Genomic DNA, 52587 nt, shown 5'->3' on the forward strand with positions numbered 1-52587 from the left:
CAACGCGGCTGGGGGTCCCCCCACGCCATCAAGGCAGTGGGGGAGCGCGTGCCAGGCCCCCCGAGACGCCGAGCTGATCCGCCGGACACCCCCTAGCCGCGGCTAGATCCCGGCGATCGACGCGGGGGCGCGCTCGGCGCGGGCGAGTCCCCGGATGACGTCGACCGTGCCGTGGCGCCGGACCGCCAGCCGGGCCAGTAGCTCGACCACCGGGGCGGTCACCTCCTCCGGGAACTCCGGCGTCGGCAGGCCCACGCTGCACGCCAGGTCGTCGGCGTGGACGACGAGTTCCATCAGCCGGGTGAGCAGGAAGTCGTCGAGTTCCAGGGACCAGTCGCCCCAGGTGGAGATGTGCACCGGGCGTACGGCGGGAGCGGCCGGGACGGCCTTCCGGAGCCGGTCGAGCGCCTGGCGCACGCGCGCGTGCAGTGCCGCATGGCCGTCCGCGGCCGTGGCCTCGCCGCCCTGACGGATACGGGCGCTCACGGGTGCGTCGGCTCCGGCGTCCAACCAGATGACCTTCTCCAGGTAGTACGTCCGCAGGGGGATGACCGCTTCGGAGGGGAGCGGGTCGGCGAGCATCCCGGGAAGCGCCAGCTCGGGCCAGAACAGATGCCCCGCGAGCCCCCGCACGCCGAAGTCCTGGAGCACACCCGGCCCGTCCCAGGCCGCCGCCACGGCGGGCTCGGCCAGCAGCTCGACGGCGATGTCCGCCGCCGAGAGGAACGCGTCCCGGATCCGCCCGCCCCGCCAGTTCCACGTCTCTGTCATGTCCCCATCCTCGGGGTCAGCGGGGAGCGCGGACCACGCCTTCCTGGACGACCGAGATGGCCAGCTGCCCGTCCTGGGTGTAGATCCGGGCCTGACCGAGTCCACGGCCCCCGTGTGCCGACGGCGACTCCTGGTCGTACAGGAGCCATTCGTCGGCGCGGAAGGGGCGGTGGAACCACATCGCGTGGTCGAGCGAGGCTCCTACGACATCCCCGACCGCCCAGCCGCCGCGCCCGTGCGCGAGGAGGATCGAGTCGAGGAGGGTCATGTCGGAGACGTAGGTCGCGAGGACGACGTGCAGCAGGGGTTCGTCGACGGCGCCTTCGAGCTTGCCGTTGGTGCGGAACCAGACCTGGGAGTGCGGTTCGCGCGGCTCGCCGAACTTTCCGTACGGGGGCTCGTCGGCATAGCGCAGGTCGATCGACTCGCGCGCCTCCAGGAACCTCTCGACGACCTTGGGGTCCAGGTGGTCGTAGCCGCGCAGCCGCTCCTCGGAGGTGGGGAGGGTGGCCGGGTCCGGGGCCGACGGCATGGGGGCCTGGTGCTCGAAGCCCTCCTCGTGGCGCTGGAAGGACGCGGAGAGGGCGAAGATCGGCTGTCCGTGCTGGACCGCGATGACCCGGCGCGCCGTGAAGGAGCGGCCGTCGTTCATACGGTCGACGGTGTAGACGATGGGCGCGCCGGGGTCGCCGGTGCGCAGGAAGTACGCGTGGAGGGAGTGGGCGTGCCGGTCCTCGGGGACCGTACGCCCGGCGGCGACGAGCGCCTGCGCCGCGACCTGACCGCCGAACACGCGCGGGACGACGGCGGAGCGGGACTGGCCGCGGAAGATGTTCTCCTCGATCTGCTCCAGGTCGAGCAGATCGAGGAGACCCTGTAGTGCCTGGCTCATGACGTCTAGTTGTACCGGCCAGTAATTTCGGGCGGCTTACAGACCCATGTCCTTGGCGATGATCGTCTTCATGATCTCGCTGGTGCCGCCGTAGATGCGGTTGACGCGGTTGTCCGCGTACAGGCGGGCGATCGGGTACTCGTTCATGAAGCCGTAGCCGCCGTGCAGCTGGAGGCAGCGGTCGATGACGCGGTGGGCGACCTCGGTGGCGAACAGCTTGGCGCTGGCGGCCTCGGCGGGGGTCAGCTCGCCCGCGTCCAGGGCCTCCAGGGCGCGGTCGACGACGGCCTCGGCCGCGTCCACCTCGGCCTTGCAGGCGGCCAGCTCGAACTTGGTGTTCTGGAAGGAGGCGACCGGCTTGCCGAAGACGGTGCGCTCCTGGACGTACTGCTGGGCGAACCGGACGGCGGCCTTGGCCTGCGCGTAGGCGCCGAAGGCGATGCCCCAGCGCTCGGACGCCAGGTTGTGGCCGAGGTAGTAGAAGCCCTTGTTCTCCTCGCCGAGCAGGTCCTCGACGGGCACCTTGACGTCGACGAACGCCAGCTCGGCGGTGTCGGAGGTGCGCAGGCCGAGCTTGTCGAGCTTGCGGCCGATGGAGTAGCCCTCGGACTTGGTGTCCACGGCGAAGAGGGAGATGCCGTGGCGGCGGTCCTCGGCGGTGGGCGCGGAGGTGCGGGCGCAGACGATCACACGGTCGGCGTGCACGCCACCGGTGATGAAGGTCTTGGAGCCGTTGAGGACGTAGTGCGTGCCGTCCTCGCTCAGCTTGGCGGTGGTCTTCATGCCCGCGAGGTCGGAGCCGGTGCCCGGCTCGGTCATCGCGAGGGCCCACATCTCCTCGGCGGAGACGAACTTCGGCAGGAACCGCTTCTTCTGCTCGTCGGTGGCGAGCATCTTGATGTACGGCAGTCCGAGCAGCACATGCACGCCGGAGCCGCCGAAGTGGACGCCCGCGCGGGCGGTCTCCTCGTACATCACGGCCTCGAACTTGTACGAGTCGATGCCGGCGCCGCCGTACTCCTCGTCGACGTTGATACCGAAGAGGCCCAGCTCGGCGAGCTTGTAGTAGAACTCGCGCGGCGCCTGGCCGGCCGCGAACCACTCGTCGTAGACCGGGACGACCTCGGCCTCGATGAAGGCCCGCAGGGTCTCCCGGAACGCCTCGTGGTCCTCGTTGAACACAGTACGGCGCACCGCCGCCACCTCCAGGTACGTGTCTAAGCGCTTGCTCAGAACATCAAGGTACCGGCGGGTAGCGAGAGGCGTCCAGAGGTGATCCCGTAACGCTCGTCACTCCGCCCCGGCCGCTTCGAAGGCGCCCCGCGCCATCCGGTGCAGCAGTTCCGCCGTGGTGCCGCGGCCGGGGAGGGAGCCGGGGCGGCCCAGATGCGGGGTGGAGTTCAGGAGGCCGAAGACGGAGTGGACGGCGGAACGGGCGGCGGGTTCGGCCAGTCCCGGGTAGACCTCGCGAAGGGCCCCCACCCACAGCTCGACGTACTGCCGCTGCAGTTGGCGGACCAGCTTGCGGTCGCTGTCGCGGAGGCGGTCCAGCTCGCGGTCGTGCAGGGTGATCAGGGGGCGGTCGTCGAGCGCGAAGTCGATATGGCCCTCGATGAGCGAGTCGAGGACCGCCTCGGGGAGCGTGCCGTCCGCCTCGGCCAGCCGCCGCTTGGCGCCGGTCAGCAGCTGGCCGCTGATACCGACGAGCAGCTCGGCGAGCATCGCGTCCTTGCCCGCGAAGTGGCGGTACAGGCCCGGGCCGCTGATGCCGACCGCGGCACCTATCTCGTCGACTCCGACCCCGTGGAACCCGCGCTCGGCGAACAGCCGCGCGGCCTCCTTGAGGATCTGCTCGCGGCGGGTGGGGGCGTCGGTTCTGGTGGCCATGGAAGCAATTCTAGACAGGGAGGTTAGCGGTCGTTAACCTGAAGGAAATGGTTAACGCTCATTAACAGTCGACCACTGGGTGAGGGGACCGCAGGATGCACGAGGCACCGGAGCTGACGAGCGCGGCAGACCCCGCGTCGGAGGCCTGGCGGGCCAACGAGGCGGCGCACCGGGCGCTCGCCGAGGAGCTGCGCGGCAAGCTGGCCGCGGCCCGGCTCGGCGGCGGCGAGAAGGCGCGGGCCAGGCACACCGCGCGCGGGAAGCTGCTGCCGAGGGACCGGGTGGACGCCCTGCTCGACCCGGGCTCGCCGTTTCTGGAGCTGGCTCCCCTCGCCGCCGACGGGATGTACGACGGCGCCGCCCCGGCCGCCGGGGTGATCGCCGGGATCGGGCGGGTGAGCGGGCGCGAGTGCGTGGTCGTCGCCAATGACGCGACCGTCAAGGGCGGCACGTACTACCCGATGACGGTGAAGAAGCATCTGCGCGCCCAGGAGGTGGCCCTCGACAACCGGCTGCCGTGCATCTACCTGGTCGACTCCGGGGGCGCCTTCCTGCCCATGCAGGACGAGGTCTTCCCGGACCGGGAGCACTTCGGGCGGATCTTCTACAACCAGGCGCGGATGTCGGGCGCCGGTATCCCGCAGATCGCCGCCGTCCTCGGGTCGTGCACGGCCGGCGGGGCGTACGTCCCGGCCATGAGCGACGAGGCGGTCATCGTCCGCAACCAGGGGACCATCTTCCTGGGCGGGCCTCCCCTGGTGAAGGCGGCCACCGGTGAGGTGGTCACCGCCGAGGAGCTGGGCGGTGGTGACGTCCACGCGCGTGTGTCGGGCGTGACCGACCACCTCGCGGAGGACGACGCGCACGCGCTGCGGATCGTACGGAACATCGCGGCGACGCTTCCCGCGCGCGGGGCCCTGCCCTGGGAGGTCACGTCCATCACGGAGCCGAAGGTCGATCCCTACGGTCTCTACGGCGCCGTCCCCGTCGACTCCCGTACCCCCTATGACGTACGGGAGATCATCGCGCGCGTGGTCGACGGGTCGCGCTTCTCCGAGTTCAAGAGCGAGTTCGGGCAGACCCTGGTCACCGGGTTCGCCCGCGTCCACGGTCACCCGGTCGGGATCGTCGCCAACAACGGCATCCTCTTCTCCGAGTCGGCCCAGAAGGGCGCCCACTTCATCGAGTTGTGCGACCAGCGCGGGATTCCGCTGGTGTTCCTGCAGAACATCTCCGGGTTCATGGTCGGCAAGGACTACGAGGCGGGCGGCATCGCCAAGCACGGCGCCAAGATGGTGACGGCGGTGGCGTGCACGCGCGTGCCGAAGCTGACGGTCGTCGTCGGCGGCTCGTACGGCGCAGGCAACTACTCGATGTGCGGCCGGGCCTACTCCCCCCGCTTCCTGTGGATGTGGCCCGGCGCCAAGATCTCCGTGATGGGCGGCGAGCAGGCCGCGTCCGTCCTCGCGACCGTCAAGCGGGACCAGCTGGAGGCGCGCGGCGAGGAGTGGCCCGCCGACGAGGAAGAGGCGTTCAAGGCGCCGATCCGGCAGCAGTACGAGCGCCAGGGCAGCGCCTACTACGCCACCGCCCGCCTCTGGGACGACGGCGTCATCGACCCGCTGGAGACCCGTCAGGTGCTGGGCCTCGCCCTGACCGCCTGTGCCAACGCGCCGCTGGGTGAGCCCCAGTTCGGCGTCTTCCGGATGTGAGGAGGGGACTTGTGTTCGACACAGTGCTTGTGGCCAACCGGGGCGAGATCGCGGTCCGCGTGATCCGTACGCTGCGGTCGATGGGTGTGCGCTCCGTCGCCGTCTTCTCCGACGCCGACGCGGACGCACGGCATGTGCGGGAGGCCGACACGGCGGTCCGGATCGGTCCGGCGCCGGCGGCCGAGAGCTATCTGTCCGTGAAGCGGCTGCTGGAGGCGGCGGCCCGTGCGGGTGCGCAGGCCGTGCACCCCGGGTACGGCTTCCTCGCGGAGAACGCCGACTTCGCGCGCGCGTGCGCCGACGCCGGGCTGGTGTTCATCGGGCCTCCGGCAGAGGCCATCTCCCTCATGGGCGACAAGATCCGGGCCAAGGAGACGGTGCGGGCGGCCGGGGTGCCGGTCGTGCCCGGGTCCACCGGCAGCGGGCTCTCCGACGCCCAACTCTCCGATGCCGCCCGGGAGATCGGGATGCCGGTGCTGCTCAAGCCGTCGGCGGGCGGTGGCGGCAAGGGCATGCGGCTGGTGCGGGACGCCGCCGTGCTGGCCGACGAGATCGCCGCCGCCCGCCGCGAGGCCCGCGCCTCCTTCGGCGACGACACGCTTCTCGTCGAGCGGTGGGTGGACCGGCCCCGGCACATCGAGATCCAGGTGCTGGCCGACGGCCACGGGCACGTGGTGCATCTGGGCGAGCGTGAGTGCTCGCTCCAGCGTCGGCACCAGAAGATCATCGAGGAGGCACCGAGCGTGCTTCTCGACGAGGAGACGCGGGCCGCGATGGGCGAGGCCGCGGTGCAGGCGGCGCGGTCGTGCGGATACCGGGGCGCGGGCACGGTGGAGTTCATCGTGCCGGGCAACGACCCGTCCTCGTACTACTTCATGGAGATGAACACCCGGCTGCAGGTCGAGCACCCGGTGACCGAGCTGATCACGGGCCTGGACCTGGTGGAGTGGCAGCTGCGGGTGGCCGCGGGCGAGCAACTGCCGTTCGGGCAGGACGACATCACGCTCACCGGACACGCGATCGAGGCACGCGTGTGTGCGGAGGACCCGGCCCGCGGGTTCCTCCCCTCCGGCGGCACGGTGCTGCGGCTGCACGAGCCCGAGGGCGACGGCGTCCGCACCGACTCCGGGCTCAGTGAGGGCACGGAGGTCGGCTCGCTGTACGACCCGATGCTGTCCAAGGTGATCGCGTACGGACCGGACCGGGCGACGGCGATCCGGAAGCTGCGGGCCGCCCTCGCGGAGACGGTGACGCTGGGCGTGCAGACCAACGCGGGGTTCCTGCGCCGGCTGCTGGCGCATCCGGCGGTGGTGGCGGGCGCGTTGGACACGGGGCTGGTCGAGCGCGAGGTCGACTCGCTGGTGTCGGCCGAGGTCCCGGAGGAGGTGTACGAGGCGGCGGCGGCCGTACGGCTGGAGGCGCTGCGGCCTCGGGGCGAGGGGTGGACCGACCCCTTCTCGGTGCCGAGCGGCTGGAGGCTGGGCGGTGTTCCCAGGCCGGTCGGGTTCCACCTGCGGGTGCAGGACCCCGTGGAGTACGTGCCGCGCGGCACCCGCACCGTCACCGACGACACCGTCTCCGTCACCCTGGACGGCGTCCGGCACACCTTCCACCGCGCCGGCGACTGGGTGGGCCGCGACGGCGACGCCTGGCAGGTGCGGGACCACGACCCCGTCGCCGCGTCCCTCACGCGCGCGGGGCATGCGGGGGCCGACTCCCTCACCGCGCCCATGCCCGGGACGGTCACCGTGGTGAAGGTCGCCGTCGGTGACGAGGTGGCCGCCGGACAGAGTCTGCTGGTCGTCGAGGCGATGAAGATGGAGCACGTCATCTCCGCCCCGCACGCCGGCACGGTCGCCGAACTGGACGTCACGCCGGGCACGACGGTCGCCATGGACCAGGTGCTCGCGGTCATCACCCCGGTGGAGAACTCCGTGGAGGAGAAATGACGCTGCCCATGGTCGTGCCGGCCGACGGTCTGCCGGCCCGCGTCCGCATCCACGAGGTGGGCGCACGCGACGGACTCCAGAACGAGAAGACGACCGTGCCGACGGAGATCAAGGCGGAGTTCGTGCGCCGCCTGGCCGACGCGGGGCTGACGACGATCGAGGCGACGAGCTTCGTACACCCGAAGTGGGTGCCTCAACTCGCCGACGCCGAGCAGCTGTTCCCGCAGATCGTCGGCCTTCCGGTGGACCTGCCGGTGCTCGTGCCCAACGAGCGCGGCCTGGACCGCGCGCTCGCCCTGGGCGCCTCCCGCGTCGCCGTCTTCGCCAGTGCCACGGAGTCCTTCGCGAAGGCCAACCTCAACCGCACGGTGGACGAGGCGCTCGCGATGTTCGAGCCGGTGGTCGGCCGGGTGAAGGCGGCAGACGGGCATGTCCGGGGCTATCTGTCGATGTGCTTCGGCGACCCGTGGGAGGGAGCGGTCCCGATCCCCCAGGTGGTCCGGGTCTGCAGGGCCCTGCTGGACATGGGCTGCGACGAGCTGAGCCTGGGCGACACGATCGGGGTGGCGACGCCGGGTCATGTACGGGCCCTGCTGACCGAACTGGACGTCCCCGTCGAGAAGGTGGGCGTCCACTTCCACGACACCTACGGCCAGGCCCTCGCCAACACCCTGGCCGCCCTTCAGCACGGCGTCACCACGGTCGACGCCTCCGCCGGCGGGCTCGGCGGCTGCCCGTTCGCCAAGTCCGCCACCGGCAATCTCGCCACCGAAGACCTCGTGTGGATGCTCCAGGGTCTCGGCATCGACACCGGAGTCGACCTCGGCCGCCTCGTCGCCACGAGCGTGTGGATGGCCGACCAACTGGGCCGACCCAGCCCGTCCCGCACCGTCCGAGCCCTCTCCCACCAGGAGCAGTGATCAGCCATGGACTACCGACTCTCCCCCGAGCTGGAGGAACTCCGGCGCACCGTCGAGGAGTTCGCGCACGACGTGGTGGCGCCGAAGATCGGCGAGTTCTACGAGCACCATGAGTTCCCCTACGAGATCGTCCGCGAGATGGGCAGGATGGGCCTGTTCGGGCTGCCGTTCCCGGAGGAGTACGGCGGTATGGGCGGCGACTATCTGGCGCTGGGCGTGGCGCTGGAGGAGCTGGCCCGCGTGGACTCGTCGGTGGCGATCACACTCGAAGCGGGCGTCTCCCTGGGCGCGATGCCGATCCACCTCTTCGGCACGGATGCCCAGAAGCAGGAGTGGCTCCCCCGCCTCTGCTCCGGCGAGATCCTCGGCGCCTTCGGTCTCACGGAACCCGACGGCGGCAGTGACGCGGGAGCCACCCGTACGACGGCCCGCCTGGACGAGTCCACGGACGAGTGGGTGATCAACGGCACCAAGTGCTTCATCACCAACTCCGGTACGGACATCACGGGGTTGGTGACGGTCACGGCGGTCACCGGCCGCAAGGCCGACGGCACACCGCTGATCTCCTCGATCATCGTCCCGTCCGGCACCCCCGGCTTCACGGTCGCGGCCCCGTACTCGAAGGTCGGCTGGAACGCCTCCGACACCCGCGAGCTGTCCTTCTCCGACGTCCGGGTCCCGGCGGCCAACCTGCTGGGTGAACGGGGCCGCGGGTACGCCCAGTTCCTGCGCATCCTCGACGAGGGCCGTATCGCCATCGCGGCGCTCGCGACGGGCCTCGCGCAGGGCTGCGTCGACGAGTCGGTGAAGTACGCGAAGGAACGGCACGCCTTCGGCCGGCCGATCGGCGCCAACCAGGCCATCCAGTTCAAGATCGCCGACATGGAGATGAAGGCCCACACGGCCCGGCTGGCCTGGCGGGACGCTGCGGCGCGGCTGGTGTCGGGCGCCCCCTTCAAGAAGGAGGCGGCCCTGGCGAAGCTGTACTCGTCGACGGTCGCCGTCGACAACGCCCGCGACGCCACCCAGGTGCACGGCGGCTACGGCTTCATGAACGAGTACCCGGTGGCCCGTATGTGGCGCGACTCCAAGATCCTGGAGATCGGCGAGGGCACGAGCGAGGTCCAACGGATGCTGATCGCCCGCGAGTTGGGGCTCGCGGGCTAGGAGCGAGGGGGACGGCGATCACGCGCGATCGCCGTCCCCGGTGTCACCGCGGGCTCAGAGGATCCTGATCTTGTCCATACGGACCCCGTCCGGGAAGCTCGGGAAGGTGTAGACGGTGTTCTTCTCGATCGGATTGGCGGGCTGCCACTTTCCGTCGCCGTACCACTGGACGCGGTTGTTGCCGGTCGAGATCCGGTGGAGCCACATGTTGGCTCCCGTCATGTCGAACGTTCCGGCGTTGGCGAGACACCAGTCGTAGGGGATGTTGCCGGAGTCGGTCGTGTGGACCGTGAGCGTCAGGAAGTCGCTGCGGCCGCACGGCACGTTGTTGATCGCGAACGCGCTCGGCGCACTGACCGCGCTCAGCGAGGCCGTCAGCGCCAGGGTCGTCGTGGCGGCCAGGGCCGCCCGCTTGATGATGTGCTTCATGGGAATTCGCTGCCTTTCGCCGGTGGTTCAGAGAATGCGGATCCAGGAAGCGCTCACGCCCCCGGGGTGATTCGGCCAGGTCATGACGGTCCACTTGTCGATGCCGTCGGCGGGCTGCCAACTCGCGTCCCCGAACCACTGGACGCGGTTGTTGCCGGTCGAGATCCGGGTGATCCACGCGTTGCCGGGCAGGGAAATGGTTCCGGCGTTGGCGAAGCACAGGTCGGTGTCGCCGTGGCCGGCCTGATGGTAGGTGACCTGCACGAAGTCGCTCCGGCCACAGTCGACCTGGTTGATCGCGAACGCGTTCGTCGCGGAGACGGCACTCAGTGAAGCCGTTAACGCCAACGTGGTCGTCGCAGCCAAGGCCGCCCGTTTGACGATGTGCTCCATAGATTTCCTCCACCTTCCGGAAGTCGCCGGAAATCGAATCGGTCGACCGGCTATACGAACCGGCGGTGGAGTGGGTTGCATCGCTGCGGCAGAGTTTTCCGGCCCTGCCCTTCGGGGCAACTTCGACGCCGGAAAGGGCATGTGAGCCGCCCCTTCGACACCAGGAATTCCCGCCGGCAGTGCCTCCGAGATCGCCGCCGTACAGGTGGCCGAGCAGCGCCCCGGCGGGCGGGCGACGGCCGTGATCAGCCAGGCGCCGGCTCTCGGCCATGGGCAAGGGCGTTTCCCTCGCGCCTGCCCTCTGGACAGAAAGTGAGGTTAGGCTAACCTACGTTGGAACTTGTCCGGCGGGCGCTTCGCCCCGTTCGAAAGCAGCCACACCATGTCCAACGCCAGAGCGACCCACCTCACCCGACGCGGCATCCTCGCCGCGGGCGGCGCCCTCGGCCTCGGGGCCGTGCTCGCGGCCTGCGGGGACGACGACGCGAAGAGCGGGGGCTCCGGCGACGGGACGGCCGCCGCCAAGTCGGGCCCCTGGACCTTCAAGGACGACCGCGGCGAGACGGCGAAGGCCGACAAGGTCCCCTCGAACATCGTCGCGTTCGTCGGTGTCGCCGCCGCGCTGTACGACTACGGCATCGTGTCCAAGGGCGTCTTCGGTCCGACGAAGACCAAGGACGGCAAGGCCGATGTCCAGGCCGGCGACATGGACATCAGCAAGCTCACGATCCTCGGCAACGAGTGGGGCCAGTTCAACATCGAGAAGTACGCGGCCCTCGCGCCGGGCGTGCTGATCTCCACGATGTTCGACGACGCCGGCACGCTCTGGTACGTCCCGGACGAGTCGAAGAAGAAGATCCTCGCCCTCGGCGCCCCGAGCGTCGGCATCTCCGTCTACGACCGTCAGCTCACCGAGCCGCTGCAGCGGATGCTGGAGCTCGCCGAGTCCCTTGGCGCGGACACCACTTCGAGCAGGGTCACCACGGCGAAGAAGGCCTTCGAGGACGCCGCCGCCCGACTGCGCGCGGCCACCAAGGCCAAGCCGGACATCAAGGTGCTGGCCGGTTCCGCGAGCCAGGACCTGTTCTACGTCTCCGGCTCCGACCTCTCCGTCGACCTGGAGTACTTCAAGGCCCTCGGCGTGAACCTCGTCGAACCCTCGAAGCAGGCCAAGGCGAAGAGCGGCGGCTGGTACGAGTCGCTGAGCTGGGAGAACGTCGACAAGTACGACGCGGACATCATCATGATGGACAACCGCACGTCGGCCATCCAGCCCGCCGACATCACCGAGGCGACCTGGAAGAAGCTCCCCGCGGTGAAGGCGGGCCAGGTCATCGCCCGCAACCCCGAGCCGATCCTCTCCTACGACAAGTGCACCCCCCTGCTCACCAGCCTCGCCGAGGCCATCGAGAAGGCGAAGAAGGTCAGCTGACATGACTACGGCCGTAGCCGCCCCGTTCCGTTTCTTCTCCCTCCAGGTCGTACGGACGAGGCGGCTCGGCCCGTCGCTCGTCCGGGTCACCCTCGGCGGGGAGGAACTCGCGCAGTTCCTCTCCCACGGACGCGACCAGTCGCTGTCGCTGTTCGTGCCGCACCCCGGGCAGGCCGAACCCGTCGTGCCGATCGAGCTCGGGGACGGCTGGTGGCAGGGCTGGCGTGAACTGCCCGACGACGTACGGGCGGTGATGCGGTCGTACACCCTGCGGAGCCTGCGCCGCGATCCCGACGAGATCGACATCGACTTCGTCCTGCACACCCCGGCCGGGCCCGCATCCTCCTGGGCCGTCCGCGCGAACGCCGGTGACCGGGTCCTGTTGCTCGGGCCCGCCGTCGCCGACAACCGGGGCATCCGGTTCCGGCCGCCAAAGGACGCGGACCTCACCCTGATCTGGGGTGACGAGAGCGCGCTCCCGGCCGTCTCGGCGATCCTCGAGTCCCTCCCCGCCGACGCCCGTGCCCGGGTCTGGCTGGAGGTGCACGACGCCGGGGACATCCAGGACCTCGCCACCGAGGCCGACGCCGAGATCACCTGGCTGATCCGGGACGCGAGCCGCGTCGAGGTCTCCCCCATGGCCCTCGACGCGCTTCGTGACGCCCAACTCCCGCTCGCCGAGCGGCCGTACGTGTGGATCGCCGGCGAGTCCGGGTGCGTGAAGCAGCTGCGCCGGCATTTCGTCGGCGAGCGCGGCATCGACCGTCGTCGCGTCACCTTCGTCGGCTACTGGCGTCAGGGCATGACCGAGGAGCAGCTCCGCGCGGCCGAGTAGCCGCCAAGTCGCCGTCGAACAGCGGCAGTTGAGGTCAAACGTGATGACCGTCACGGCACAGGCAGGTTTCCACCCGATCAACTCAGGTTAGCCTTACCTAAGTTGATTAGCCCAGGTCGGAGGACCCCCACGATGCGCTCGCACCTGCTCAATGACACGACCGCGGAGCAGTACCGCCGCTCCGTGACCGAAGGCGTCGAGCGGGTGGCCGCCAAACTCGCCGCCACCAAGAGTCCGTTCACCGGCGTCACGGTCGACGCCCTCGCTCCCGCGATCGACGCGATCGACCTCGACAAGCCGCTGCTGGACACCGCGGCCGTGCTGGACGAGCTGGAGGACGTCTACCTCCGGGACGCGATCTACTTCCACCACCCCCGCTACCTCGCCCACCTCAACTGCCCGGTCGTCATCCCGGCGGTCCTCGGCGAGGCAGTCCTCTCCGCCGTCAACTCCTCCCTCGACACCTGGGACCAGTCGGCCGGCGGCACCCTGATCGAGCGCAAGCTCATCGACTGGACCACGGCCCGTATCGGCCTCGGCCCGGCCGCCGACGGCGTGTTCACCTCGGGCGGCACCCAGTCCAACCTCCAGGCCCTGCTGCTGGCGAGGGAGGAGGCGAAGACGGACACGCTCGCCAAACTGCGCATCTTCGCCTCCGAGGTCAGCCACTTCAGCGTGCGGAAGTCGGCGAAACTGCTCGGCCTGAGCCAGGACTCCGTCGTGTCGATCCCCGTGGGCACCGACAAGCGCATGCAGACCGTCGCCCTCGCCCACGAGCTGGAGCGCTGCCGCCGCGACGGCCTGGTCCCCATGGCCGTCGTCGCCACCGCCGGCACCACCGACTTCGGCTCGATCGACCCGCTGCCCGAAATCGCCGAGCTCTGCGCCCAGTTCGGGGCGTGGATGCACGTCGACGCGGCCTACGGCTGCGGACTGCTCGCCTCCCTGAAGTACCGGGACCGCATCGACGGCATCGAGCGCGCCGACTCGGTCACCGTCGACTACCACAAGTCCTTCTTCCAGCCCGTGAGTTCGTCGGCGGTGCTGGTCCGGGACGCGTCCACCCTGCACCATGCCACCTACCACGCCGAGTACCTCAACCCGCGCCGCATGGTCCAGGAACGCATCCCCAACCAGGTCGACAAGTCCCTCCAGACCACCCGCCGCTTCGACGCCCTCAAGCTGTGGATGACCCTGCGCACCATGGGCGCCGACGGCATCGGTCAACTCTTCGACGAGGTCTGTGAGTTGGCGCAGGACGGCTGGAAGCTCCTGGCCGCCGACCCCCGGTTCGACGTGGTCGTCGAGCCCACCCTCTCCACCCTCGTCTTCCGCTGCGTCCCGGCCGCCGTCACCGACCCGGCCGAGATCGACCGCGCCAACCTCCACGCCCGCAAGGCCCTGTTCGCCTCCGGCGACGCGGTGGTCGCGGGCACCAAGGTGGGCGGCCGCCACTACCTGAAATTCACCCTGCTCAACCCCGAGACGACGACCGACGACATCGCCGCCGTCCTCGACCTGATCGCCGGCCACGCCGAGCAGTACCTGGGAGAGTCCCTTGACCGCGCGTCCTGAAAACCCGTCCCCCTTTCCCGCGATTCACGACTTCGTGGGCATCGGGCTCGGCCCCTTCAACCTCGGCCTGGCCTGTCTCACCGAGCCCATCGAGGAACTCGACGGAGTCTTCCTGGAGTCCAAGCCGGACTTCGAGTGGCACGCGGGCATGTTCCTGGACGGCGCCCACCTCCAGACCCCGTTCATGTCGGACCTGGTCACCCTGGCCGACCCGACCTCGCCGTACTCCTTCCTCAACTACCTGAAGGAGCGGGGCCGGCTGTACTCGTTCTACATCCGCGAGAACTTCTACCCGCTCCGGGTCGAGTACGACGACTACTGCCGCTGGGCCGCGGACAAGCTGAGCAGCGTGCGCTTCAGCACGACGGTGAGCGAGGTGACGTACGAGGACGGTCTGTACGCCGTGAGGACCGCGGCCGGCGACGTGTACCGCGCCCGCCACCTCGTCCTCGGCACCGGCACCTCCCCGCACCACCCGGAGGCGGTCCGCGGCCTGGACGGCGACTTCTTCCACAACTCCCGCTACATGCAGCACAAATCGGAGCTCCAGCAAAAGGAGTCGATCACGATCGTCGGCTCCGGCCAGTCCGCTGCCGAGATCTACTACGACCTCCTCGGCGAGATCGACGTCCACGGCTACCGGCTCAACTGGGTGACCCGCTCCCCGCGCTTCTTCCCGCTCGAATACACCAAGCTCACGCTGGAGATGACGAGCCCCGAGTACATCGACTACTTCCGCGCGCTCCCGGAGGCCACCCGCTACCGCCTCACCGCCCAGCAGAAGGGCCTCTTCAAGGGCATCGACGGCGACCTCGTCAACGAGATCTTCGACCTGCTCTACCAGAAGAACCTCGGCGGCCCGGTCCCCACCCGTCTGCTCACCAACTCCTCGCTCAGCGGCGCGCGTTGGGAGGACGGCACGTACACGCTCTCCTTCCGTCAGGAGGAGCAGGAGAAGGACTACGACATCGAGACCCAGGGCCTGGTCCTGGCCACCGGCTACCAGTACACCGAGCCGGAGTTCCTGACCCCCGTCAGGGACCGCCTCCGCTACGACTCCCAGGGCAACTTCGACGTCGCCCGCAACTACTCCATCGACACCACCGGCCGCGGCGTCTTCCTGCAGAACGCCGGCGTCCACACGCACAGCATCACCAGCCCCGACCTGGGCATGGGCGCGTACCGCAACAGCTGCATCATCCGCGAGCTGCTCGGCACCGAGTACTACCCGGTCGAGAAGACCATCGCATTCCAGGAGTTCGCCGTATGACCTTCACCTTCCGCCCACTGGACCCGTTGAAGGACGCCGCACTCCTCCACGCCTGGGTCACCCACCCCAAGGCGGCCTTCTGGATGATGCAGGACGCCGATCCGGTGGACGTCGAGCGCGCCTACATGGACATCGCGGCCGACGAACACCACCACGCGCTGCTCGGCCTGCAGAACGGCGAACCGGCCTTCCTGATGGAGAAGTACGACCCCGCGCACCGCGAACTGGTCGGCCTCTACGAGCCGTTGCCCGGTGACGTCGGCATGCACTTCCTCACCCCGGCGACCGACACGCCCGTCCACGGCTTCACCACGGCCGTCATCACCGCGGTCATGGCCCACCTCTTCGAGGACCCGGCGGTCGACCGTGTCGTCGTCGAACCGGACGTCTCCAACAAGGCCGTCCACGCCCTGAACGAAGCCGTCGGATTCGTGCCCGAGCGCGAGATCCAGAAGCCGGAGAAGAAGGCGTTGCTGAGCTTCTGCACCCGCGAGCAGTTCGAGACGGCGGTGGCGCTGGTATGACCCTCGCCGACGCCGTGTCCCACCTCTCCCCCGAGCGCTGGGAGAAGGCCAACCGCCTCCTGATCCGCAAGGCCCTCGCCGAGTTCGCGCACGAGCGGCTGATCACGCCGGAGGAGCAGGGCGAGGGGTATGTCGTCCGCAGCGACGACGGCCTCACCCGCTACCGCTTCACGGCCACCCGCCGTGCCCTCGACCACTGGCAGGTCGACGCCGACTCCCTCACCCGCCACCGCGACGGCGCCGAACTCCCGCTCGCCGCCCTGGACTTCTTCATCGAGTTGAAGAACGCCCTCGGTCTGAGCGACGAGATCCTGCCGGTCTATCTGGAGGAGATCTCCTCCACCCTCTCCGGCATCTGCTACAAGCTCACCAAGCCGCAGATCCCGGTCGCCGAGCTCGTCACCAGCGGCTTCCAGGCCATCGAGACCGGCATGACCGAGGGCCACCCGTGCTTCGTCGCCAACAACGGCCGGCTCGGCTTCGGCATCCACGAGTACCTGTCGTACGCGCCCGAGACCGCGAACCCGGTCCGGCTGGTGTGGCTGGCGGCGCACAGGGCGCGCGCCGCGTTCACGGCGGGTGCCGGGATCGAGTACGAGGCCTTCCTGAGGGAGGAGCTGGGAAGTGGGACGCTGAACCGTTTCCGCGACACACTTTCCGAGCAGGGCCTCGACCCGGACGACTATCTCCTCATCCCCGTCCACCCCTGGCAGTGGTGGAACAAGCTCTCGGTCACCTTCGCCGCCGAGGTCGCCCGCCGGAACCTGGTGTGCCTCGGCGAGGGCGACGACGAGTACCTGGCCCAGCAGTCCATCCGGACCTTCTTCAACAGGTCCAACCCCGAGAAGCACTACGTGAAGACGGCCCTGTCCGTCCTCAACATGGGCTTCATGCGCGGACTTTCGGCCGCGTACATGGAGGCGACCCCCGCCATCAACGACTGGCTGGCCGGGCTCGTCGAGGGCGACCCGGTGTTGAAGTCCACGGGCCTGTCGATCATCCGCGAGCGGGCGGCCGTCGGCTACCGGCACCTGGAGTACGAGAAGGCGACGGACCGCTACTCGCCGTACCGCAAGATGCTCGCGGCCCTGTGGCGCGAGAGCCCGGTGTCCTCGCTCCAGGACGGCGAGTCCCTGGCCACCATGGCCTCCCTCGTCCATGTCGACCACGAGGGCGCGTCCTTCGCGGGCGCCCTGATCGAGCGGTCCGGGCTGGCACCCACCGACTGGCTCCGCCACTACCTCCGGGCGTACTACACCCCGCTCCTGCACAGCTTCTACGCCTACGACCTGGTCTACATGCCGCACGGCGAGAACGTGATCCTCGTCCTCAAGGACGGTGTCGTGCAGCGCGCGATCTACAAGGACATCGCCGAGGAGATCGCCGTCCTGGACCCGGACGCGGTGCTGCCGCCGACGGTCGAGCGGCTGCGCGTGGAGGTCCCCGAGGAGAAGAAGCTCCTCTCCCTCTTCACGGACGTCTTCGACTGCTTCTTCCGCTTCCTCGCCGCGAACCTCGCCGGCGAGGGAATCCTGGAGGAGGACGACTTCTGGCGGACGGTCGCCGAGGTCACCCGCGAGTACCAGGCGTCGACTCCCGAACTCGCCGAGAAATTCCGGCAGTACGACATGTTCGCCCCGGAGTTCGCACTGTCCTGCCTCAACCGGCTCCAGCTGCGCGACAACAGGCAGATGGTCGACCTGGCGGACCCGTCGGGCGCCCTCCAGCTGATCGGAACCCTCACCAATCCCGTCGCGGGGTTCTGATCACGCGGACGGGCACCCCGGAGTACGGTCCTCCGGGGTGCCCGTCCAGCGTGTTCGGCCTACTTCGCCGGCCACGGAACCTGCGGCGACCGGTAGTACCCGATCCCCAGCGCGTCCCACCGCGGCCCCTGCGCCGCCAGCCGTACCTTGTAGCGGTCCCAGTCGTGCGTGGCCGCCGGCGACCAGCCGAGCTCAGCCGCGCCGGCCAGCCTCGGGAACACCATGGAGTCGATGTCGGCGTTCGTCACGATGGTCTCGGTCCACAGCGGCGCCTCGACCCCCTTGATCGCCGAACTCGGCGCTCCGGCGAGGTAGTTGCCCGGATCCCAGTCGTACGATCGCCGCACCTCGACCAGCCCCGCCCAGTCCTGCCCGAGCTTGGTGTCCTCGGTGTACTTCATGTCGAGGTAGAGCCGGTCGGCGGGCGACAGGATCAGTCCCGTCCCGTTCTGCGCCGCCCTCGCGACCTGCGCCTTCTCGGCCGCGTCGGTGTCGTCCAGACCCCAGTACTGCGCGATCGCCCCCTTCACCGGATGCGCGCCGGTCAGCTGGTGCCAACCGACCACCGTCTTCCCGTACTTGGCGACGACCGGCTGCACCCGGTCCATGAACTTCACGTAGTCCTCGTGGCTGGTGGAGTGCGCCTCGTCGCCACCGATGTGGAGATAGCGCCCCGGCGTGATCGCGGCCAGCTCGCGGATGACGTCGTCCACGAAGTCGTACGTGGTGTCCTTGCCCACGCACAGCGAGCTGAAGCCGACGTCGGTGCCGGTGTACAGCGGGGGTGCCACTCCGTCGCAGTTCAGCTCGGCGTACGAGGCGAGGGCCGCGTTGGTGTGGCCGGGCAGGTCGATCTCGGGGACGACCTCCAGATAGCGGGAGGCCGCGTACCGGACGATCTCCCGGTAGTCGGCCTTGGTGTAGTGGCCGCCGGGGCCGCCGCCCACCTCCGTCGAGCCGCCGTAGGTCGCGAGCCTCGGCCAGGAGTCGATCGCGATGCGCCAGCCCTGGTCGTCACTCAGGTGCAGATGCAGCTCATTGATCTTGTACAGCGCCAACTCGTCGATGTAGCGCTTGACCTGGGCCACCGTGAAGAAGTGCCGGGACACGTCGAGCATCGCGCCCCGATAGCCGTACCGCGGGCTGTCCTTGATCGTGCCGCCCGCGACCAGCCATGGCCCGGGCTGGACCGAGTCCTTCTCCACGGCGGCCGGGAGGAGCTGGCGCAGGGTCTGGACGCCGTGGAAGAGGCCGGCCGGGTGGGCTGCGGTGAGGGTGACGCCGGAGGGTCCGCTGTCCAGGCGATAGCCCTCCGCCCCGAACGAGCCCTTCGTCAGCCGGAGTCGGATGCCCCCCTCGCCGTGCGTGCTCAAGGGCAGGCGGTAGCCGGTCGACGGGCGCAGGACGTCGGCGAGGTACGCGCCGACCCGGCGCGCCTCGCCCGGTCCGTCGATGTGGATGGTGGTGTCGCGGGTGATGCGGTACGGGGCTTTCCCGGGCGTCACCGACGCGGGTGCCGGGACCACCCGGTCGAGCGGGATCGGGGTCGCTTTCGTCACCGTTGTCGCTCCTACCGTGAAGGCGCCGGCCGCCATCACGAGCAGCAGCGATCCCAGAACGCTGTGCCGTCTCACATGCGCTCCCTTCGATTGGTAGAGACCACTCTCCCGCAGATCCGGTGAAACAATCCCCCCATGGCGGAAATCATCCAGAAGGACGGCACGTGGGCCTTCGACGGGGACGCCCTGCGGCTGACCCCGGGAAGGGACAGAAACGTCAGTCTGCTCCGCCGCACGCTGGGTGAACTCGTGGTCCCCCTGGGCGCGTTGGCCGGTATCTCCTTCGAACAGGGCAGGAAGTCCGGTCGTCTTCGCCTCCGGCTGCGCGACGGTGTCGACCCCCTGCTGCACGCCTCCGGCGGCCGTCTCACCGAGCCCAACGATCCGTACCAACTCCTCGTGGAGTCCGACCGCTACGGAGTCGCCGAGTACTTCGTGGACGAGGTGCGCAATGCCCTTCTGCTGGACGAGGTACCGTCCGACCCGGTGAACGGGTATCTGCTGCCGGGCCCTTCCGTCCCGCTCTCCGTCTCCGCAGGGGACGGCACGGCGAGCTTCGACGGCGAACACGTACGCCTGGAGTGGAACTGGAAGACGGAGGACGCCAAGGCCGCCGCCGGTACCCGCACGCTGACCGTCGGCGACCTCGTCGCCGTGGAGTGGCAGCCCGCGGTCGGCCTGGAGAACGGGCATCTGCGGTTCGCGGTCCGCGGCGCGCCCACCAAGGCGCCGCCCAAGTACGACCCCAACTCCGTGGAACTGTGGGGCTTCAAGAAGGACCCGCTGATGGCCCTGATCGCCGCGGCCGTGCAGGCACGGCTGCCGCACCCGTCGGCGGCGGCCCCCGTCGACGTAGGGCCGAAACAACCGGAAGAGGCACCTCGGGACGACCACGACGCGCTGCTGCGGCGGCTGCGCGAACTCGGCGAGCTGCACCGCACGGGTGTTCTGACGGACGAGGAGTTCCAGATGGCCAAACAGGCGATCCTCAAGCGCATGTAGCGCGATCGAGGACCGCCCGCGGCGGGTACGCCCTGGCTTCCGGGAGTACTACTTGGCCTTGCGCGCCACCGTGAAGTGGTCGATGCGGTCGCCGGTCTCGGCGATGCCCTGGACCTTCAGCTTGGCGTAGTGGCCCTTCGAGGCGGGCTCGACGTCCACGCGGAGGAACGAGTAGTTGAGGTAGCGCACCCGGGACCAGGCGACGGTCTCGTTGACCTTGCCGTCCTTGGTGTTGATGAACGAGGCGACGGTGTCGCGCTCGTTGAGGTGGCCCTCGTAGGAGTCCGGCGCGCTGAACGCGTACAGGCTGCGGCCCGCGGCGCCCGCCGTCACGTAGACGACACCCTCGGTCTCGGAGTACGCCGTCTCGCCGATCGGCAGCTTCTTGACGACCGCGTCGCCCTTGATGACGTCGGTGCGCTCGTACTGGTGGTTGTGGCCGTTGATGACCAGGTCCACCGTGTACTTCTCGAACAGCGGCACCCACTCCTGTCGCACGCCCCCCTCCGAGGCGTGCGCCGTGGAGGTGCAGTACGCGCAGTGGTGGAAGAAGACGATGATGAAGTCGATGTCGTCCGACGCCCGGTACTTCTTCAGCTGCGCCTCGAACCACTTGGTCTGGGTGCCGCCGGAGATGCCGAGGTTGGCCGGGATCTCGAAGGAGACGTCGTTCGGGTCCAGCGAGATGATCGCCGTGTTGCCGTAGACGAAGGAGTACACGCCCGGCAGGTTCGCCTTGTCCGGCCCGTTGTCGGGGAGCGTGAAGCGGGCCTCCTCGCCGCCGTAGCCGTTCGGCGAGTACCAGGCCTCCATGTCGTGGTTGCCGTAACTGACCATCCACGGCACGGACTTGGCGACCGACTCGGTCTGGTACAGGAACTGGTCCCAGGTCCGCGAGTCGAAGCCCGTGTCGGACGTCTTGCCCTGGCCCGCCGGGTCGCCGTAGGCGATGTCGCCGGCGTGCAGGTGGAAGACCGGGTTCTGGCCGAGGATCAGACTGTCGTTGGCCAGTGCGTGGTAGCTGACGCCCTGGTCGCCGAAGGCGGTGAAGGTGAACGGGACCTTGTGGGCGGGGGCGGTGGTGAAGGTGCCCAGGGTGCCGAGCAGGTGCGGCTCGGCGGGGTCGAAGCCCTGGTGGCCGACGCCGTAGTAGTACGTCCTGCCGGGACGCAGATGGGTGAGCTTGGCGTGCAGGTAGTACTGCGTGTGGTCGCCGCTCGCGCCGACGCCCGCCGGGGTGTAGAGGCTGCGGACCTCGGCGTCGATCTTGCGGGAGAGGTCCCACGGGGTGGCGCCGACACGGAGGAAGGGCTTCTTCACCGCGACCGGGACCTGCCAGGAGACGGTGATCTCGGTGCGCGGGTCGTTGCCCCACGCGAGGTGGCGGCCGAAGGGGGCGACGAGCGAGCCGTCGACCGTCTCCGTGGCGGGCGAGGTGCTCCCCCACTGCCTCAAGGGCGTGGGAGGTACCCCCAGCGTCGGCACGGCCGCCTGGGCGACCGCACCCGGCACGAACGCGCCACCGACGACGGCGCCGAGGGTGACGGCGCCGCCTCTCATCAGGTTGCGTCGCGAGAATCTCGCGCGCAGGTACTCGTGCTGCTCGGCCATGCTCATGCGCTCGGCCAGCTGCTCCGGTACTCCCATACGAGGTATGTCCATGGCGTCTGAAACTCGTCGAGAGGGGCAACGGGGCGCAAGACTCAGGATGGACAGCTTGCGAACAGAGGTTCATAAGAAGCTCAACAGCCACGTGCCCGATATCGGGCAGGATTCTTGCGAAACGCCTGCGAGTCCCGCAGGATCTACGGGGTGCACGACGACCTTGTTGATCATCTGACGCGCTCCACGCCCCTGAGCCGGGGCGAAGCACTGCGGGTGATCCAGGACGTGCTCGCCTACTTCGACGAGACGACCACCGAGTACGTCCGTCGCCGCCACCGCGAGCTGCAGGCCCAGGGCCTGGTGAACGCGGAGATCTTCGGGCAGATCGAGTCGGACCTGAAATACCGGGCGGTGGCACCGCCGGAGCTTACGCTCAGGCAGCTGCGCCGCATCGTCTACGGCTGAAAGACGCCGGGGAACGCTGAGGAATACGTATATATGTGCGGAATCGTCGGATACATCGGGAAGCGTGACGTCGCCCCGCTGCTGCTGGAGGGCCTGCAGCGGCTGGAGTACCGCGGCTACGACTCGGCGGGCATCGTCGTCACCTCCCCGAAGGCCGCCGGGCTGAAGATGGTCAAGGCCAAGGGCCGGGTGCGCGACCTGGAGGCCCGGGTCCCGGCCCGCTTCAAGGGCACGACCGGCATCGCCCACACCCGCTGGGCCACCCACGGCGCCCCGTCCGACGTGAACGCCCACCCGCACATGTCGGCCGACCAGAAGGTCGCCGTCGTCCACAACGGCATCATCGACAACGCCTCCGACCTGCGCCGCAAGCTGGAGGCGGACGGCGTCGAGTTCCTCTCCGAGACGGACACCGAGGTCCTCACCCACCTCATCGCCCGCGCCCAGGCCGAGACCCTGGAGGAGAAGGTCCGCGAGACCCTCCGGGTGATCGAGGGCACGTACGGCATCGCCGTGCTGCACGCCGACTTCCCGGACCGCATCGTGGTGGCTCGAAACGGCTCCCCGGTGGTCCTCGGCATCGGCGAGAAGGAGATGTTCGTCGCCTCGGACATCGCCGCGCTGGTCGCCCACACGCGGCAGATAGTGACTCTCGACGACGGCGAGATGGCCACCCTCAAGGCCGACGACTTCCGGACGTACACCACCGAGGGCACCCGCACCACCGCCGAGCCCACCACCGTGGAGTGGGAGGCCGCGTCGTACGACATGGGCGGCCACGACACGTACATGCACAAGGAGATCCACGAGCAGGCCGAGGCGGTCGACCGCGTCCTGCGCGGCCGTATCGACGACCGCTTCTCGACCGTGCACCTCGGCGGCCTCAACCTGGACGCCCGTGAGGCCCGGCAGATCCGCCGGGTGAAGATCCTGGGCTGTGGCACCTCGTACCACGCGGGCATGATCGGCGCCCAGATGATCGAGGAGCTGGCCCGCATCCCCGCGGACGCCGAGCCGGCCTCGGAGTTCCGCTACCGCAACGCGGTGGTGGACCCCGACACCCTGTACGTGGCCGTCTCCCAGTCCGGCGAGACCTACGACGTCCTCGCGGCCGTCCAGGAGCTGAAGCGCAAGGGCGCGCGGGTCTTCGGCGTGGTGAACGTGGTCGGCTCGGCGATCGCCCGCGAGGCGGACGCGGGCATATACGTCCACGCGGGCCCCGAGGTCTGCGTCGTCTCGACGAAGTGCTTCACGAACACGACGGTCGCCTTCGCGCTCCTCGCCCTGCACCTGGGCCGCACCCGCGACCTCTCGGTCCGCGACGGCAGGCGCATCATCGAGGGCCTGCGCAAGCTGCCGGAGCAGATCACCGAGATCCTGGCGCACGAGGACGAGATCAAGAAGCTGGCCGAGCAGTACGCCGAGGCCCGCTCGATGCTCTTCATCGGCCGGGTCCGCGGCTACCCGGTGGCCCGTGAGGCCTCCCTCAAGCTCAAGGAGGTCTCCTACATCCACGCGGAGGCCTACCCCGCCTCCGAGCTCAAGCACGGCCCCCTGGCCCTCATCGAGCCGGCTCTCCCCACGGTCGCGATCGTCCCCGACGACGACCTCCTGGAGAAGAACCGCGCCGCGATGGAGGAGATCAAGGCCCGCAGCGGCAGGATCCTGGCGGTGGCCCACCAGCACCAGGAGAAGGCGGACCACACGATCGTGGTCCCGAAGAACGAGGACGAACTGGACCCCATCCTGATGGGCATCCCTCTCCAACTCCTCGCGTACCACACGGCCTTGGCGCTGGGCAGGGACATCGACAAGCCGAGGAACCTCGCAAAATCAGTGACGGTTGAATAGAGGCTTCAGAGGCGCGGGACTGTATCGATTTGCGGCTCCGCCGCGTGGGCGCGAGCAACCCCCACACACCCGCAGAGGCCACTCACACAGACAGGACCCCCACGTGCTGCCACCAAGCACGCGGGGGTCCTCTCATACGCCGGGATCGCCCAATACCCCGACGTCGGCTGCCATTTCAGCCGGTGGCCGTCACCCCCCGGCCGGCAGCACGCCGAGGAAGAACGGTCGGCCAGTGCGCGAGAGCCGCGGTCGCGGCGTACCAGGCCACCGCCCCGGCCGCCACCGCGAACCAGCCCCCGACCTTCGTCAGCGAACCGTTCGACGCGAACTGCGCGATGGCCAGCAGCACCAGGGAGACGAAGAACAACCCGTAGGTCCCCTGGGTGAGTTGGTCCCCTCCCGCGAGGGTCGACGTCAGGGCCACGAGCGCGAACAGCAGCAGGAACAGCCCTGCCGCGTTGGCGGACATGGAGTCACCGGCGGTCACGGCCCAGGTGAACCACAGAGCGCCGAGCATCGAGAACGCCGTACCGTTGACGGAGTCACCGTCGCGGAAGGCGAACAGACCGGCGACGAACAGCGCAACGCCGCCTACGTAGTGGGCCAGTGATACGGCGTCAGCGGCCGACACCCCGTCGATCACGTCGGTGTGTCCGAGTCCGAACGCCAACAGGGTGATACCCAGGGCGAGTCGGCCGACCACGGTAGTGGTCCCGCTTCCCGCGGAGACGTCGTTGTCCACAGCGGGCTCCCTTCGTGCTTGTGCAGTTGTGCGGTGACCGATATATGCCCTTCACAAGGGCACAAACACCTCTACGCGTCAGTAGACTTACGCACCGCACAAAGGAAGGGGACGTTCCCGGAACGCATCTCGCCTGGGCCGACGGGGAGTTAGGGAATCACCACGACGGGCCGCTTCGCCCGCTTCGCCAGCCGCCCGGCGACAGACCCGAAGATGCGCCCGACGATCCCGTGGGTGGACCCGACGACGATCGCGTCGGCCTCGTACTCCCGCCCCACCTCTTCGAGTTCATGGCAGATGTCACCGCCACGCTCGACCAGGATCCACGGCACCTCTGCCAGATAGTCCGCGCAGGCGAGTTCGAGCCCCAGCACCTCGGTGCGGTGGTCCGGCACGTCCACGAAGACCGGCGGCTCGCAGCCGGCCCACACCGTGGTGGGCAGCCGGTTGGCGACATGCACGATGATCAGGCCGGAGCCCGAGCGATGGGCCATGCCGACGGCGTACGCGAGGGCGCGCTCACTGGACGTGGAGCCGTCGAAGCCGACGACGACGCCGTGCTTGAAGGCGGGATCGCAGGAATGACGTGGGTCTTCCGCCGCCAGGGGCTCGGCCGCCGTGGGGTCGGCGACGGGCCGCTTGCGGTCCGCGGGTTCGAAGAATTCGTGACCGGCCATGGCTGTCTCGGCGTTTTGATCCTTTATGGGAGGGACAACAGTGTGCGGCGGAGCTGTGTCCGGGAATGGTCTTCCCACGCCCATACCCCCAAGGGTACGGCGCCACGCCTCCTTAGCCCAGATCCCGCCCACGGTCGGTGGGGGTTCCAGGGAGCATGCACGAGGGGGCGCCCGTAACGCAATGGTTGCTGCGCTGTACAGGCGGTTTGCACAGGATTCACTTGCCTGCGGGTCACCGCAGGCACGGGCGTACAGTGACCGACCGGTCGAACAGGCGTTGAACCCCGTGACCCACGCCCCAGGGAGCACGTATGCCCGGACCGCAGCCACATGCCACCCCCGACACTCCCCGCGCGACCACCACGCCCCAGGACTCGGCGACCGACGTCGTCCGCTGGGCGGCCTTCAGCTGCGTCCTGGTCCCCGTGGTTCTCCTCTGGTACGGCGGCTCGCTCGCCGGCGCGGCGGGAACCGCCCTCGGCCTCGCCGCCGTCACTGCCGTATGCCGACTGCTGCTGCGACAGTCGGAGAGAGGGGCGGCCCGCCTCTACGCCGAGGAAGCCGCGCCCCCGCACGGACGTCACCACCGAACGGGTTCGGGTACCCACAGAGGCGGGCGTCACACCGGCGGAGGTACACCGGTCGCCTGACCGGTTTCCGCGCACGCGCCCGGCGGTTTTCAGCCAACTTCCGACAATGGCGCATCCCCGCCCCCGACCACCCCCCAACCCCCGTTCGACCTGCACGGAAAGGGGGTGCGGGGCCCGGCGTACCCTATGGGGATTGGCCACCGCGACAAGGCGCACTTCCCTGTACGGCCCGCGAGTGCAACGCTTCGTGATCGAATGCTTCACGCCAAGTTGCCATGTCGACAATGTGCCGGTTGCCGAACTGGTCACTCCGGCACCACGCGACACAGTAGATTCGATCTTGACGTCTTACGGCGGGGGACTCGTGCAGGACCGAGGGGAAACGTGCAGGAGCGACACAACCGAGGAGCCGCGACCACCGAGGGGGGCTTAGCAGTATGAGCCACGACTCCACTGCCGCGCCGGAAGCCGCGGCCCGGAAGCTTTCCGGGCGACGCCGCAAGGAGATCGTCGCGGTGCTGCTGTTCAGCGGCGGCCCCATCTTCGAGAGTTCCATTCCGCTGTCGGTGTTCGGGATCGACCGCCAGGACGCCGGCGTGCCGCGCTACCGCCTGTTGGTGGCAGCCGGCGAGGAGGGCCCGCTGCGGACCACGGGGGGCCTGGAACTCACCGCGCCACATGGCCTGGAAGCGATCTCACGCGCCGGGACGGTCGTCGTACCGGCCTGGCGTTCGATCACTTCCCCGCCGCCGGAAGAGGCGCTCGACGCTCTGCGCCGGGCGCACGAGGAAGGCGCCCGCATCGTCGGGCTGTGCACCGGCGCCTTCGTCCTGGCCGCGGCGGGCCTGCTGGACGGCCGCCCCGCGACGACACACTGGATGTACGCACCGACGCTGGCCAAGCGCTACCCGTCGGTCCATGTGGATCCGAGAGAACTCTTCGTCGACGACGGCGACGTGCTGACATCCGCCGGCACGGCGGCCGGAATCGACCTCTGTCTCCACATCGTGCGGACGGACCACGGCAACGAGGCGGCCGGCGCGCTGGCCCGCCGCCTGGTCGTCCCCCCACGCCGGTCGGGAGGCCAGGAACGCTACCTGGACCGCTCTTTACCAGAGGAGATCGGCGCCGACCCGCTCGCCGAGGTCGTCGCCTGGGCGCTGGAGCACCTGCACGAGCAGTTCGACGTCGAGACACTGGCGGCGCGCGCGTACATGAGCCGCCGCACCTTCGACCGCCGCTTCCGCTCGCTGACGGGCAGCGCCCCGCTGCAGTGGCTGATCACGCAGCGGGTCCTGCAGGCCCAGCGTCTCCTGGAGACCTCCGACTACTCGGTCGACGAGGTGGCGGGCCGCTGCGGCTTCCGCTCACCGGTGGCCCTGCGCGGCCACTTCCGCCGTCAGCTGGGCTCGTCCCCGGCCGCCTACCGAGCCGCGTACCGGGCCCGCCGCCCCCAGAGCGACAGGCCGTCCGACGTGGAGCCCACCCCGGGCCCCGCGCTGTCCGGCCCTCCCCTGCACCCGGAGGGCCCGGTGCCGCTGCAGACCCGCCGAACGGCGGCGAACACGGTCGGCTCGGGCGCGTCCCTGTCGACAGCGGCGGCGGAGAACGGCCGGGAGGCCTACGTGACGAGCCGAGCGAGCCTGCCGGGGCAGCGCAGCGGGTCGTGACGTGACCGGATGACGGCACATCCTGAACGCCGGTCGGGCATTTTCTTTCAGCCCGTCCGGCGTTTGCGGACATCCGTCGACCACGACACCGGGCATCCCAAAAGCGGGCGTCAGCTTTAGGGTGGTCGCATGAACGATCGCATGGTGTGGATCGACTGCGAGATGACCGGCCTCTCGCTGTCCGACGACGCGCTCATCGAGGTGGCCGCCCTCGTCACCGACTCCGAGCTGAACGTGCTCGGCGACGGAGTCGACATCGTCATCCGCCCGCCGGACCGGGCGCTGGAGACGATGCCGGAGGTGGTACGTCAGATGCACACCGCGTCCGGGCTGCTGACGGAGCTGCCCGGTGGCACGACGCTCGAGGACGCAGAGGACCAGGTCCTCTCCTATATCCGCGAGCACGTCAAGGAACCCGGCAAGGCCCCCTTGTGCGGCAACTCCGTCGGCACGGACCGCGGTTTCCTCCTCCGCGACATGCCCACCCTCGAGGACTACCTCCACTACCGCATCGTCGACGTGTCGTCGATCAAGGAGCTGGCCCGCCGCTGGTACCCGCGCGCCTACTTCAACAGCCCCGAGAAGAACGGCAACCACCGCGCCCTCGCCGACATCCGCGAGTCGATCGCCGAGCTCCGCTACTACCGCGAGGCCATCTTCGTACCGCAGCCCGGCCCGGACTCGGACACCGCCAGGTCGATCGCCGCGAAGCACGTCCTGCCTGCCCGGTAAAGGCGTGCGCGAGCACCCCTTCGGACCCTGTACACTTTTTCTCGGCCGGTCGGGGAAACCACGAAGCAGTACCGCCGGTCGTGGTGGGTGTAGCTCAGCTGGTAGAGCACCTGGTTGTGGTCCAGGATGTCGCGGGTTCGAGTCCCGTCACTCACCCTGATCGATCAGCCGGTGACCTTTACGAAGGTCACCGGCTGATTCGTGTCCGGGGACAGGAAGCTCATGCGAACCGACACCATCCGCTCCTCCCGCCTCGACCTCCTCCCCCTCCGCGTCGAACACGCCCCCGAAATGTCCGCCGTCCTCGCGGACCCTGCCCTGCACACCTTCATCGGCGGCACCCCGAGCTCCCCCGAGGCCCTCCACCTTCGCTACGAGCGTCTCGTCACCGGCTCCCCCGACCCCTCCGTCTCCTGGTGCAACTGGGTCCTGAGCCTCCGCGAGGACTCCCGCCTCGTGGGCACCGTCCAGGCCACCGTCACCGGCCCCACGGCGGAGATCGCCTGGGTGATCGGCACCCCCTGGCAGGGACGGGGCTACGCATCGGAGGCGGTACGGGCACTGGTGGCCCGCCTCCAGGAACAGCCCGCCCTGCGCACGGTCATCGCCCACATCCACCCCGAACACCACGCCTCGGAAGCGGTCGCCCGAGCGGCCGGCCTGACGCCCACGGACGAACAACACGACGGCGAACGCCGCTGGCGCCTCTCACTCCCCCACTGACACCGCCGAGCGCCACGCCGCCACCAACTCCCCCACCCCCGCGTACCGTTCGCCCGGCTCCGCCCGCGTCCCCCGCTCCACGACCGCCCACTGCGCCGCCGTACCCCGCCAGCCGCGCTCCTCGTCGCCGCGGTCCAGGAGAAGCCGTACCACCCGGGACAGGACGTAGACGGTCGTCCGGACGTCCACGACCGCCCCGCGCCGCCACTCTTCCGGCGCCATGAACCGGCGGGAGCCGGGAAGCCGGTCCTCCGCCACCACGAAAGGCCCGGGACGGTACTCGTCCAGGTCGATGAGATGAAGCCGGTGCGCTTCGAAGTCGTAGAGCAAGGCACCGTCGTACAGATCGACCGCGACCTGCCCCGCGGCCTCCACGGCGAGGTGGGCGTCGAGGATGCGATCCAGGGCGTGCAGGACCCGGGGCACGGACAGGGCCCGGAAGCGAGCGCGCGCGTCGGCACGGTGGAGAATCTCGCCCTCGCACCACGGCATCACCACCGCCGTACGCCCACCACCCCGCACGGCGATCCGACGCAGCTGCGGAACGATTACCGGATGCCGTACGACCCGGTGAAAGGCCCAGGCCCGCCGCAGCGACTCCTGAGCCCGGTCCGTCGTCGCCTCCTTGACGAACCACCGCTCACCGCACGGGAGTCGGACACCGTACGAGACACAGCCCGAGTCCTGGTCACGGAAGGAACGGAACACCTCCCCCACCGCGCGCAGGTACGGCTCGACGGCGGGGACTTCGTCAACGTCCAGCAGAGGATGAGGAGTCACGGACCCCAGCATGCGTACCGGGGCCGGCCGGTGCGGTCGGTTTCCCTACGACGACGCCCGCTCCACCAGCTCCGTGGCCAGCACCACCTGGCGTCGCTCCAACCCCCGCGACATCGCCGGACGCCGGTCCGCGATCTCCTCCAGGAGGAGGTCGATCATGCGGCGGCCCATTTCCTCGATGGGCTGGCGGACGCTGGTGAGGGGTGGGTCCATGTGGCGGGCGATGGCCGAGTCGTCGTAGCCGACGAGGGCCACGTCGTCGGGGATGCGGCGGCCCTCCTCGCGCAGGACCTGGCGGGCGCCCGCCGCCATGACGTCCGAGCCGGCGAAGACCGCGTCGAGGTCGGGGCAGCGGGCCAGGAGGTTCGTCATCGCCCGCCGGCCGCCTTCCTCGGTGAAGTCGCCCGGTTCGATCAGGCGCTCGTCCACCTCCTGACCCGCCTCGCGCAGGGCTTCCCGATAGCCGTCGACGCGGCGCTGGGCGCCGTAGACGTCGAGGCGGCCGGTGATGTGGGCGATCGTGCGGCGGCCCCGGGAGACCAGGTGCTCCACCGCCGAGTGGCCGCCGCCGTAGTTGTCCGAGTCCACCGAGGTCAGGGTCTCGGCGGCCGAGCGGGGGCCGCTGATCACCGCCGGGATCTCCAGTTGGGCCAGCAGATCGGGGAGCGGGTCGTCGGCGTGGACCGAGACCAGCAGGACGCCGTCCACCCGGTGGGCGGCCAGGTACTGGGCCAGGCGGCGGCGCTCGCGGTCGCTGCCCGCGAAGATCAGCAGCAGCTGCATCTCCGTGTCGGAGAGCTCCGCGCCCACCCCCTTCAGCATGTCCGAGAAGTACGGCTCCGCGAAGAAGCGGGTCTCCGGCTCGGGAACCACCAGCGCGATCGCGTCCGTACGGTTCGCGGCGAGGGCGCGGGCCGCCGTGTTGGGGACGTAGCCGAGCTCGGCGACCGCCGCCTCCACCGCCGCGCGGGTCGCGTCACTGACCCTCGGCGAGCCGTTGATCACCCGGGAGACCGTGCCGCGGCCGACACCGGCACGCGCGGCGACCTCTTCGAGGGTGGGCCGGCCCCCGCTCCGGCTCCGCGCTCCGTGGCCTGTTGCCATTGGCTCCGCCCTCCCATGGACCTACGTTGGCTGAATCTAACAGCCCCGCCAGCTGCGGTGACGGCCGCCGGGGGCGAGCGTTCGCGGGCGGAACCCCCTGCAAAGGGACCCGATCACGGACCCTTCCGTTCCACTTAACAGCCCGATAACTGAACGCATAACTCCGCGTCTGCTCCCTTGACACCCCCGCTCGAACCGGCGAACCTTCAACACATCACTTGTGGGAGCGCTCCCACGGTACCTGACACATACACATCCCGCACGTTCCCCGCCCGAGCCGCAGCGAGTACGACGGGCGCCACCAATGCAGTTGGCCGGGGGGTCGGCACGTCAGGCAACAGGAGGACGCACATGGGCACGACTACCCGACGGTCCCGTCGGCTGATGGCTCTCACGGCCGTCGCCGCGCTGGCCACGGGGCTGTTGGCCGGCTGCTCCAGCGACTCGGACAACAGCTCGTCGAACAACAGCGGCGGCGACGCCAAGGGCAAGACCACGCTGACCATCGGCACCTTCGGTGTGTTCGGCTACAAGCAGGCCGGCCTCTACGACGAGTACATGAAGCTGCACCCGAACATCAGCATCAAGGAAAACGTCACCACCCGGACCGACGTGTACTGGCCGAAGGTGCTCACCCGGCTGCAGGCCGGCTCCGGCACCGACGACATCCAGGCCATCGAGGTCGGCAACATCACCGAGGCCGTGCAGACGCAGGGCAGCAAGTTCGTCGACCTCGGCAAGGACGTCGACAAGTCCCAGTGGCTGAGCTGGAAGAACGCCCAGGCCACCACCAAGGACGGCAAGCTGATAGGGCTCGGCACGGACGTCGGCCCGATGGCGATCTGTTACCGCAAGGACCTCTTCAAGAAGGCCGGGCTGCCGACCGACCGCACCCAGCTGGCCACCATGTGGAAGGGCGACTGGGCCAAGTACGTCGATGTCGGCAAGACGTACATGAAGAAGGCGCCCAAGGGCACCAAGTTCGTGGACTCGGCGTCGTCGGTGTACAACGCGGCCCTCGGAGGCGGGAGTTCGCGGTACTACGACAAGGACGGCAAGGTCATCTGGGACACGTCCGACGGCGTGAAGAAGGCCTGGGACGTCGCGATGTCGGTGGCCACCGGCAACATGTCGGCCAAGCTGAAGCAGTTCGACAAGCCGTGGGACCAGGGCTACGCCAACGCCACCTTCGCCACCGTGGCCTGCCCGGCCTGGATGATCGGCTACATCGAGCAGAAGTCCGGTGACTCCGGCAAGGGCAACTGGGACGTGGCAGCGGCCCCGACCGCGTCCAACTGGGGCGGCTCCTTCCTCGGCGTGCCGACGGCGGGCAAGCACCAGAAGGAGGCCATCGCCCTCGCGCAGTGGCTGACCGCGCCCGCGCAGCAGGAGAAGGTCTTCGCCAAGCAGGCCAGCTTCCCGTCGACCCCGTCGGCGTACGCGAACCTGAAGCCGGCCGCCGACACGACGGCGTACTTCTCGAACGCGCCGATCACCCAGATCTTCTCCGACTCGGCGAAGACCATCCCGGTCCAGTACTTCGGCATCAAGGACCAGCCGATCAACACCGCGATCACGGACGTCGGCATCCTCCAGGTCGAGCAGAAGGGCAAGAGCCCCTCGCAGGGCTGGGACGCGGCCAAGAACGAGATCAAGGACGTGCTCGGCCAGTGACCAGCTCCAAGCAGGCTCTCGCGCATCCCGCGTCGAGCGCCGAGGCCGCGCCCGGCATCCCGCCGGGCGCGGCCCGGGGCGCTCACGGTCGCGGTACGCCGCCGGACCCCGACTCGTGGCGCAGCCGGCTGTACCGCTGGGACATGAAGGCGTCCCCGTACGCGTTCATCGCCCCCTTCTTCATCATCTTCGGGGCGTTCTCCCTGGTCCCGCTCCTGTACACGGCCTGGTACTCGCTGCACGACGTACAGCTGTCCTCGCTGGACACCCAGACCTGGGCGGGCCTGGACAACTACAAGAACCTGCTCAGCTCGGACTTCTTCTGGAACGCCCTCAAGAACACCTTCACCATCGGTGTGATCTCGACCGTGCCCCAGCTGCTGGCCGCGCTCGGGCTCGCCCATCTGCTGAACTACCGGCTGCGCGGCTCCACCGTCTGGCGGGTCGTGATGCTCACCCCGTACGCCACCTCGGTCGCGGCGGCGACCCTCGTCTTCACGCTGCTGTACTCGTGGGACGGCGGCATGGTCAACTGGATCCTCCACTTCGTCGGAGTCGATCCGATCAACTGGCGTGAGTCCGACTGGGGTTCGCAGTTCGCGGTGTCGTCGATCGTGATCTGGCGGTGGACCGGCTACAACGCGCTGATCTACCTGGCGGCGATGCAGGCGATCCCGGCCGACCTGTTCGAGTCGGCGGCGATCGACGGCGCCAACCGCTGGCAGCAGTTCCGGCACGTGACGATCCCGCAGCTGCGCCCGACGATCCTGTTCACGGTGGTCGTCTCCACCATCGGAGCGACCCAGCTCTTCGGTGAGCCCCTGCTGTTCGGCGGGGTCAGCGGGTCCAAGGGCGGCTCCGAGCACCAGTACCAGACGCTCGGTCTGTACATGTACGACCAGGGCTGGATCATCGGCAACCTCGGCAAGGCGTCCGCGATCGCCTGGACGATGTTCCTGATCCTGGTGATCGTCGCCGTGGTCAACCTGCTGTTCACCCGACGTCTGAGGAAGTCCCAATGACCACCAGTGAACTGACGCTGCCTCAGGTGCGGCAGAAGAAACGGCGCGACCGCCGGGTGATGGGCGCGGGCAAGCAGCTGCACGCGGGCCCGGTGACGTACGTCGTCCTGACGGTCTTCGCGCTGGTCTCACTGGCGCCCCTGGTGTGGACGGCGGTCGCGGCCTCGCGCACCGACCGCAGGCTGGCCGAGACACCGCCGCCGCTGTGGTTCGGCGGGAACCTGTTCAAGAACATGCAGGCCGCCTGGGACCAGGCCGGCCTCGGCACCGCGATGTTCAACAGCGTGATCGTCGCCGGCACCATCACCGTCGCCACGGTGCTGTTCTCGACGCTCGCCGGGTTCGCCTTCGCCAAGCTGCGGTTCCGGTTCTCCGGCGTGCTGCTCCTGCTCACCATCGGCACGATGATGATCCCGCCCCAACTGGCCGTCGTACCGCTGTACTTGTGGATGGCGAACCTGGGCTGGTCGAACCAGCTGCAGACGGCCATCCTGCCGACCCTGGTCACGGCCTTCGGTACGTTCTTCATGCGCCAGTACCTGGTGCAGGCGCTGCCGACCGAGCTGATCGAGGCGGCGCGGGTGGACGGGGCGAGCAGCCTGAGAGTCGTCTGGCACGTGGTCTTCCCGGCGGCGCGGCCCGCGATGGCCGTGCTCGGCCTGCTGACCTTCGTGTTCGCCTGGAACGACTTCCTGTGGCCGATCATCGCCCTCAACCAGCAGAACCCGACCGTCCAGGTCGCCCTGAACTCGCTCGGCACCGGCTACGTCCCCGACCAGGCGGTGATCATGGCGGGCGCGCTACTGGGCACGCTGCCGCTGCTGATCGCGTTCATCCTGTTCGGGAAGCAGATCGTGGGCGGCATCATGCAGGGTGCGATCAAGGGCTGACGCCCCGTCAGTGCTATGTCACATGTCATACGTCACATGTCACATATGACATGGCACCTTCCCTACATCCCTTCGGGGCCGGGTCACCGCCGCCTCGGCCCCACCCCTCCCCCCACCAACCCGTCGGTCTCCACGACCTCCAATGGGAGCGCTTCCATGCCTGAGCCCGCAACGCCGGTGACCCCGGTGACCTTTCCTCCCGCCTTCCTCTGGGGCGCCGCGACCTCCGCCTACCAGATCGAGGGGGCGGTGCGGGAGGACGGCCGTACGCCGTCGATCTGGGACACCTTCAGCCATACGCCGGGCAAGACCGTCGGCGGCGAGCACGGTGACATCGCTGTCGACCACTACCACCGTTACCGCGACGACGTGGCGCTCATGGCCGACCTGGGCCTGTCCGCGTACCGCTTCTCGATCTCCTGGTCGCGGGTGCAGCCGACCGGCCGGGGCCCGGCCGTGCAGGTGGGCCTGGACTTCTACCGCCGCCTTGTCGACGAGTTGCTCGCCCACGGCATCAAGCCGGCGGTCACCCTCTACCACTGGGATCTGCCGCAGGAGTTGGAGGACGCGGGCGGCTGGCCGGAGCGGGACACGGCGCTGCGGTTCGCCGAGTACGCGCAGATCGTCGGCGAGGCGCTGGGCGACCGGGTGGAGAACTGGATCACCCTCAACGAGCCCTGGTGCAGCGCCTTCCTGGGCTACGCCTCCGGCGTGCACGCCCCGGGCCGGACGGACCCGGAGGCATCCCTCCGCGCGGCGCACCACCTCAACCTGGCGCACGGGCTGGGCACTTCGGCCCTCCGCTCGGCGATGCCGGCCCGCAACTCGATCGCCATCAGCCTCAACTCCTCGGTGGTCAGGCCGCTTTCGCCGCAGGACCCGGCGGACCTGGCGGCGGTCCAGAAGATCGACGACCTGGCGAACGGCGTCTTCCACGGTCCGATCCTGCACGGCGCGTACCCGGAATCCCTGTTCGCGGCAACGGAGTTGATCACCGACTGGTCGTACGTCCTCGACGGCGACCTGCGCGCGATCAACCAGCCGCTGGACGCGCTGGGCCTCAACTACTACACCCCGAGCCTGGTGTCGGCGGCCGACTCCCCCCTGTCCGGCCCGCGCACCGACGGTCACGGCGCCAGCTCCCACTCCCCGTGGCCGGGCGCGGACGATGTCGCCTTCCATCAAACCCCGGGCGAGCGCACGGAGATGGGCTGGACGATCGACCCGACGGGCCTGCACGAGCTGATCATGCGGTACACGCGCGAGGCGCCCGGCCTGCCCCTCTACATCACGGAGAACGGCGCGGCCTACGACGACAAACCCGACTCCGACGGCCAGGTCCACGACCCGGAGCGCATCGCCTACCTCCACGGCCACCTCTCGGCGGTCCGCCGCGCCATCACCGACGGCGCGGACGTGCGCGGCTACTACCTGTGGTCCCTGATGGACAACTTCGAGTGGGCGTACGGCTACGAGAAGCGCTTCGGCGCGGTCTACGTCGACTACGCGACCCTCGCCCGCACGCCGAAGGCAAGCGCCCACTGGTACGCGCAGGCGGCACGGACGGGCACGCTGCCGCCGGTGCAGACCGCCCCGTAGGGGCCCACAAGCGGGGGGCGGGGCGCGGCATGCCGAGGGGGGATGCCGCGCCCCGGTTCGTCGCTCACGTATCAGCCTGGTTCGTCGCTCACGTATCAACCCGGTTCGTCGCTCACATATCAACCGGCATCCCAGCCGCGTCGGAGCGGAAGCAGTCCGGCCGTGTGTGCCGCGCCGGTCCGTGATCCAGGCCTCGGGCCGGGCCACGGGCCGATCGATCGGCCGGCCAGCCCGAGAAGCATTCCTCCACAGTGACGGGGCGCACCCGGCCGCCACGACCGAATATCCGACGGCGGCACCGTGAGCCGGCAGCGTGAGGGGCGTGCCCTCGCCGACCGGGCTCACAGGAACCGCTCAGCCCGAACGCAGCCACCTCTCAGCGCCAAGGCGTTCGATCGTTCCCACAGGGCGAGTTGGCCCTGCGGGACAACGGAGGACGTCATGGGATTCATCGCGCTCCTGCTGCCGCTGCTGCTCATCGGCGCGGCGGTGGCCTTCGCCACCCGGCGGCGGGCGAGCGCGCCGACATCGGGGCAGGTGCAGCAGGTGTACGACGCCGAGGCCGACGCCGGTGCCGAGGCGCACCGGTGGGTGGAGTTGCTCGGAGGGAGCCTGTCGACACTGGACGCGGGCGGGAACAAGGCGGCCCAGCAGGCCCTGGCGGACGCGGGCGAGCGGCACCGGGCGGCGCAGGGGCAGCTGGCCACCGCCTACTCCGCCGCCCAGTACGCGCTGGTCACGCAGAGCGCGGTCGAGGGGCTGCACCATGTGCGCACGGCACGGACCGCGTTGGGGCTGGATCCGGGTCCCGCACTGCCGACGTCGGGGTTGGGCGGCGGGCAGGTGACGGTCGGCGGGCAGACGTACACCGCCGCCGGTCGGCCGGGTGCCACCAATCCGTATTACTACCCTGGTGGGGTCGTCAACGGTCGTACGGTCCCGGGCGGTTGGTACAGCGCGCCCTGGTGGAAGACCGCGCTGGTCGCCGGTGCGGCGGGGGTCGGCGGGATGCTGCTGGCCGACGCGCTCTTCGACGGGTTCCATCACCACGGCCCCGGGCCGGGTGGGCCCGGCGGTCCGGGTGGGTTCGGGTTCGGGGGCGGCCTCGGCGGTCCCGGCCCCTTCTGAGACGTCGAGAGAGACGGGAGCACCTGGGTGCGCCCGTCTCTTTTCCCCGTGTTCGAGGCCTAGTTGAACGTCCCGAACGCCTTCGAGAACGCGAACTTGTCCTGGACGATCGAGCTGCAGGTCGCGTCGGCGTTGTTCTTCGCGCCGCCGTCGCACTGCTTGTCGCGGGTCGCCGACCACATCGACAGGCCGCCGAGGCCCTTGGACTTGGCGAAGTTCGCCAGCTGGGTGGCGTCGTCGACCTTGAAGATCTCGGAGGAGACGTCGTTGACGCCGATCATCGGGGTGACCGCGACCGCCTTCCAGGCCGCGCTGTCGGAGAGGCCCAGCACGCTCTTGACCTGGGCCTGGGTGGCGGTGGCGGCCTGTTCGGCGTAGGTGCCCATGTCTCCGCTGTACGAGGCGCCGTAGTCCATCGCCATGATGTTGACCGTGCCGATCCGCACGCCGTTGGACTGGGCGTTGGAGAGCAGGTTCACACCGTCCTGGGTGAGGCCCTCGGGCATCACCGGGAGGGTGAAGGAGACGTCCAGGCCGGGGTGTTCGGCCTGGAGCTTCGCTATCGCCTTGGCGCGCAGGGTGTTGGCGGTGGTGTTGGGCAGCGCGCCGCCCTCGACGTCGAAGTCGACCTTGGTCAGCTTGTACGCGTCCACGACCTTCCCGTACGCCGCCGCCAGCGCGTCCGCCGAGGAGCAGGTCGTCGCCAGCTCGGAGCCGGAGGCGCCACCGAAGGAGACGCGGACGTCTCCGCCCTTCGCCCGGAGGGAGCCGATCTGGGACGCGACCCCGTCGCTGCCGAGGTCGGTCACCCCGCCCCACTTGGGCGTGCAGCTGCCGCCGTCGGTGATGAAGGCCAGGTTGTAGGTCTTCACGCCGGTCGCGTCGGCGCTCGCGAGCAGGTCGAAGGCCGGGTAGAGGGAGGTGTCGACGTACGGGGCGAAGCCGGCGCCGGTGGTCGTGCCGGTGCCGGTGCTCGCCGAGGTCGAGGGGGACGCGGTGGCGGTGGCGGTCGGAGTGGCACTGGCCGATGCCGTCGGGGTCGCTGTCGGGGTCGCCGTCGGCGTCGCGGATTCCGTCGGGCGGCCACTCGGTTCGGGTGTGGCCGTGGCGTCGGCGGAACAGGTGGCGCCGTCGATGAGACAGCCGGTCGGGTCGCCGGTGCCGTGGACCACGAAGCCCACGGTGATCGACTCGTCGGCTGCCAGTCCGTCCGTGTCCCACTTGGGCGGCGTCACCGTGACGTGCTGTCCGCTCACGCTCGATTCGGCGTTCCAGAGGGAGCTGAGCTTGGCGCCGGACGGCAGGTCGAACTGCAGCTTCCAGTCCTTCTCGGTCCCGCCGCTGTTGTTCGTGACGACGTACTGGGCGGTGTAACCCGTCGACCAGTCACTGGTCTTGGTGTACGCGGCCCCGACGCCGGCCGCGTGTGCGGTGCCGGTGAGCAGGATCGCGCCACCACCGACCACGGCCGCGGCGACCGTGCCGCCGATCGCCTTGTTTCTGCCACTGACCTTGCGCCGGTGCGTGCTCATGCGCGTGCCTGCCTCAACTGTCCGGGGGTGGGGTGCGGCAGCACGCTAGCGATCCCGAAACGGGCAAAGCGCCTGATCCGGGCGGCAGTTGAGGATCTTAGGGTGCGCTTAAGGAAGGGATCGGGGACGGTTAAAGGTAGAGACCAATCCGCCCCGGCCGAGGCTCAGCGCACACCTGCCGTGCCCCGCCGACGACGCCGTACCGACCGGTGCCCCCGCCCGCCCGGTGTCCGCCCCCGCCCGTCCAGCTGGATCCAGATCCGCACCTCGGTCCCGCCCAGCACGGACGACCCGATCCGTACGTCACCGCCGGTCGACTCGGCGAGGCGGCGGACGATGTCCAGTCCGAGGCCCGTCGAGCCGTCGCTGCCCGACCCCCGGCCGCGCGCCATCGCCGCCTCCGGGTCGGTTATGCCGGGCCCGGCGTCGGACACGAGCACGATCACGGCGTCCTCGCCGTTGTGCAGGTCGACGGCGAAGGCGGTGCCCTCGGCGGTGTGCCGGAAGACGTTGCCGAGCAGCGCGTCCAGCGCGGCCGCGAGGTCGGCCCGGGCCACGGGTATGCGCACCGGCCGGTCGGCCCCGGCCACCCGCCACTTGCGGCCCTCGTCCTCGGCGAGCGCCGACCAGAACCCCATCCGCTCGCGCACCACCTCGGCCGCGTCGCACCCGGCGCCGGGCCCGGCGGCCGCGGTCTGCGGCTTGGCGTCCCGGGCGGTGCGGATGATGGTGTCGACCTCGCGCTCCAGCTGGGCGACGGCGGCCCGGGTCTGGTCGGCGGCGGGGCCGTCCCCGAGCGAGGCCGCGTTGAGCCGCAGCACAGTCAGCGGCGTACGCAGCCGGTGCGACAGGTCAGCCGCCAACTCCCGCTCGTTGGCGAGCAGTTGTACGACCTGGTCGGCCATGGAGTTGAACGCGACGGCGGCCAGCCGCAGTTCGGTCGGCCCTTCCTCCGGCACCCTCGACCCCAGCTTCCCCTCCCCCAGCTCGTGCGCGCCCTCGACCAGCCGCTGGGCGGGCTGCACCATCCGCACGCCCAGCCGGTCGGCGACCGCGACGGACCCGACGATCAGCGCGACGCCGACCCCCGCGAGCACCGCCCAGGCCGTGCCGACCCCGTTGGTGACCTCGGCCTCGGGCACGAACACCTCGACGACCGCGATCGCGCCGGAGCTGAGCGCCACCGGCGAGAGCAGGGTGGAGCCGCCGGAGACCTCCGTCGTGGAGGCGCGGCCCAGCTTGCGCACGGTCGCGATGTCCTGGTCGGCGGCGCGCTGCCTGCCGATGTCGACGGCCGCCTGAGTCCCCGCCGCCGGTATGTGCACGGCCATCCCGGAGTCCGAGCCGGCCGAGGCGACGACCCGCTCCAGCTGGTCGCGCTCGGTGGTGATGGACAGCGCCGGGGCGACCGCGGCGGCCTGTCGCTCGGCGTTCGAGAAGGCGCGGTCCCGGGCCATCTCCTTGATGACCAGTCCGAGCGGCACGGCGAAGGCGACCACGACCATGGCGGTGACCGCCAGACAGACCTTGACCAGTGCCCATCTCATCGCGGCGGCTCCGATGCGCTCGGCGGCTCCAGCTTCACACCGACGCCCCGCAGGGTGTGCAGATAGCGCGGCCGCGCGGCCGTCTCACCCAACTTCCGCCGCAGCCAGGACAGATGGACGTCGATGGTCTGGTCGTCGCCGTAGGACTGCTGCCACACCTCCGCGAGAAGTTCCTTGCGCGGCACGACGACACCCGGGCGCCCGGCGAGGAAGGCGAGCAGATCGAACTCGCGGCGGGTGAGGTCGAGCCGCATGCCGTCCAGTTCGGCCTGGCGGCGCAGGGGATCGACGGTCAGTCCGCCGACGCGCAGGACGGAAGAGGGCGGAGCGTCCCCCGGGACGGTACGCGCCCGTCGTAGCACCGCGGCCATCCGGGCCGACAGGTGCTCGACCGAGAAGGGCTTGGTGAGGTAGTCGTCCGCACCCGCGTTCAACAGCCGGACGATCTCCGTCTCGTCGTCCCGCGCGGTGGCGATGATCACCGGTACGTCGGTGATCCCGCGCAGCATCTTCAGCGCCTCGGACCCGTCCAGGTCGGGCAGTCCGAGGTCGAGGATGACCACGTCGAAGCGGAAATGGGCGACCTCGCGCAGCGCCTCCAGCGCCGTCCCGACACTGCGCACGGTGTGCGTGGCATCGGTCAGGTGCCGGATCAGCGCCGAGCGTACGAACTGGTCGTCCTCGACCACGAGCACACTTGCCATGCGCGGCACCGTACGCCATGCGGGCGGGTCGTATCCGAGCCTGTGGATAACTCCCGACCGAGTGCGGCCCGTGGGACGCGTGAGGCAGTATGGCCCGCGATGCGCAGAGGACTCGTACACATGCTGGCTTGGTCGCTCGCCACGGGCGCGGCGGTCACGCTGTCGTGGTGGGGTGTCCACACGGTGATGGCGGGCACGGCCTATGACCCGCCGCGCGCCCTGCCGATCACGGCGGCCGACGCGACCACGCAGGAGTCGAAGCCGCTGGCGTCGTCGACGTCACGGCCCTCCCCGTCGAAGGCCCCGACGGGCAAGCCGTCCCCGACACGCACGCCCACGGCGTCGAGGACACCGGCGAAGACCCCCACCCCGTCCACCTCCCCCACCGCCTCCGGCCAGGTCAAGAGCTATGACACCGACGGCGGGCGGGCGGTCTTCGACCTCGGCGAGACCTCGGCGTCGCTCGTGATGGCGACCCCGGCGACCGGCTGGTCGATGCAGACGTGGAAGACGGACACCTGGATCCGGGTGGAGTTCACGTCCGGCACGGACAAGGTCTCGGTGATCTGCACCTGGCACGACGGGCCGCCCCATGTGGAGGTGGGCAACTACTAGCGGCCGCGAGACGCGATGCTCCAGCAGGACCGCGAAGCACTGCTCCTGCGCACCCGGCTCACCTTCAACGACCCGGCCCTGCGGGCCCGCAACGTCGCCGAGCAGGAGCGCAGCGAGCGGGCCATGGCCGAGGTCATCGCGGGCCGCACCGGCCGGGACCCGACCGACCTGGAGGTGAGGTGCGCGGCCGCCGCCATCATCGCCGTGTTCACGCGCTGGTACGGCACTGGGTGGAAGGCGACGGGAAGGAGGACCTGGCGGGGCTGCACGAGCGTCATCTGCCACTGCTGTCACGGGGGTTGGACTTCTGAACCGACCCGGGTCGGTCTTACGGACCCGCCGCTCTAGCGGAACACCGAGGGCGGCGGCGCCGGGGAGGCGACCGCCGCCTCGTCCGTGACCGGCGCGGCCCCACCGGTGAAGTCGACCAGCGCGCGGCCGTGTTCGACGCGGCCGGGGTGCGGATCGCTCGCCGCCCTGCGGGTGAGTTCCGCGACCGGCAGCGGGGCGTCGGAGGCGACGAGGACCGCGTTGCCGAACCGTTTGCCGCGCAGCACGGTCGGGTCGGCGACCAGGGCGAGTTCGGGGAAGCGGGCGGCGGCGGTGGCGATCTGGCCGCGGAGGTGGGCCAGCGGCGGACCGTCGGCGAGGTTGGCGGCGTAGACGCCACCGGGGCGGAGGGTCCGGCGGACCTCGTCGAGGAACTCGGTCGAGGTGAGGTGGGCGGGGGTTCTGGCCCCGCTGAACACGTCCGCGATGACCAGGTCGGCCCAGCCGTCGAGGACCTTGGCGAGCCCTTCGCGGGCGTCCACGGCACGCACCCTGATGCGGGCGTTCTGGTCCAACGGCAGCTGTCTGCGCACCAGTTGGACGAGAGCCGCGTCGCGCTCGACGACCTGCTGGGTGGAGCGGGGGCGGGTGGCGGCGACGTAACGGGCGAGAGTGAGGGCGCCCCCGCCGAGGTGCACGGCGTGCACGGGCTTGCCGGGCGGTGCGGCGAGGTCGATCACATGCCCGAGCCGCCGCTGGTACTCGAAGGAGAGGTAGGAGGGGTCGTCCAGATCGACGTGCGACTGCGGCGCCCCGTCGATCAGCAGCGTCCAGGCCCGCGCCCGGTCCCGGTCGGGTATGAGCTCGGCGAGCCCACCGTCGACGGCCTCGACGACGGGTTCGGCGCCGGCACTGCCACGCCGGGGGTTCCTGGACTTTCCCATAGGTCCATTATCGGCGGCCGCGAGCGGGGCCGCCTGCGCTGGGGAGGGTCGGCGGCAGCCGTCAGCAGCAGTTGTCCGCCGCCTCGATCAGCCGCGCCGCCTCGCCGAGGGCCAGCCGCAGCACCGCGGGGTCGGTCGCGAGGTCCGCCTCACCGGGCGGGAGCAGCCAGTCGGAGCCCTCGACGGGCGGCTCGGGGTTCAGGCTCAGCCCGCGCCCGTCGGTCTCCGTACAGGTGCTGCCGGGGACGTCCCACGCGGCGGCCGTGCCGGGCGGCACCACGAAGCCGAGGGTGTCGCAGCCGTCGTCGTGCAGTACGGGCCCCACCGCGTCGCCCGCACCGCGGCGCAGGATGTCGACGGCCTCCAGCCCCTGGCGGGCCGGCACGGTGACGAGGTCGCAGGCACCCTCGGGAACAGGCGGCGCGCTGCGCTCCGGGGTCGGCGGGTGCCCCATCGTCGTCACTGGCATCGTCGTCTCCATCCCGGCCTCCACCACGGAACCCCTCCTTGAACGAAGCGGGTCGGGAGTCGGGCGGCTCCCGGTCCGCAAGGTTCAACGCAGGCGCGTGTCAACGGCTACGGCGGAAGTCAGCCACAAAGGATGGCAGTTCATGGCAGATCCTGGATGAGATATCCGGTTTGTAGCCAAACCCTGCGTGGCGGGTCCGGTACAGCGGGTACGTTCTTGCCCGCCGGAAACAGGGTGTCACACGAACAACTCACCTCAATTCCGGCATGGTTCGACGGTTCGCACGAGAGGACCCGGCCATGGCGTCGTCAAAGGTGACCTCGTCCCAGCCCATGCCCGCCCCGCCACCCCGACCCAACCTCGCCTTCCGGCAGTTGCGCGGCAGGCGCTCGCCGGCCGAGTTCGCCGCGGCGGTACGCCGGGCGGCGCGCGAGATCGGGGAGCGGGTCAGCTGCGACGCGCGCTATGTGGGCCGGGTGGAGGCGGGCGAGATCCGCTGCCCCAACTACGCGTACGAACGGGTGTTCCTGCACATGTTCCCCGGCCGCACGCTCACCGACCTGGGCTTCGCGCCCCGCGCATCCGTACGCGGACGCAGGGCGCACGCGGCCGACGACGCGCCCCCCGCGCACTCAACGAGCCGGGCACACACGCCCGATGAGACGCCGGGGGCGTACGAGCCGTATGAGCGGGGGGAGCCGTACGAGCCAATTGCCACGCAGGACCACGAGCACCACGAGAACCACCCGACGTACGACAACTACGAGGAGAGCGACGTGCTGCGTCGCGCATTCATGACCGGCGGGGGCGCCACCGTGGCCGCCGCCTCGCTGGGCCCCATCGGGCTCGCCTTCGACGCCGCGGCGGCGGGACGCGCCGTCCGTCGGCCGGGGACGAGTGACGCGTACGCGCTCGAAGACGCCGTACGCAGAATCCGGCTGCTCGACGACCGGCACGGCGCGGACGGGCTCTACCGGCGCGCGTCGGCGCCGTTGCGCGCCGCCTACGCGCTGCTGGACGCCGGCGCGACCCGGCAGACGACCGCGGACAGACTCCACTCGGGCGCCGGCGAACTGGCCATCTCGGTGGGCTGGTTGGCGCACGACTCCGGCCGCTTCGACGATGCCCGCTCGCACTACGCGGAGGCGCTCGCGACCGCCCGGATGACCGGGGACGACGCCCTGGAGGCACACGCCTTCTGCAACATGGCGTTCCTCGCGCGCGACGCCGGGCGGCCGCGGGAGGCGGTCCGGGCGGCGCAGGCCGCGCAACGCGTCGCGCGCCCCCTGGGCTCCGCCCGCCTGATGTCCCTGCTCGCGCTGCGCGAGGCGGGCGGCTGGGCGGGGCTCGCCGACCGGGCCGGCGTCGAGCAGACACTCGCCCGCGCGCAGGCCCTCTACGAGCGAGGCCCCTCGGACGCCGACCCCGAGTGGATGAGCTTCTACGGAGAGGCCGAACTGGAGGGCCTGGAGGCGCAGTGCTGGTCGACGCTGGGCGACTGGCTGCGCGCGGCCCGGCACGCGCGACAGGCGGCCCACCTCCAGGACCCGCACTTCAGCCGCAACATCGCCCTGTACACGGCGGAACTCTCGGACGACCTGGCCCGAGGCGGCCGTCCGGACGAGGCGGCGACGGCCGGGATGCGCGTCCTGGACCTCCTGGACCAGGTCCAGTCGTCCCGTATCCAGACGATGCTGGCGGGGACGGCGAGGGTACTGCTGCCGCACCGGCGGGCGACGGGCGTCTCGGGGTTCCTGGAGCGGCACGCTTCCTTGCCGCGCACGGCGTGAGCCACGCGCGGGTACGTGACGGCGTGAGCCACGCGCGGGTACGTGACGGCGTGAGCCACGCGCGGGTACGTGACGGCGTGAGCCACGCGCGGGTACGTGACGGCGTGAGCCACGCGCGCGTGGCGGCGACCGGGACAGTCGCTGGGCCAAGCGGGGACAGTCGCTAGACCAAGTGCCCCAGGTCGTTCCAGCTCTCGATCGCCGGTTCCCCGTAGGCCCACCCCAGTACCGAGAGCGACGTCGGATTCAACCTGATCCGTGCCGCGAAATCGATCGGCAGACCCATCCAACGCGCCCCGATCGACCGCAGGATGTGCCCATGGGCGAACACCAGCACGTCCCGGTCGGTCTCCCGCGCCCAGGCCACCACCTCGTCGGCCCGCGCGGTCACGTCGGCGAGGGACTCGCCCTCCGGGACCCCGTCACGCCAGATGAGCCATCCGGGCCGCATCGCCTGGATCTCGTCCGGCGTCATGCCCTCGTACACCCCGTAGTCCCACTCCATCAGCGTGTCCCAGGAGGCAGCCCGCTCCCCGAACCCGGCCAGCTCGCACGTCTCACGCGCGCGTGCCAGCGGACTGGTCCGCACCTCGACATCCGGCAGCCCCTCGAACGGCGCCCGGTGCAGCCGCTCGCCCAGCAGCTTCGCGCCCCGGCGGCCCTCCTCCAGGAGCGGCACGTCGGTCCTGCCGGTGTGCTTGCCGGACAGTGACCACTCGGTCTGTCCGTGCCGGGCCAGCAGGATGCGCGGTGCCATGAGCGGAGAAACCTTTCCGGAGGAATCGTCGGCGGAGGAAATCGCAGGCGGAACCCCTCCATCATCGCGCACCCTGTGCTGAGGCCCGCCCAGGGCAACCCGACGGCCGATCTCTGCGTCTTTGGGGACCGGGGGCGCCCGGCAGGGGCCCTGCGTGTACGCCGTAAAGTGGCACGACCCGACCACCGGGCGCCGCGCGGGAATGAAGGGGGAGCGATCGGATGCCGAAGACCGAGACCACACCGGGCATCGAGGCAGCGGCCCCGCGCGTGCGTCTGCGCTGGTGGACGGAGCTGCCGCTGATCCTGCTGGTGTACGCCTGCTACTCGGCCGGCCGGCTCCTCGCCCGCGGCAACACCGCCGGTGCCGTCGACCACGGCCTGGACATCCTCCGCATCGAGAAGTTCCTGCACCTCAACGCCGAGCACCCGCTCAACCGCCTCTTCACGCGCGAGACGTGGCTCGGCGTGCCCGCCGACTTCTGGTACGCGTCGCTGCACTACCTGGTCACGCCCGCGATCCTGGTCTGGCTGTTCCGGTCGCGTGCCGTGCACTACCGCGCGGCCCGCACCTGGCTGATGACGTCGACCTTCTTCGGCCTGATCGGCTTCACCCTGCTGCCCACCTGTCCGCCCCGCCTCCTCGACGCGAGCCACGGCTTCGTGGACACGATGGCCCAGTACAGCTCGTACGGCTGGTGGGGCGGCGAGGCCAGTGCCCCGCGCGGTCTCGGGGGCATGACCAACCAGTACGCGGCCATGCCGAGCCTGCATGTGGGCTGGGCTCTGTGGTGCGGGGTCATGCTGTGGCGGTACGGCAGGACGCGTACGACGAAGGTCGCCGCCGTGGCCTACCCGCTGCTGACGACGATCGTGGTCATGGGCACCGCGAACCACTACTTCCTCGACGCGGTGGCGGGTGCGGCCGTGATGGGCGTCGGGCTGTTCCTGACGCCGTACGTGATGCGGGGCGCGGACCGGATCAGGGAGCAGTTGCCGCTCGACTCAGGGCGCTCTCAGGTCGCAGGTTCCTCAATTGTCAGTGGCGGATGCCAGACTTCCGCGGGTGAGCGATTTCCACGGCAGCGCGAGTCCCGGGCCGGGTCCGGATCGAGGGTCGAGCCCGGTGCCTCCCCCACGGACGCGGGGGAAGGCGCTGCGGCAGCGGCTCGCTGAGCTGCGCGGTCCCGAGGTACCGGCCAAGGCGCTGGACGCGCGCGCCCTGGCCGCCCTCGCCGCCAACCCGGGCTGCAAGAGGCGCGCGATCCTGGACGGCGCCGGGGTGAACAAGGCGGCGCTGGCGAGCGCGCTGGGCGCCCCGTCGGCCTTCGGGCAGTCGCAGTTCGCGCTGACGCGGGGCAACGCCTTCGAGGCGAAGGTCAAGGCGGACGGCGGCGCGGAGCTGCTGCGGCTGGTGCACGAGAAGCTGGACCGCCACGCCGAGCCGCCCGTCGACGCGCACGTGCCCGACCTCACGGCGATCGGCCCCGAGGGCCGTACGGCCCGCACGGCCCTCGCCCTCCGCGAGGCGACCGCCGCCCCGGGCACCTGGACGCTCCTCGACCACCCCATGCTCGCCCTCGACGTGGCCGGCTCCCCCGCCTTCCTGGAGCCGGACGCCGTGGTCGTCCACCCGGACGGCAGCTGGACGATCGTGGAGATCAAGTCCTTCCCGATGCTGGACGGTTCGGCGGACCCGGCGAAGGTCGGCGCGGCGGCCCGCCAGGCCGCGGTGTACGTGCTGGCCCTGGAGGAGGTGGCGGCCCGCCTGGGCGCGGAGCCGCAGGGGCGCGCCGGCCCGGTGCCGAAGGTGCGCCACCGCGTCCTTCTCGTCTGCCCCAAGGACTTCTCCAACCTCCCCACCGCCTCGGCCGTCGACGTCCGCAAGCAGCGCGCCGTCACCGACCGCCAACTGGCGCGCCTCACCCGCGTCGAGGACATCGCCGACACCCTCCCCGAGGGCACCTGCTTCTCCCCCGACCTGTCCGCGGCCGACCTGACGTCCGCGGTCGAGTCGGTCCCGGCGGCGTACGCCCCCGAGTGCCTGTCCGCCTGCGAGCTGGCCTTCCACTGCCGCGACCGCTCCCGCGAGTCCGGCGCGGTGACGTCCCTGGGCCGCTCGGTCCGCGCCGAACTGGGCGGCCTGACGACGGTGGAGGAGGTCCTGGCGGCGGCGCGAGGGGAGGCCGGTGATCCGGAGGACCCGGCGGTGATGGCGCTCAGGCGCGCGGCAGAGCTGCGGGCGGAGGCGCTCGGGGCCGTGGCGGCGGGCGGTGCGGCCGGATGACCGAGCTCACGCGCTCCGCCGCAGGTGACCCACGCACCGGGTCGCCCATGGAGGTCACCCCATGTCGCTGATCGCCACCCTCGCCCGCCTCGAAGCCGTCACCACCGGCCGCGCCCAGCCCGCCGCCACCGTCCGGCACCGGCACCTCGCCGACCGCCCCCTGGTCCTCGTGCCGCTCACCACCGCCGGTGAGGCCGGAGCCCCGCTCGGCGCGCTGGTCGGTACCGACCGGGACGCGCCGCGCCTCCTCGTCGTACCGCAGCCGCGCGACCGCGACCTGCGGTTCGCGTTCCTGGCCGAGCTGGCCGACGTCGTCCTGCCGTACATCGACGCATACGCGGAGGACGTGGAGGCCGCCGAGCGCAACGAGACCGATCCGGAGACCGGCAAGCGGGTCAAGGTCGAGGTCGAACTGTGCGCGGACGCCCCGCAGTTGATCGTGCCCTCCCGCGCGGGCGCCGATTTCGTCCGGCTCCTCGGCCGCTCCATGCGCTTCAGGCGTACGGCGGAGCAGGACCCGGAGACCCCGCATCCCGCGCCCCCGCGTGTGCCGCTCCTCGGCCGCTGGCTGACCCACTTCGGCGAGCGTGCCCGCGTCCCCGGCTCCGCCCTGCTGCTCGCCATGACCGACGTCCTGTCCCGGCACTGGGCCACCGGCCAGTCCACCCTGGAGGACCAGCACCTGGGCGCCCTGCTGGCCTGGATCGCCCCGCCGGAGGGGAGCACGGGCGCGGAGGCGGCGCTGCGGGCCGAGCTCGCCCGCGACCCCGAGGGCCAGCTGCTCTGCCCGCCCGCGGGACCCGCCACCGACCCGGCCTTCGACAACAAGCTCCTCGCCCCGGCCATCGAGCGCTACGACCGCGCGCGTACCGCCCTCGCCGCCGCCGAGGACGGCCTGGAGGCCGACGACCGGCTCGGTGAACTCACCGCCGCCGAGCGGCAGATCCGCGACCTGGTGCTCAGCCGCACCCTGCCCACCTGGGAGAAGGTCTGGCAGGGCCTCGACCTCGTCCGCGCCCTGCCCGTCGGCGCGCACGTCGAGGAGCGGTGGACCCGCGACCGCTGGTCGTTCACCGCGCACCGCGACCGCGTCTGCGCCGGCGAGCCCCCGCAGCCGCGCCGCGACGACGCGGTGACCGCGGCGAACAAGCTGGCCTCGCGCGAGCGCGAACAGGCCCGCCTGGAGGCGCAGGAGGCCCTCGACGACCCGCTGGTGATGGCCGGGCGGCGACTGTCCGGGGAGGCGTTCGCGGGCGAGGTCACGGATGTCGTGATGGCGTACAGCGAGAGCAAGCGCCCCAGCCCGCGCCCGCTGGTCACCGTGCGCACCGACGACCGGCCGCATCTCGGCGAACGCGCGAAGGCGTACCGCTCGCTGGGCGGCAAGCCGCAGACCACCGAGTTCGTGGGCTACGAGGACTCCCCCGACGGCGGCGCGCTGGTGGTGCTCCGCGTCCTCGACAAGATGGGCCGCGGCAAGGAGCCGGAGGCCGGTTCCGTGCCCGAGAAGGGCGACCGGCTCTGCTTCACCCTCTTCGAGCACGAGCAGCGGGGCGGTCCCAAGCTGCCCGACCCGGAGGAGACCCCGTGGACGCACGGCGGGCCGCCCGGTGAGGCCGCGCCGGAGACCGCCGATCCGATGACCGCGGAGGACGTGCTGTGACGACCGTTTTCGACCAGGGTGTTCTCGACCCCGGTACGGCCGCCGACCGGGCCACCGACGCGATCCTGCGTGACACCCTGCACGGCACCCACCGAGGCGTGGTCGTGGACTCCCCGCCCGGCGCCGGCAAGTCGACGCTCGTCGTGCGCGCGGCCCTCGAACTGGCCGACGCAGGGCGCCCGTTGATGGTCGTCGCCCAGACGAACGCCCAGGTGGACGACCTCGTCCTGCGCCTCGCCGAGAAGAACCCCGACCTGCCGGTGGGCCGGCTGCACAGCAGCGACGCCGACGCGTACGACAAGGCGCTCGACGACCTGCCGAACGTCCGCAAGTCGGCGAAGGCGGGCGACCTGACCGGCCTCCCGGTCGTCATCTCCACCGCCGCCAAGTGGGCGCATGTGAAGGTCGACGAACCGTGGCGGCACGCGATCGTCGACGAGGCGTACCAGATGCGCTCGGACTCCCTCCTCGCCGTCGCCGGCCTGTTCGAGCGGGCGCTGTTCGTCGGCGACCCCGGCCAGCTCGACCCCTTCGCCATCGTCGGCAGCGAACAGTGGGCGGGCCTGTCGTACGACCCCTCCGGCTCCGCCGTCACCACCCTTCTGGCCCACAACCCCGAACTGCCGCAGCATCGGCTCCCGGTCTCCTGGCGCCTCCCGGCGTCCGCCGCGCCCCTGGTCTCCGACGCGTTCTACCCGTACACCCCGTTCCGCAGCGGCACGGACCACGGCGACCGCGCCCTCGCCTTCGCCGTCCCCTCGGACGGTTCCGGTCCCGACCGGGTGATCGACGCGGCGGCCGAGTCGGGCTGGGGCCTGCTGGAGCTGCCCGCCCGGCACACGCCCCGCACCGACCCGGAGGCGGTACGGGCGGTGGCGACGGTCGTACGACGCCTGCTGGACCGGGAGGGCGCGGCCACGTCGGAACGCTCTCCGGCGCCCTCGCCCCTCACCGCCGACCGCATCGCCGTCGGCACGGCCCACCGCGACCAGGCGGCGGCGGTACGGGCGGCACTGGCCGAGCTGGGCGTCACGGACGTCACCGTCGACACGGCGAACCGTCTCCAGGGCCGCGAGTACGACGTCACGGTCGTCCTCCACCCCCTCTCCGGCCGCCCCGACGCCACCGCCTTCCACCTGGAGACCGGGCGCCTCTGCGTCCTGGCCTCCCGCCACCGGCACGCCTGCATCGTCGTGTGCCGCGCGGGCGTGAGCGACCTACTGGACGACTATCCGTCGACGGAGCCGGTCCAGCTGGGGACGCTGGTGAAGTTTCCGGACGGCTGGGAGGCGAATCACGCGGTGCTGGCCAGGCTGGCGGAACACAGGGTGAGCTGGAGACCGTGAGCGGCCTGCCCACTCGCCGACCACGTGCCATCGCGGACCCGGGAACATCGCGTGCCTGGGAACATCGCGTGCCCGCTGCACCTTGATACCGCCGGAGGCACCCCGCCCTCTTGCACAGCCGCGAGACAATGGACGGTGGCCCGCACGCCGTACGGGTCGTCCGTGACGTACGAGGAGGAGAAGACATGGCGGAGCAGACGCCGCGTCGGAACGAACCGCGGCTGCGCCCCGCGCCCCTGCTCTTCGAGCCCGCGGAGGTGGCCTCGGATCCGGAGCACTTCTTCGACCTGGAGTCGATCGACGATCCACGGGCGCTGCTGGCCCGGGCCACGGAGCTGACGCACGCTTTTCGCGCGGCGGCCGACCGGGCGGTGGAGTTCCAGGCGATGGCGGCCGCGCAGCTCGCGGACCCGCGGCGGTTCGACCGGCTGACTCCGGCGGACATCGCGGAGCGGGCCGAGTGGACCGAGGACTACGCCAAGAAGATGGTCGAGTTCGGGCGCGACCTGATGCGGGGCGCCGAGGGCGAACTGGGGTCCGCGGACCCGGTGTGAACACACACATCTTCGGTTTGGCATATGCCAGGTGGGCAAGATACCCGGCCTCGCCCCCTGTTGTCCCGACTTTCGGCAACCCTCGGAAACGGCCCGTTCACAGCCGGTAGATGTAGCTGCCATGAGCAGCGATCTCATCACCCCGGACGGAGCCGCCTGGCTCGCCTCGGCGGGAACGTATCCGCGCAGCACGCTCGCCCTCTGGCAGGAGCGCCCCGACGCCCCGGTCGTACTGCCCTGCGGTTCCGCCTTCGACGTCGTCAGCGTGCCCGCGGTCTTCGGGCGCCGGATGGTCGACCGCCTGTGGGTCGAGGGACCGGGCTCGGGTCCGGTGGCCACGTTCCGGGGCCGGATGATGCTGTTCGCCGCGCCGGGTACGGCCCAGCGACTGCCCTCACTGCTGGCATGGGAGGAGTTCGGCCGTACGGGCGCGATCCCGCCGCTCCTGTGTCACGGCGTAGGCGACGCGGTCACCGTCCCGGCCCTGCTCTCCGCCACCCCGCCGGCCTCCGGCGACTCGCGCTGGCTGGTCGCCCCGGACACCCGTGACCCCTGGCTACCGGGCCCGGAAATCGTGCTCTGGGCTGCGGTAAGGGCAGCACGGGCGGCCGTACGGATATCGATTTCGTCGTCCGCCGATCAGGATGCTAAGGTCTACGACGTCAGCAGGCGCCGCTAGCTCAGTTGGTTAGAGCAGCTGACTCTTAATCAGCGGGTCCGGGGTTCGAGTCCCTGGCGGCGCACGACACGATGAAGGCCCCTCGCAAGCGCGGGG

49 protein-coding genes and 2 tRNA genes are annotated in these 52587 nt (G+C 70.4%); 33 read left to right on the forward strand and 18 right to left on the reverse strand.

Translation table 11 applies throughout. The annotated features are described in order from the left end of the window. Positions 1-102: 102 nt before the first annotated feature. From ACWC09_RS40455 to ACWC09_RS40470, 4 genes are all read right to left on the reverse strand, one after another. Positions 103-771 (reverse strand): maleylpyruvate isomerase N-terminal domain-containing protein, encoded by a 669-nt coding sequence (locus ACWC09_RS40455; protein WP_450856062.1) that lies wholly within the window; start codon positions 769-771, stop codon positions 103-105. A 16-nt stretch (positions 772-787) separates the two neighbouring features. Continuing rightward, positions 788-1663: an acyl-CoA thioesterase gene (locus ACWC09_RS40460; RefSeq protein ID WP_450856063.1), complete on the reverse strand. Its 876-nt coding sequence runs from the start codon at positions 1661-1663 to the stop codon at positions 788-790. Positions 1664-1699: 36 nt separating this feature from the next. Then, entirely contained in the window at positions 1700-2857 is a 1158-nt protein-coding gene (locus ACWC09_RS40465; RefSeq protein WP_450856064.1) for an acyl-CoA dehydrogenase family protein, read from the reverse strand. Positions 2858-2953: 96 nt separating this feature from the next. Next, complete coding sequence (locus ACWC09_RS40470) at positions 2954-3550, reverse strand: SACE_7040 family transcriptional regulator (protein ID WP_450856065.1); 597 nt, start codon at positions 3548-3550, stop codon at positions 2954-2956. A gap of 95 nt (positions 3551-3645) precedes the next feature. On the opposite strand from ACWC09_RS40470, the gene ACWC09_RS40475 reads away from it, so the two are divergent. Genes ACWC09_RS40475 through ACWC09_RS40490 form a run of 4 tightly spaced genes read left to right on the forward strand, consistent with a single transcriptional unit; the run spans position 3646 to position 9298 of the window. Further along, entirely contained in the window at positions 3646-5262 is a 1617-nt protein-coding gene (locus ACWC09_RS40475; protein WP_450856066.1) for a carboxyl transferase domain-containing protein, read from the forward strand. An 11-nt stretch (positions 5263-5273) separates the two neighbouring features. Further along, entirely contained in the window at positions 5274-7211 is a 1938-nt protein-coding gene (locus ACWC09_RS40480; RefSeq protein ID WP_450856067.1) for an acetyl/propionyl/methylcrotonyl-CoA carboxylase subunit alpha, read from the forward strand. Beyond that, the gene (locus ACWC09_RS40485; RefSeq protein WP_450856068.1) at positions 7208-8131 is read left to right on the forward strand and encodes a hydroxymethylglutaryl-CoA lyase; all 924 of its coding nucleotides are present in this window, start codon (positions 7208-7210) and stop codon (positions 8129-8131) included. The genes ACWC09_RS40480 and ACWC09_RS40485 overlap by 4 nt, the downstream gene beginning before the upstream one ends. Before the next feature lie 6 nt (positions 8132-8137). Next, positions 8138-9298 (forward strand): acyl-CoA dehydrogenase family protein, encoded by a 1161-nt coding sequence (locus ACWC09_RS40490; RefSeq protein WP_450856069.1) that lies wholly within the window; start codon positions 8138-8140, stop codon positions 9296-9298. A 54-nt stretch (positions 9299-9352) separates the two neighbouring features. Here the strand turns inward: ACWC09_RS40490 and ACWC09_RS40495 are convergent, their stop codons facing one another. Together ACWC09_RS40495 and ACWC09_RS40500 are read right to left on the reverse strand one after the other, a co-directional pair. Then, positions 9353-9727: a beta/gamma crystallin domain-containing protein gene (locus ACWC09_RS40495; RefSeq protein ID WP_450856070.1), complete on the reverse strand. Its 375-nt coding sequence runs from the start codon at positions 9725-9727 to the stop codon at positions 9353-9355. Positions 9728-9754: 27 nt separating this feature from the next. Further along, positions 9755-10120 carry a beta/gamma crystallin domain-containing protein gene (locus tag ACWC09_RS40500; RefSeq protein WP_450856071.1) on the reverse strand — a complete coding sequence of 122 codons (366 nt, stop codon included), beginning with the start codon at positions 10118-10120 and terminating at the stop codon, positions 9755-9757. 382 nt (positions 10121-10502) lie between these two features. Between ACWC09_RS40500 and ACWC09_RS40505 the strand changes: the two genes are divergently transcribed. The 6 genes from ACWC09_RS40505 to ACWC09_RS40530 all read left to right on the forward strand — a co-directional run bounded on the left by ACWC09_RS40505 (position 10503) and on the right by ACWC09_RS40530 (position 17522). After that, on the forward strand, positions 10503-11552 hold the full coding sequence (locus ACWC09_RS40505) for an ABC transporter substrate-binding protein (protein ID WP_450856072.1): 1050 nt from the start codon (positions 10503-10505) through the stop codon (positions 11550-11552). Between the two features lies 1 nt (position 11553). Then, the gene (locus tag ACWC09_RS40510) at positions 11554-12387 is read left to right on the forward strand and encodes a siderophore-interacting protein (protein ID WP_450856073.1); all 834 of its coding nucleotides are present in this window, start codon (positions 11554-11556) and stop codon (positions 12385-12387) included. A 132-nt stretch (positions 12388-12519) separates the two neighbouring features. Further along, positions 12520-13962, forward strand: coding sequence for a lysine decarboxylase DesA (gene desA, locus ACWC09_RS40515; RefSeq protein WP_450856074.1), 1443 nt, complete (start codon positions 12520-12522; stop codon positions 13960-13962). Then, positions 13946-15232, forward strand: coding sequence for a lysine N(6)-hydroxylase/L-ornithine N(5)-oxygenase family protein (locus ACWC09_RS40520; protein WP_450856075.1), 1287 nt, complete (start codon positions 13946-13948; stop codon positions 15230-15232). Before desA ends, ACWC09_RS40520 begins: the two co-directional genes overlap by 17 nt. After that, complete coding sequence (locus ACWC09_RS40525) at positions 15229-15756, forward strand: GNAT family N-acetyltransferase (protein ID WP_450856076.1); 528 nt, start codon at positions 15229-15231, stop codon at positions 15754-15756. The genes ACWC09_RS40520 and ACWC09_RS40525 overlap by 4 nt, the downstream gene beginning before the upstream one ends. Beyond that, complete coding sequence (locus ACWC09_RS40530; RefSeq protein WP_450856077.1) at positions 15753-17522, forward strand: IucA/IucC family protein; 1770 nt, start codon at positions 15753-15755, stop codon at positions 17520-17522. Before ACWC09_RS40525 ends, ACWC09_RS40530 begins: the two co-directional genes overlap by 4 nt. Positions 17523-17581: 59 nt before the next feature. On the opposite strand, the gene ACWC09_RS40535 is transcribed toward ACWC09_RS40530, so the two are convergent. Continuing rightward, positions 17582-19117, reverse strand: a complete 1536-nt coding sequence (locus ACWC09_RS40535; protein ID WP_450856109.1) for a beta-N-acetylhexosaminidase — start codon at positions 19115-19117, stop codon at positions 17582-17584. Between the two features lie 99 nt (positions 19118-19216). On the opposite strand from ACWC09_RS40535, the gene ACWC09_RS40540 reads away from it, so the two are divergent. Beyond that, positions 19217-20083 (forward strand): DUF4429 domain-containing protein, encoded by an 867-nt coding sequence (locus ACWC09_RS40540; protein WP_450856078.1) that lies wholly within the window; start codon positions 19217-19219, stop codon positions 20081-20083. 48 nt (positions 20084-20131) lie between these two features. Here the strand turns inward: ACWC09_RS40540 and ACWC09_RS40545 are convergent, their stop codons facing one another. After that, positions 20132-21730, reverse strand: a complete 1599-nt coding sequence (locus ACWC09_RS40545; protein ID WP_450856079.1) for a purple acid phosphatase family protein — start codon at positions 21728-21730, stop codon at positions 20132-20134. 165 nt (positions 21731-21895) lie between these two features. Here ACWC09_RS40545 and ACWC09_RS40550 point away from each other — a divergent pair, with 165 nt between their 5' ends. Next, positions 21896-22153, forward strand: coding sequence for a hypothetical protein (locus ACWC09_RS40550; protein WP_450856080.1), 258 nt, complete (start codon positions 21896-21898; stop codon positions 22151-22153). Between the two features lie 33 nt (positions 22154-22186). After that, the gene (gene glmS / locus ACWC09_RS40555; protein ID WP_450856081.1) at positions 22187-24004 is read left to right on the forward strand and encodes a glutamine--fructose-6-phosphate transaminase (isomerizing); all 1818 of its coding nucleotides are present in this window, start codon (positions 22187-22189) and stop codon (positions 24002-24004) included. A gap of 175 nt (positions 24005-24179) precedes the next feature. Here the strand turns inward: glmS and ACWC09_RS40560 are convergent, their stop codons facing one another. Both ACWC09_RS40560 and ACWC09_RS40565 read right to left on the reverse strand, forming a co-directional pair. After that, positions 24180-24746, reverse strand: coding sequence for a GPR1/FUN34/YaaH family transporter (locus ACWC09_RS40560; RefSeq protein WP_450856082.1), 567 nt, complete (start codon positions 24744-24746; stop codon positions 24180-24182). Positions 24747-24895: 149 nt separating this feature from the next. Then, positions 24896-25423 (reverse strand): universal stress protein, encoded by a 528-nt coding sequence (locus tag ACWC09_RS40565; protein ID WP_450856083.1) that lies wholly within the window; start codon positions 25421-25423, stop codon positions 24896-24898. 311 nt (positions 25424-25734) lie between these two features. Here ACWC09_RS40565 and ACWC09_RS40570 point away from each other — a divergent pair, with 311 nt between their 5' ends. The 5 genes from ACWC09_RS40570 (at position 25735) to ACWC09_RS40590 (ending at position 29138) form a co-directional block, all read left to right on the forward strand. Beyond that, the gene (locus ACWC09_RS40570; protein ID WP_450856084.1) at positions 25735-26073 is read left to right on the forward strand and encodes a hypothetical protein; all 339 of its coding nucleotides are present in this window, start codon (positions 25735-25737) and stop codon (positions 26071-26073) included. Between the two features lie 377 nt (positions 26074-26450). After that, positions 26451-27683 (forward strand): helix-turn-helix domain-containing protein, encoded by a 1233-nt coding sequence (locus ACWC09_RS40575; RefSeq protein WP_450856085.1) that lies wholly within the window; start codon positions 26451-26453, stop codon positions 27681-27683. A 129-nt stretch (positions 27684-27812) separates the two neighbouring features. Further along, positions 27813-28415, forward strand: a complete 603-nt coding sequence (gene orn, locus ACWC09_RS40580; RefSeq protein WP_450856086.1) for an oligoribonuclease — start codon at positions 27813-27815, stop codon at positions 28413-28415. Between the two features lie 83 nt (positions 28416-28498). Continuing rightward, positions 28499-28571, forward strand: a tRNA-His gene (locus ACWC09_RS40585). Between the two features lie 66 nt (positions 28572-28637). Continuing rightward, positions 28638-29138: a GNAT family N-acetyltransferase gene (locus tag ACWC09_RS40590; RefSeq protein WP_450856087.1), complete on the forward strand. Its 501-nt coding sequence runs from the start codon at positions 28638-28640 to the stop codon at positions 29136-29138. On the opposite strand, the gene ACWC09_RS40595 is transcribed toward ACWC09_RS40590, so the two are convergent. Together ACWC09_RS40595 and ACWC09_RS40600 are read right to left on the reverse strand one after the other, a co-directional pair. Continuing rightward, complete coding sequence (locus ACWC09_RS40595) at positions 29124-29918, reverse strand: serine/threonine protein kinase (protein WP_450856088.1); 795 nt, start codon at positions 29916-29918, stop codon at positions 29124-29126. The genes ACWC09_RS40590 and ACWC09_RS40595 overlap by 15 nt on opposite strands. Positions 29919-29963: 45 nt before the next feature. Beyond that, entirely contained in the window at positions 29964-31022 is a 1059-nt protein-coding gene (locus tag ACWC09_RS40600) for a LacI family DNA-binding transcriptional regulator (RefSeq protein ID WP_450856089.1), read from the reverse strand. A 351-nt stretch (positions 31023-31373) separates the two neighbouring features. Here ACWC09_RS40600 and ACWC09_RS40605 point away from each other — a divergent pair, with 351 nt between their 5' ends. The 5 genes from ACWC09_RS40605 to ACWC09_RS40625 all read left to right on the forward strand — a co-directional run bounded on the left by ACWC09_RS40605 (position 31374) and on the right by ACWC09_RS40625 (position 37335). Beyond that, entirely contained in the window at positions 31374-32696 is a 1323-nt protein-coding gene (locus tag ACWC09_RS40605) for an ABC transporter substrate-binding protein (protein WP_450856090.1), read from the forward strand. Then, entirely contained in the window at positions 32693-33718 is a 1026-nt protein-coding gene (locus tag ACWC09_RS40610; RefSeq protein WP_450856091.1) for a carbohydrate ABC transporter permease, read from the forward strand. The genes ACWC09_RS40605 and ACWC09_RS40610 overlap by 4 nt, the downstream gene beginning before the upstream one ends. Further along, positions 33715-34608, forward strand: coding sequence for a carbohydrate ABC transporter permease (locus tag ACWC09_RS40615; protein ID WP_450856092.1), 894 nt, complete (start codon positions 33715-33717; stop codon positions 34606-34608). Before ACWC09_RS40610 ends, ACWC09_RS40615 begins: the two co-directional genes overlap by 4 nt. A 156-nt stretch (positions 34609-34764) precedes the next feature. Continuing rightward, the gene (locus ACWC09_RS40620; protein WP_450856093.1) at positions 34765-36207 is read left to right on the forward strand and encodes a GH1 family beta-glucosidase; all 1443 of its coding nucleotides are present in this window, start codon (positions 34765-34767) and stop codon (positions 36205-36207) included. A gap of 441 nt (positions 36208-36648) precedes the next feature. Beyond that, positions 36649-37335, forward strand: a complete 687-nt coding sequence (locus ACWC09_RS40625; RefSeq protein WP_450856094.1) for a hypothetical protein — start codon at positions 36649-36651, stop codon at positions 37333-37335. Between the two features lie 59 nt (positions 37336-37394). On the opposite strand, the gene ACWC09_RS40630 is transcribed toward ACWC09_RS40625, so the two are convergent. The 3 genes from ACWC09_RS40630 to ACWC09_RS40640 form a co-directional block, all read right to left on the reverse strand. Then, positions 37395-38867, reverse strand: a complete 1473-nt coding sequence (locus ACWC09_RS40630) for a glycoside hydrolase family 18 protein (RefSeq protein ID WP_450856095.1) — start codon at positions 38865-38867, stop codon at positions 37395-37397. A 164-nt stretch (positions 38868-39031) separates the two neighbouring features. After that, positions 39032-40414, reverse strand: coding sequence for a sensor histidine kinase (locus tag ACWC09_RS40635; RefSeq protein ID WP_450856096.1), 1383 nt, complete (start codon positions 40412-40414; stop codon positions 39032-39034). Then, on the reverse strand, positions 40411-41118 hold the full coding sequence (locus ACWC09_RS40640) for a response regulator transcription factor (protein WP_450856097.1): 708 nt from the start codon (positions 41116-41118) through the stop codon (positions 40411-40413). Before ACWC09_RS40640 ends, ACWC09_RS40635 begins: the two co-directional genes overlap by 4 nt. A 99-nt stretch (positions 41119-41217) precedes the next feature. Here ACWC09_RS40640 and ACWC09_RS40645 point away from each other — a divergent pair, with 99 nt between their 5' ends. Both ACWC09_RS40645 and ACWC09_RS40650 read left to right on the forward strand, forming a co-directional pair. After that, positions 41218-41733: a hypothetical protein gene (locus ACWC09_RS40645; protein ID WP_450856098.1), complete on the forward strand. Its 516-nt coding sequence runs from the start codon at positions 41218-41220 to the stop codon at positions 41731-41733. A gap of 15 nt (positions 41734-41748) precedes the next feature. Then, positions 41749-42081: an acyl-CoA-like ligand-binding transcription factor gene (locus ACWC09_RS40650; protein ID WP_450856099.1), complete on the forward strand. Its 333-nt coding sequence runs from the start codon at positions 41749-41751 to the stop codon at positions 42079-42081. Here ACWC09_RS40650 and ACWC09_RS40655 read toward each other — a convergent pair. Next, on the reverse strand, positions 42078-42947 hold the full coding sequence (locus ACWC09_RS40655) for a spermidine synthase (RefSeq protein ID WP_450856100.1): 870 nt from the start codon (positions 42945-42947) through the stop codon (positions 42078-42080). The two genes, ACWC09_RS40650 and ACWC09_RS40655, sit on opposite strands and share 4 nt — an antisense overlap. A 61-nt stretch (positions 42948-43008) precedes the next feature. Beyond that, positions 43009-43443, reverse strand: a complete 435-nt coding sequence (locus ACWC09_RS40660; RefSeq protein WP_450856101.1) for a hypothetical protein — start codon at positions 43441-43443, stop codon at positions 43009-43011. 272 nt (positions 43444-43715) lie between these two features. On the opposite strand from ACWC09_RS40660, the gene ACWC09_RS40665 reads away from it, so the two are divergent. Next, positions 43716-45206: a tetratricopeptide repeat protein gene (locus tag ACWC09_RS40665; RefSeq protein ID WP_450856102.1), complete on the forward strand. Its 1491-nt coding sequence runs from the start codon at positions 43716-43718 to the stop codon at positions 45204-45206. 163 nt (positions 45207-45369) lie between these two features. Here the strand turns inward: ACWC09_RS40665 and ACWC09_RS40670 are convergent, their stop codons facing one another. Next, entirely contained in the window at positions 45370-45963 is a 594-nt protein-coding gene (locus tag ACWC09_RS40670) for a histidine phosphatase family protein (RefSeq protein WP_450856103.1), read from the reverse strand. A 221-nt stretch (positions 45964-46184) separates the two neighbouring features. Here ACWC09_RS40670 and ACWC09_RS40675 point away from each other — a divergent pair, with 221 nt between their 5' ends. From ACWC09_RS40675 to ACWC09_RS40705, 7 genes are all read left to right on the forward strand, one after another. Further along, positions 46185-47138 carry a phosphatase PAP2 family protein gene (locus ACWC09_RS40675; protein WP_450856104.1) on the forward strand — a complete coding sequence of 318 codons (954 nt, stop codon included), beginning with the start codon at positions 46185-46187 and terminating at the stop codon, positions 47136-47138. Continuing rightward, entirely contained in the window at positions 47089-48249 is a 1161-nt protein-coding gene (locus ACWC09_RS40680; protein WP_450856105.1) for a hypothetical protein, read from the forward strand. Before ACWC09_RS40675 ends, ACWC09_RS40680 begins: the two co-directional genes overlap by 50 nt. Positions 48250-48310: 61 nt before the next feature. After that, positions 48311-49912, forward strand: a complete 1602-nt coding sequence (locus ACWC09_RS40685) for a hypothetical protein (protein ID WP_450856106.1) — start codon at positions 48311-48313, stop codon at positions 49910-49912. Further along, entirely contained in the window at positions 49909-51258 is a 1350-nt protein-coding gene (locus tag ACWC09_RS40690; RefSeq protein ID WP_450856107.1) for an AAA domain-containing protein, read from the forward strand. The genes ACWC09_RS40685 and ACWC09_RS40690 overlap by 4 nt, the downstream gene beginning before the upstream one ends. A 185-nt stretch (positions 51259-51443) precedes the next feature. Then, positions 51444-51812 (forward strand): hypothetical protein, encoded by a 369-nt coding sequence (locus ACWC09_RS40695; RefSeq protein WP_356354655.1) that lies wholly within the window; start codon positions 51444-51446, stop codon positions 51810-51812. 121 nt (positions 51813-51933) lie between these two features. Beyond that, positions 51934-52491, forward strand: coding sequence for a bifunctional DNA primase/polymerase (locus ACWC09_RS40700; RefSeq protein WP_450856108.1), 558 nt, complete (start codon positions 51934-51936; stop codon positions 52489-52491). After that, positions 52482-52555: transfer RNA gene (locus ACWC09_RS40705), tRNA-Lys, on the forward strand. Before ACWC09_RS40700 ends, ACWC09_RS40705 begins: the two co-directional genes overlap by 10 nt. Positions 52556-52587 lie beyond the last annotated feature (32 nt).

This window comes from Streptomyces sp. NPDC001617 (assembly GCF_053596855.1).

Bases quoted from the DNA above. Each gene is read 5' to 3' on its own strand.
- ACWC09_RS40455 (WP_450856062.1), bottom strand. From the start codon at position 771: ATGACAGAGACGTGGAACTGGCGGGGCGGGCGGATCCGGGACGCGTTC.
- ACWC09_RS40460 (WP_450856063.1), bottom strand. From the start codon at position 1,663: ATGAGCCAGGCACTACAGGGTCTCCTCGATCTGCTCGACCTGGAGCAG.
- ACWC09_RS40470 (WP_450856065.1), bottom strand. From the start codon at position 3,550: ATGGCCACCAGAACCGACGCCCCCACCCGCCGCGAGCAGATCCTCAAG.
- ACWC09_RS40475 (WP_450856066.1), top strand. From the start codon at position 3,646: ATGCACGAGGCACCGGAGCTGACGAGCGCGGCAGACCCCGCGTCGGAG.
- ACWC09_RS40485 (WP_450856068.1), top strand. From the start codon at position 7,208: ATGACGCTGCCCATGGTCGTGCCGGCCGACGGTCTGCCGGCCCGCGTC.
- ACWC09_RS40490 (WP_450856069.1), top strand. From the start codon at position 8,138: ATGGACTACCGACTCTCCCCCGAGCTGGAGGAACTCCGGCGCACCGTC.
- ACWC09_RS40495 (WP_450856070.1), bottom strand. From the start codon at position 9,727: ATGAAGCACATCATCAAGCGGGCGGCCCTGGCCGCCACGACGACCCTG.
- ACWC09_RS40500 (WP_450856071.1), bottom strand. From the start codon at position 10,120: ATGGAGCACATCGTCAAACGGGCGGCCTTGGCTGCGACGACCACGTTG.
- ACWC09_RS40505 (WP_450856072.1), top strand. From the start codon at position 10,503: ATGTCCAACGCCAGAGCGACCCACCTCACCCGACGCGGCATCCTCGCC.
- ACWC09_RS40510 (WP_450856073.1), top strand. From the start codon at position 11,554: ATGACTACGGCCGTAGCCGCCCCGTTCCGTTTCTTCTCCCTCCAGGTC.
- desA (WP_450856074.1), top strand. From the start codon at position 12,520: ATGCGCTCGCACCTGCTCAATGACACGACCGCGGAGCAGTACCGCCGC.
- ACWC09_RS40525 (WP_450856076.1), top strand. From the start codon at position 15,229: ATGACCTTCACCTTCCGCCCACTGGACCCGTTGAAGGACGCCGCACTC.
- ACWC09_RS40530 (WP_450856077.1), top strand. From the start codon at position 15,753: ATGACCCTCGCCGACGCCGTGTCCCACCTCTCCCCCGAGCGCTGGGAG.
- ACWC09_RS40535 (WP_450856109.1), bottom strand. From the start codon at position 19,117: ATGGCGGCCGGCGCCTTCACGGTAGGAGCGACAACGGTGACGAAAGCG.
- ACWC09_RS40540 (WP_450856078.1), top strand. From the start codon at position 19,217: ATGGCGGAAATCATCCAGAAGGACGGCACGTGGGCCTTCGACGGGGAC.
- ACWC09_RS40545 (WP_450856079.1), bottom strand. From the start codon at position 21,730: ATGGGAGTACCGGAGCAGCTGGCCGAGCGCATGAGCATGGCCGAGCAG.
- glmS (WP_450856081.1), top strand. From the start codon at position 22,187: ATGTGCGGAATCGTCGGATACATCGGGAAGCGTGACGTCGCCCCGCTG.
- ACWC09_RS40565 (WP_450856083.1), bottom strand. From the start codon at position 25,423: ATGGCCGGTCACGAATTCTTCGAACCCGCGGACCGCAAGCGGCCCGTC.
- ACWC09_RS40570 (WP_450856084.1), top strand. From the start codon at position 25,735: ATGCCCGGACCGCAGCCACATGCCACCCCCGACACTCCCCGCGCGACC.
- ACWC09_RS40575 (WP_450856085.1), top strand. From the start codon at position 26,451: ATGAGCCACGACTCCACTGCCGCGCCGGAAGCCGCGGCCCGGAAGCTT.
- orn (WP_450856086.1), top strand. From the start codon at position 27,813: ATGAACGATCGCATGGTGTGGATCGACTGCGAGATGACCGGCCTCTCG.
- ACWC09_RS40590 (WP_450856087.1), top strand. From the start codon at position 28,638: ATGCGAACCGACACCATCCGCTCCTCCCGCCTCGACCTCCTCCCCCTC.
- ACWC09_RS40600 (WP_450856089.1), bottom strand. From the start codon at position 31,022: ATGGCAACAGGCCACGGAGCGCGGAGCCGGAGCGGGGGCCGGCCCACC.
- ACWC09_RS40605 (WP_450856090.1), top strand. From the start codon at position 31,374: ATGGGCACGACTACCCGACGGTCCCGTCGGCTGATGGCTCTCACGGCC.
- ACWC09_RS40615 (WP_450856092.1), top strand. From the start codon at position 33,715: ATGACCACCAGTGAACTGACGCTGCCTCAGGTGCGGCAGAAGAAACGG.
- ACWC09_RS40620 (WP_450856093.1), top strand. From the start codon at position 34,765: ATGCCTGAGCCCGCAACGCCGGTGACCCCGGTGACCTTTCCTCCCGCC.
- ACWC09_RS40625 (WP_450856094.1), top strand. From the start codon at position 36,649: ATGGGATTCATCGCGCTCCTGCTGCCGCTGCTGCTCATCGGCGCGGCG.
- ACWC09_RS40630 (WP_450856095.1), bottom strand. From the start codon at position 38,867: ATGAGCACGCACCGGCGCAAGGTCAGTGGCAGAAACAAGGCGATCGGC.
- ACWC09_RS40635 (WP_450856096.1), bottom strand. From the start codon at position 40,414: ATGAGATGGGCACTGGTCAAGGTCTGTCTGGCGGTCACCGCCATGGTC.
- ACWC09_RS40640 (WP_450856097.1), bottom strand. From the start codon at position 41,118: ATGGCAAGTGTGCTCGTGGTCGAGGACGACCAGTTCGTACGCTCGGCG.
- ACWC09_RS40645 (WP_450856098.1), top strand. From the start codon at position 41,218: ATGCGCAGAGGACTCGTACACATGCTGGCTTGGTCGCTCGCCACGGGC.
- ACWC09_RS40650 (WP_450856099.1), top strand. From the start codon at position 41,749: ATGCTCCAGCAGGACCGCGAAGCACTGCTCCTGCGCACCCGGCTCACC.
- ACWC09_RS40655 (WP_450856100.1), bottom strand. From the start codon at position 42,947: ATGGGAAAGTCCAGGAACCCCCGGCGTGGCAGTGCCGGCGCCGAACCC.
- ACWC09_RS40665 (WP_450856102.1), top strand. From the start codon at position 43,716: ATGGCGTCGTCAAAGGTGACCTCGTCCCAGCCCATGCCCGCCCCGCCA.
- ACWC09_RS40670 (WP_450856103.1), bottom strand. From the start codon at position 45,963: ATGGCACCGCGCATCCTGCTGGCCCGGCACGGACAGACCGAGTGGTCA.
- ACWC09_RS40675 (WP_450856104.1), top strand. From the start codon at position 46,185: ATGCCGAAGACCGAGACCACACCGGGCATCGAGGCAGCGGCCCCGCGC.
- ACWC09_RS40685 (WP_450856106.1), top strand. From the start codon at position 48,311: ATGTCGCTGATCGCCACCCTCGCCCGCCTCGAAGCCGTCACCACCGGC.
- ACWC09_RS40695 (WP_356354655.1), top strand. From the start codon at position 51,444: ATGGCGGAGCAGACGCCGCGTCGGAACGAACCGCGGCTGCGCCCCGCG.
- ACWC09_RS40700 (WP_450856108.1), top strand. From the start codon at position 51,934: ATGAGCAGCGATCTCATCACCCCGGACGGAGCCGCCTGGCTCGCCTCG.